55 protein-coding genes, 1 tRNA gene and 11 pseudogenes are annotated in these 49,026 nt (G+C 44.0%); 41 read left to right on the top strand and 26 right to left on the bottom strand.

Going from position 1 to position 49,026, the window contains the following annotated elements:
- The coding region (locus JCM11216_RS11090) for an AAA family ATPase (protein ID WP_243676119.1) at positions 1 to 514 on the top strand (514 nt) is incomplete at its 5' end.
- Here JCM11216_RS11090 and JCM11216_RS11085 read toward each other — a convergent pair.
- On the bottom strand, positions 500 to 1,228 hold the full coding sequence (locus JCM11216_RS11085) for an acyltransferase (RefSeq protein WP_054854231.1): 729 nt from the start codon (positions 1,226 to 1,228) through the stop codon (positions 500 to 502). The genes JCM11216_RS11090 and JCM11216_RS11085 overlap by 15 nt on opposite strands.
- A 127-nt stretch (positions 1,229 to 1,355) precedes the next feature.
- On the opposite strand from JCM11216_RS11085, the gene JCM11216_RS11080 reads away from it, so the two are divergent.
- The 3 genes from JCM11216_RS11080 (at position 1,356) to JCM11216_RS19260 (ending at position 3,409) form a co-directional block, all read left to right on the top strand.
- The gene (locus JCM11216_RS11080; RefSeq protein ID WP_243676118.1) at positions 1,356 to 1,868 is read left to right on the top strand and encodes a hypothetical protein; all 513 of its coding nucleotides are present in this window, start codon (positions 1,356 to 1,358) and stop codon (positions 1,866 to 1,868) included.
- Positions 1,869 to 1,952: 84 nt separating this feature from the next.
- The gene (locus JCM11216_RS19265) at positions 1,953 to 2,648 is read left to right on the top strand and encodes a hypothetical protein (RefSeq protein ID WP_243676117.1); all 696 of its coding nucleotides are present in this window, start codon (positions 1,953 to 1,955) and stop codon (positions 2,646 to 2,648) included.
- Positions 2,633 to 3,409, top strand: a complete 777-nt coding sequence (locus JCM11216_RS19260) for a hypothetical protein (RefSeq protein WP_243676116.1) — start codon at positions 2,633 to 2,635, stop codon at positions 3,407 to 3,409. The genes JCM11216_RS19265 and JCM11216_RS19260 overlap by 16 nt, the downstream gene beginning before the upstream one ends.
- Here JCM11216_RS19260 and JCM11216_RS11070 read toward each other — a convergent pair whose 3' ends face one another.
- The 3 genes from JCM11216_RS11070 to JCM11216_RS11060 form a co-directional block, all read right to left on the bottom strand.
- Positions 3,410 to 3,724, bottom strand: coding sequence for a hypothetical protein (locus JCM11216_RS11070; RefSeq protein WP_054854235.1), 315 nt, complete (start codon positions 3,722 to 3,724; stop codon positions 3,410 to 3,412).
- Positions 3,725 to 3,729: 5 nt separating this feature from the next.
- Positions 3,730 to 5,313 carry a lysine--tRNA ligase gene (gene lysS, locus JCM11216_RS11065; RefSeq protein WP_243676122.1) on the bottom strand — a complete coding sequence of 528 codons (1,584 nt, stop codon included), beginning with the start codon at positions 5,311 to 5,313 and terminating at the stop codon, positions 3,730 to 3,732.
- Between the two features lie 127 nt (positions 5,314 to 5,440).
- A complete protein-coding gene (locus tag JCM11216_RS11060) occupies positions 5,441 to 5,725 on the bottom strand; it encodes a MoaD/ThiS family protein (protein WP_054854230.1) in 285 nt (94 codons plus the stop codon).
- A gap of 281 nt (positions 5,726 to 6,006) precedes the next feature.
- Between JCM11216_RS11060 and JCM11216_RS11055 the strand changes: the two genes are divergently transcribed.
- Positions 6,007 to 6,360 (top strand): hypothetical protein, encoded by a 354-nt coding sequence (locus tag JCM11216_RS11055; protein WP_054854229.1) that lies wholly within the window; start codon positions 6,007 to 6,009, stop codon positions 6,358 to 6,360.
- A gap of 79 nt (positions 6,361 to 6,439) precedes the next feature.
- Here the strand turns inward: JCM11216_RS11055 and JCM11216_RS11050 are convergent.
- Positions 6,440 to 6,520 (bottom strand) — tRNA-Glu (locus JCM11216_RS11050).
- A 107-nt stretch (positions 6,521 to 6,627) separates the two neighbouring features.
- Here JCM11216_RS11050 and JCM11216_RS19255 point away from each other — a divergent pair.
- The 8 genes from JCM11216_RS19255 (at position 6,628) to JCM11216_RS11030 (ending at position 11,511) form a co-directional block, all read left to right on the top strand.
- Entirely contained in the window at positions 6,628 to 6,801 is a 174-nt protein-coding gene (locus JCM11216_RS19255; protein ID WP_243676115.1) for a hypothetical protein, read from the top strand.
- Complete coding sequence (locus tag JCM11216_RS19250) at positions 6,749 to 6,958, top strand: hypothetical protein (RefSeq protein ID WP_243676114.1); 210 nt, start codon at positions 6,749 to 6,751, stop codon at positions 6,956 to 6,958. Before JCM11216_RS19255 ends, JCM11216_RS19250 begins: the two co-directional genes overlap by 53 nt.
- The gene (locus tag JCM11216_RS11045) at positions 6,942 to 8,060 is read left to right on the top strand and encodes an alpha-amylase family glycosyl hydrolase (RefSeq protein ID WP_243676113.1); all 1,119 of its coding nucleotides are present in this window, start codon (positions 6,942 to 6,944) and stop codon (positions 8,058 to 8,060) included. Before JCM11216_RS19250 ends, JCM11216_RS11045 begins: the two co-directional genes overlap by 17 nt.
- 177 nt (positions 8,061 to 8,237) lie before the next feature.
- Positions 8,238 to 8,705 carry a hypothetical protein gene (locus JCM11216_RS19245; RefSeq protein ID WP_243676112.1) on the top strand — a complete coding sequence of 156 codons (468 nt, stop codon included), beginning with the start codon at positions 8,238 to 8,240 and terminating at the stop codon, positions 8,703 to 8,705.
- Between the two features lie 177 nt (positions 8,706 to 8,882).
- Positions 8,883 to 9,131: a hypothetical protein gene (locus JCM11216_RS19240; RefSeq protein ID WP_243676111.1), complete on the top strand. Its 249-nt coding sequence runs from the start codon at positions 8,883 to 8,885 to the stop codon at positions 9,129 to 9,131.
- Between the two features lie 79 nt (positions 9,132 to 9,210).
- On the top strand, positions 9,211 to 9,729 hold the full coding sequence (locus tag JCM11216_RS19235; RefSeq protein WP_243676121.1) for a hypothetical protein: 519 nt from the start codon (positions 9,211 to 9,213) through the stop codon (positions 9,727 to 9,729).
- A 16-nt stretch (positions 9,730 to 9,745) separates the two neighbouring features.
- Positions 9,746 to 10,438, top strand: a complete 693-nt coding sequence (locus tag JCM11216_RS11035) for a sugar ABC transporter permease (RefSeq protein WP_243676110.1) — start codon at positions 9,746 to 9,748, stop codon at positions 10,436 to 10,438.
- Positions 10,439 to 10,632: 194 nt separating this feature from the next.
- Positions 10,633 to 11,511: an ABC transporter permease subunit gene (locus JCM11216_RS11030; protein WP_054854228.1), complete on the top strand. Its 879-nt coding sequence runs from the start codon at positions 10,633 to 10,635 to the stop codon at positions 11,509 to 11,511.
- 259 nt (positions 11,512 to 11,770) lie between these two features.
- Here JCM11216_RS11030 and JCM11216_RS11025 read toward each other — a convergent pair whose 3' ends face one another.
- Together JCM11216_RS11025 and JCM11216_RS11020 are read right to left on the bottom strand one after the other, a co-directional pair.
- Positions 11,771 to 11,974, bottom strand: coding sequence for a hypothetical protein (locus tag JCM11216_RS11025; protein ID WP_054854227.1), 204 nt, complete (start codon positions 11,972 to 11,974; stop codon positions 11,771 to 11,773).
- A 6-nt stretch (positions 11,975 to 11,980) separates the two neighbouring features.
- Positions 11,981 to 12,520, bottom strand: a complete 540-nt coding sequence (locus JCM11216_RS11020; protein WP_054854226.1) for a TRASH domain-containing protein — start codon at positions 12,518 to 12,520, stop codon at positions 11,981 to 11,983.
- 93 nt (positions 12,521 to 12,613) lie between these two features.
- On the opposite strand from JCM11216_RS11020, the gene JCM11216_RS19230 reads away from it, so the two are divergent.
- The 9 genes and pseudogenes from JCM11216_RS19230 to serS all read left to right on the top strand — a co-directional run bounded on the left by JCM11216_RS19230 (position 12,614) and on the right by serS (position 20,709).
- Entirely contained in the window at positions 12,614 to 12,763 is a 150-nt protein-coding gene (locus JCM11216_RS19230; protein ID WP_243676109.1) for a YHS domain-containing protein, read from the top strand.
- A 7-nt stretch (positions 12,764 to 12,770) separates the two neighbouring features.
- A pseudogene (locus JCM11216_RS11015) lies at positions 12,771 to 15,215 on the top strand (heavy metal translocating P-type ATPase).
- 55 nt (positions 15,216 to 15,270) lie between these two features.
- Complete coding sequence (locus tag JCM11216_RS11010) at positions 15,271 to 15,573, top strand: MTH1187 family thiamine-binding protein (protein WP_054854225.1); 303 nt, start codon at positions 15,271 to 15,273, stop codon at positions 15,571 to 15,573.
- 2 nt (positions 15,574 to 15,575) lie between these two features.
- Positions 15,576 to 16,037 (top strand): YkgJ family cysteine cluster protein, encoded by a 462-nt coding sequence (locus JCM11216_RS11005; RefSeq protein ID WP_054854224.1) that lies wholly within the window; start codon positions 15,576 to 15,578, stop codon positions 16,035 to 16,037.
- A 244-nt stretch (positions 16,038 to 16,281) separates the two neighbouring features.
- Positions 16,282 to 16,842 (top strand): 2-oxoacid:acceptor oxidoreductase family protein, encoded by a 561-nt coding sequence (locus JCM11216_RS11000; protein WP_054854223.1) that lies wholly within the window; start codon positions 16,282 to 16,284, stop codon positions 16,840 to 16,842.
- Between the two features lie 5 nt (positions 16,843 to 16,847).
- Positions 16,848 to 17,132 carry a 4Fe-4S binding protein gene (locus JCM11216_RS10995; protein ID WP_054854234.1) on the top strand — a complete coding sequence of 95 codons (285 nt, stop codon included), beginning with the start codon at positions 16,848 to 16,850 and terminating at the stop codon, positions 17,130 to 17,132.
- Positions 17,129 to 18,345, top strand: a pseudogene (locus JCM11216_RS10990) (pyruvate ferredoxin oxidoreductase). The gene JCM11216_RS10995 and the pseudogene JCM11216_RS10990 overlap by 4 nt, the downstream one beginning before the upstream one ends.
- A 5-nt stretch (positions 18,346 to 18,350) precedes the next feature.
- Positions 18,351 to 19,258 (top strand): annotated as a pseudogene (locus JCM11216_RS10985) (3-methyl-2-oxobutanoate dehydrogenase subunit beta).
- A gap of 46 nt (positions 19,259 to 19,304) precedes the next feature.
- Positions 19,305 to 20,709 (top strand): annotated as a pseudogene (gene serS, locus JCM11216_RS10980) (serine--tRNA ligase).
- A gap of 1 nt (position 20,710) precedes the next feature.
- Here the strand turns inward: serS and JCM11216_RS10975 are convergent.
- On the bottom strand, positions 20,711 to 21,460 hold the full coding sequence (locus JCM11216_RS10975; protein WP_054854222.1) for a helix-turn-helix domain-containing protein: 750 nt from the start codon (positions 21,458 to 21,460) through the stop codon (positions 20,711 to 20,713).
- A 67-nt stretch (positions 21,461 to 21,527) separates the two neighbouring features.
- Between JCM11216_RS10975 and JCM11216_RS10970 the strand changes: the two are divergent.
- From JCM11216_RS10970 to JCM11216_RS10950, 5 genes and pseudogenes are all read left to right on the top strand, one after another.
- A pseudogene (locus JCM11216_RS10970) lies at positions 21,528 to 23,254 on the top strand (radical SAM protein).
- A 127-nt stretch (positions 23,255 to 23,381) separates the two neighbouring features.
- Positions 23,382 to 23,705, top strand: coding sequence for a hypothetical protein (locus JCM11216_RS10965; RefSeq protein ID WP_243676108.1), 324 nt, complete (start codon positions 23,382 to 23,384; stop codon positions 23,703 to 23,705).
- On the top strand, positions 23,647 to 24,483 hold the full coding sequence (locus tag JCM11216_RS10960) for a hypothetical protein (protein WP_243676107.1): 837 nt from the start codon (positions 23,647 to 23,649) through the stop codon (positions 24,481 to 24,483). Before JCM11216_RS10965 ends, JCM11216_RS10960 begins: the two co-directional genes overlap by 59 nt.
- On the top strand, positions 24,480 to 24,743 hold the full coding sequence (locus JCM11216_RS10955) for a KEOPS complex subunit Pcc1 (protein WP_054854219.1): 264 nt from the start codon (positions 24,480 to 24,482) through the stop codon (positions 24,741 to 24,743). Before JCM11216_RS10960 ends, JCM11216_RS10955 begins: the two co-directional genes overlap by 4 nt.
- Positions 24,744 to 24,761: 18 nt before the next feature.
- The gene (locus JCM11216_RS10950; protein ID WP_243676106.1) at positions 24,762 to 25,331 is read left to right on the top strand and encodes a 30S ribosomal protein S3ae; all 570 of its coding nucleotides are present in this window, start codon (positions 24,762 to 24,764) and stop codon (positions 25,329 to 25,331) included.
- A gap of 87 nt (positions 25,332 to 25,418) precedes the next feature.
- Here JCM11216_RS10950 and JCM11216_RS10945 read toward each other — a convergent pair whose 3' ends face one another.
- A complete protein-coding gene (locus tag JCM11216_RS10945; RefSeq protein WP_054854218.1) occupies positions 25,419 to 26,012 on the bottom strand; it encodes a KH domain-containing protein in 594 nt (197 codons plus the stop codon).
- A 207-nt stretch (positions 26,013 to 26,219) separates the two neighbouring features.
- On the opposite strand from JCM11216_RS10945, the pseudogene pgk reads away from it, so the two are divergent.
- The 4 genes and pseudogenes from pgk (at position 26,220) to JCM11216_RS10925 (ending at position 29,973) form a co-directional block, all read left to right on the top strand.
- Positions 26,220 to 27,355 (top strand): annotated as a pseudogene (pgk, locus tag JCM11216_RS10940) (phosphoglycerate kinase).
- Positions 27,356 to 27,358: 3 nt separating this feature from the next.
- Positions 27,359 to 28,406: pseudogene (locus JCM11216_RS10935) on the top strand (type II glyceraldehyde-3-phosphate dehydrogenase).
- A gap of 228 nt (positions 28,407 to 28,634) precedes the next feature.
- Positions 28,635 to 29,522, top strand: a complete 888-nt coding sequence (locus JCM11216_RS10930) for a M42 family peptidase (protein ID WP_243676105.1) — start codon at positions 28,635 to 28,637, stop codon at positions 29,520 to 29,522.
- Between the two features lie 17 nt (positions 29,523 to 29,539).
- Positions 29,540 to 29,973, top strand: a pseudogene (locus JCM11216_RS10925) (UPF0179 family protein).
- A 109-nt stretch (positions 29,974 to 30,082) separates the two neighbouring features.
- Here the strand turns inward: JCM11216_RS10925 and JCM11216_RS10920 are convergent.
- The 9 genes from JCM11216_RS10920 to JCM11216_RS10900 all read right to left on the bottom strand — a co-directional run bounded on the left by JCM11216_RS10920 (position 30,083) and on the right by JCM11216_RS10900 (position 35,154).
- Positions 30,083 to 30,439 (bottom strand): 30S ribosomal protein S15, encoded by a 357-nt coding sequence (locus JCM11216_RS10920; RefSeq protein ID WP_243676104.1) that lies wholly within the window; start codon positions 30,437 to 30,439, stop codon positions 30,083 to 30,085.
- Between the two features lie 58 nt (positions 30,440 to 30,497).
- Positions 30,498 to 30,893, bottom strand: coding sequence for a Kae1-associated serine/threonine protein kinase (locus JCM11216_RS10915; RefSeq protein ID WP_054854216.1), 396 nt, complete (start codon positions 30,891 to 30,893; stop codon positions 30,498 to 30,500).
- Complete coding sequence (locus JCM11216_RS19225) at positions 30,866 to 31,099, bottom strand: hypothetical protein (protein WP_243676103.1); 234 nt, start codon at positions 31,097 to 31,099, stop codon at positions 30,866 to 30,868. Before JCM11216_RS19225 ends, JCM11216_RS10915 begins: the two co-directional genes overlap by 28 nt.
- A gap of 118 nt (positions 31,100 to 31,217) precedes the next feature.
- On the bottom strand, positions 31,218 to 32,321 hold the full coding sequence (locus JCM11216_RS19220) for a (Fe-S)-binding protein (RefSeq protein ID WP_243676102.1): 1,104 nt from the start codon (positions 32,319 to 32,321) through the stop codon (positions 31,218 to 31,220).
- Positions 32,254 to 32,667 carry a hypothetical protein gene (locus tag JCM11216_RS19215; protein ID WP_243676101.1) on the bottom strand — a complete coding sequence of 138 codons (414 nt, stop codon included), beginning with the start codon at positions 32,665 to 32,667 and terminating at the stop codon, positions 32,254 to 32,256. The genes JCM11216_RS19220 and JCM11216_RS19215 overlap by 68 nt, the downstream gene beginning before the upstream one ends.
- Entirely contained in the window at positions 32,643 to 32,858 is a 216-nt protein-coding gene (locus JCM11216_RS19210; RefSeq protein ID WP_243676100.1) for a hypothetical protein, read from the bottom strand. The genes JCM11216_RS19215 and JCM11216_RS19210 overlap by 25 nt, the downstream gene beginning before the upstream one ends.
- A gap of 2 nt (positions 32,859 to 32,860) precedes the next feature.
- Complete coding sequence (locus JCM11216_RS19205) at positions 32,861 to 33,250, bottom strand: hypothetical protein (protein WP_243676099.1); 390 nt, start codon at positions 33,248 to 33,250, stop codon at positions 32,861 to 32,863.
- A gap of 177 nt (positions 33,251 to 33,427) precedes the next feature.
- Positions 33,428 to 34,348: an electron transfer flavoprotein subunit alpha/FixB family protein gene (locus tag JCM11216_RS10905; RefSeq protein WP_243676098.1), complete on the bottom strand. Its 921-nt coding sequence runs from the start codon at positions 34,346 to 34,348 to the stop codon at positions 33,428 to 33,430.
- Between the two features lie 5 nt (positions 34,349 to 34,353).
- Entirely contained in the window at positions 34,354 to 35,154 is an 801-nt protein-coding gene (locus tag JCM11216_RS10900; RefSeq protein ID WP_054854214.1) for an electron transfer flavoprotein subunit beta/FixA family protein, read from the bottom strand.
- 125 nt (positions 35,155 to 35,279) lie between these two features.
- Between JCM11216_RS10900 and JCM11216_RS19200 the strand changes: the two genes are divergently transcribed.
- The 7 genes and pseudogenes from JCM11216_RS19200 (at position 35,280) to JCM11216_RS19185 (ending at position 39,662) form a co-directional block, all read left to right on the top strand.
- Positions 35,280 to 35,621 (top strand): hypothetical protein, encoded by a 342-nt coding sequence (locus JCM11216_RS19200; protein WP_243676097.1) that lies wholly within the window; start codon positions 35,280 to 35,282, stop codon positions 35,619 to 35,621.
- Entirely contained in the window at positions 35,615 to 36,862 is a 1,248-nt protein-coding gene (locus JCM11216_RS10895; RefSeq protein ID WP_243676096.1) for a phenylalanine--tRNA ligase subunit alpha, read from the top strand. The genes JCM11216_RS19200 and JCM11216_RS10895 overlap by 7 nt, the downstream gene beginning before the upstream one ends.
- Before the next feature lie 30 nt (positions 36,863 to 36,892).
- Complete coding sequence (locus JCM11216_RS10890; RefSeq protein ID WP_243676095.1) at positions 36,893 to 37,522, top strand: hypothetical protein; 630 nt, start codon at positions 36,893 to 36,895, stop codon at positions 37,520 to 37,522.
- Positions 37,497 to 37,799, top strand: a complete 303-nt coding sequence (locus JCM11216_RS19195) for a hypothetical protein (RefSeq protein ID WP_243676094.1) — start codon at positions 37,497 to 37,499, stop codon at positions 37,797 to 37,799. Before JCM11216_RS10890 ends, JCM11216_RS19195 begins: the two co-directional genes overlap by 26 nt.
- Before the next feature lie 258 nt (positions 37,800 to 38,057).
- Positions 38,058 to 39,232: pseudogene (locus JCM11216_RS10885) on the top strand (thiolase domain-containing protein).
- A 6-nt stretch (positions 39,233 to 39,238) separates the two neighbouring features.
- Positions 39,239 to 39,505 (top strand): zinc ribbon domain-containing protein, encoded by a 267-nt coding sequence (locus JCM11216_RS19190; RefSeq protein ID WP_243676093.1) that lies wholly within the window; start codon positions 39,239 to 39,241, stop codon positions 39,503 to 39,505.
- Positions 39,486 to 39,662 (top strand): OB-fold domain-containing protein, encoded by a 177-nt coding sequence (locus tag JCM11216_RS19185; RefSeq protein WP_243676120.1) that lies wholly within the window; start codon positions 39,486 to 39,488, stop codon positions 39,660 to 39,662. Before JCM11216_RS19190 ends, JCM11216_RS19185 begins: the two co-directional genes overlap by 20 nt.
- Before the next feature lie 49 nt (positions 39,663 to 39,711).
- On the opposite strand, the gene JCM11216_RS10875 is transcribed toward JCM11216_RS19185, so the two are convergent.
- The 6 genes and pseudogenes from JCM11216_RS10875 to JCM11216_RS19165 form a co-directional block, all read right to left on the bottom strand.
- Complete coding sequence (locus tag JCM11216_RS10875; RefSeq protein ID WP_054854213.1) at positions 39,712 to 40,509, bottom strand: hypothetical protein; 798 nt, start codon at positions 40,507 to 40,509, stop codon at positions 39,712 to 39,714.
- A 480-nt stretch (positions 40,510 to 40,989) separates the two neighbouring features.
- Complete coding sequence (locus JCM11216_RS19180) at positions 40,990 to 41,154, bottom strand: hypothetical protein (protein WP_243676092.1); 165 nt, start codon at positions 41,152 to 41,154, stop codon at positions 40,990 to 40,992.
- A 44-nt stretch (positions 41,155 to 41,198) separates the two neighbouring features.
- Entirely contained in the window at positions 41,199 to 42,119 is a 921-nt protein-coding gene (locus tag JCM11216_RS19175; protein WP_243676091.1) for a hypothetical protein, read from the bottom strand.
- A gap of 3 nt (positions 42,120 to 42,122) precedes the next feature.
- Positions 42,123 to 42,703, bottom strand: a pseudogene (locus JCM11216_RS10860) (D-aminoacyl-tRNA deacylase).
- 302 nt (positions 42,704 to 43,005) lie between these two features.
- Positions 43,006 to 43,578: a hypothetical protein gene (locus JCM11216_RS19170; protein WP_243676090.1), complete on the bottom strand. Its 573-nt coding sequence runs from the start codon at positions 43,576 to 43,578 to the stop codon at positions 43,006 to 43,008.
- Positions 43,575 to 44,534 carry a phenylalanine--tRNA ligase beta subunit-related protein gene (locus JCM11216_RS19165; protein WP_243676089.1) on the bottom strand — a complete coding sequence of 320 codons (960 nt, stop codon included), beginning with the start codon at positions 44,532 to 44,534 and terminating at the stop codon, positions 43,575 to 43,577. Before JCM11216_RS19165 ends, JCM11216_RS19170 begins: the two co-directional genes overlap by 4 nt.
- A gap of 187 nt (positions 44,535 to 44,721) precedes the next feature.
- Here JCM11216_RS19165 and JCM11216_RS10850 point away from each other — a divergent pair, with 187 nt between their 5' ends.
- The gene (locus JCM11216_RS10850; RefSeq protein WP_054854212.1) at positions 44,722 to 45,312 is read left to right on the top strand and encodes a YbhB/YbcL family Raf kinase inhibitor-like protein; all 591 of its coding nucleotides are present in this window, start codon (positions 44,722 to 44,724) and stop codon (positions 45,310 to 45,312) included.
- 367 nt (positions 45,313 to 45,679) lie between these two features.
- Here the strand turns inward: JCM11216_RS10850 and JCM11216_RS19160 are convergent, their stop codons facing one another.
- Complete coding sequence (locus tag JCM11216_RS19160) at positions 45,680 to 45,991, bottom strand: hypothetical protein (RefSeq protein WP_243676088.1); 312 nt, start codon at positions 45,989 to 45,991, stop codon at positions 45,680 to 45,682.
- A gap of 144 nt (positions 45,992 to 46,135) precedes the next feature.
- Between JCM11216_RS19160 and JCM11216_RS10840 the strand changes: the two genes are divergently transcribed.
- Positions 46,136 to 46,891, top strand: a complete 756-nt coding sequence (locus JCM11216_RS10840; protein ID WP_054854233.1) for a phosphoribosyltransferase family protein — start codon at positions 46,136 to 46,138, stop codon at positions 46,889 to 46,891.
- 231 nt (positions 46,892 to 47,122) lie between these two features.
- Positions 47,123 to 48,313 carry a glycosyltransferase family 2 protein gene (locus tag JCM11216_RS10835; RefSeq protein ID WP_243676087.1) on the top strand — a complete coding sequence of 397 codons (1,191 nt, stop codon included), beginning with the start codon at positions 47,123 to 47,125 and terminating at the stop codon, positions 48,311 to 48,313.
- A 2-nt stretch (positions 48,314 to 48,315) separates the two neighbouring features.
- On the opposite strand, the pseudogene JCM11216_RS10830 reads toward JCM11216_RS10835, so the two are convergent.
- Positions 48,316 to 48,959, bottom strand: a pseudogene (locus tag JCM11216_RS10830) (uracil-DNA glycosylase).
- Positions 48,960 to 49,026: the final 67 nt, after the last annotated feature.

The raw sequence follows: 49,026 nt of genomic DNA, 5'->3' as shown, positions 1-49,026 counted from the left end.
AGGCTTGAGGGTTGATAGTGGGGCCACTGATAGAATAGTTAACCAGTTATTGGCAGAGATGGATGGAATTGCGCCGTTGAAGAATGTCGTGGTTATCGCAGCGACGAATAGGGCCGACATAATAGACCCGGCCCTATTAAGACCTGGTAGGTTCGATAGGATAGTTTATGTGCCACCACCAGATGAGGATGCCAGGTTCGAGATACTCAAGGTTCACATAAGGGGGGGCTTGAAGCTTGCCGATGATATTAAGGACGGTAATTACAAGTACCTTAAGGACCTAGCGAGAAGAACCGAGGGATATACTGGCGCTGACTTGGCTGCATTAGTTAGGGAGGCTGCCATGCTTGCACTAAGGGAGACGATTAGGAGCAATACAAGTCAAGTTAAGCCTGTTGGAATTGAGCACTTCGAGGAAGCTCTGAAGGTCGTTCCACCATCGTTAGCCAAGCAAGATATTGCCAGGTTTGAGGAGATGGCTAGGAACCTTAGGAGGGCATTAAGGGGTCTCTAATCTTTCGTACTCAATCCTCTTCTTAATAAATACATCAACACCGTAAATAGGCTTGGCAGGTACACCAGCGACAACCTCACCTGGCGGTACATCCTTGGTCACGACAGAGCCCGCCGCAACCACGGCATTCTCGCCAACCTCAATACCGGCTATTAGGGTTGCATTGGCGCCAATAACGGCATTCCTCCTAATCCTAACACCATCAAGCCTCTTACTCGGTGGGTACTTATCGTTAGTTATCACGACGTTGGGCCCTAGGAATACGTTATCCTCTATGACCGTGCCCCCCCTCGGTATGTAGACCATGCTCTGTATACTAACGTTACTGCCGATCACCGTGTCCCCCCCATCGATAATGACCCCCCCAGACCCAATCCTTGTATTCGCGCCAACCCTCGTGTTCTCCCTAATCAATGCGTTATGCCCCCCCGTCTCAACACCATCACCAATCTCCACATTCTCGTAGATAATGACATTACTCCTAACAATGCAGTTCCTACCAATTATGGCGCCATTACTAACCTCATCCATTAACTGCTCAATGATGGAACCCCCCCTATCCCTCACGCTCAGGAGTTTTGACCTGATTGGGTGGCCTATAACAACGAATGGTTCCACTATGGTACCCTCACCTATCAATGAGGGTCCAAGTACCATTAAATCCCTGCCTATATTTTTACTCAGTATTTTTGCCCTTGGAGATATGTACGTCATTAATTAATTAACACGAGATAAGTATTTAAACAATTACCAAGTCAATATTAATTGCAATGAGTTATTACCCGGCACCACCTCCACCCCCCCACGTGAGGACCCAATAGCCAGGATTCTTAGGGAGATAATGAACCTGAGTGGTAAAGTTGATCAATTATCCAAGAACCTAATGGACATAAGTACTAGGGTTGAGAGCTTGGAGAATAGGGTTAATGAAATTGAGAAATCACTATCAAGTCTAATTAAGGCCCAGGAATTAATTAGTGGAATAACACCGCAAAGTATGGCTGAATTAGCTGGTATGCTTTCCAATACGTTGAGGGAATTGACTAGGATTGAGGCATCGTTAATTGCCTATAGGGATTCGATATCCTCAATACAGGGTAAGGTTGAGAACGCCGTAGACCTCTTGGCGAAGGTGACAATGGATCTGAGAGAGTATAGAACACTTGATGTTAACCAGGTTGTTGAGATCACGAATCAACTATCTAATGTTGCTACGAGACTTAATGAGCTTCAGAAGCTCGTCGAGGAGCAGGGCATTAGGTTAATCTCTGAGTATAGAAAAAGTTCTGAGACTATTGAGGGACTTAAGTCAGTTATTTTGGATATTTTAGGTAAGGGTGCTGGTAAGCCTTAATTCTGTGTTGTTTTTCATCATGTTCAATTTATTTTAGAATAATAAAAGCAAAGTATATTAGTTCCCTTGTTTAAATTACGTAACGTGTTTAGGCCTAAAGAGCCTTCGGAGCTTTACCAAAGGATTAATGATATAACTAACCTACTTCAGGCATTGCAGCAGAATATTCAGGAATTAATTAGTACCGTTAACCAAATGCAGAAGAATCTTCAATCCATTTCGCTTGGAGTTGATAGGAATGATAGGACGATTCAAGACGCAGTTAAGGTCATAAATTCATCAACTGCGGAAATGGCTAACAGAGTAGCTCAAATGAATACCATAGTTAATCAATTCAATGATACGAGCAAAAAACTTATTGATTCATTACTCAATGCCCTCGATAAAATAAACAATCTCCTGGATAGGCTACAGGGATTATCAAGCAGTATGCAGCAAAGCCTTGCAAGCACCACATCGACTCTTGAATTAATTAATAATAACGTTAAGGATCTTAGCACTAAAATCGAGAGTGGTGTTGATAAGGCATCAGTCCTTGTCTCGGAGGTATCTAAGTTGAGTAATTTATTGGCTGAGTTGAACAAGGTGTATAACGAGGTCCTCAATAGGGAGAAGGACCTGGAGAATAAGTTACTCGATATAAGTAGGAGGGAGAGTGATGTCTCGGTTAGGGAGAAGAGTATCGAAGAGCTTAGGCAAAAACTGGAGAACGACAGGAAAGCGCTTGAGGAAGAGAGAGCTAAGTTGAATGAAATGAGTATGTTATGGTATCTCTCATAGCGCTCTCTAATCAATTAACAACGAGACTCAATGAGCTTGAAAATAGGGAGAAGATACTGGCTGAGAGGGAGAAGGCGCTCAGCGAGAAGGAGGTCAAGCTTAGGGATTGGGAAGTTGAATTGAAAGCCCGTGAACAGAGACTTGAGATGGAGGCCGTAAGGATTGATGCCGAGAACGCGAGACTTAGGGAACTGGAGAAGAGGGAGCAGGAAATTAAGGAAAGACTTGAGCAACTGGCTCAAAAGGAGGCGGAACTTAGAGAGTTTGAGAAGAAGCTTAATGAGAGACAGGACGCACTTAATAAGCTCGAGGCAGAACTCAAGGATAAGGAAGGCAAGCTCAATTCCTTAGAGAACTTACTCAGGGAAAGGGAAGATGCACTGAAGAGGCTCGATGAAGAGATTAGTAAGAGGAGGAAAGAGATTATGGAGAAGCTCGAACCACTGATGACAAAGCTATTAGAGGAGGAGAAGAGACTCACGGATTGGGAGAAGAGACTCCTTGATAAGGAGAGGGAGTTAATGAATTACCAGAGGGCATTGATAATTAGGGAGAACACACTGGTTGAGTTGAGGGAGAAGCTTGATAAGGAAAGGGAGGAACTGGAGAGTAAAATGAGGGAAGTAACGAGGATCGAGAGTGAGTGCCAGGACATACGTAAGAAGTATGAGCAATTGCTTAAAGAGAGGGAGGAGTTGATGAAAATCATTGAAAGCAAGGATAAGGAACTTAGTCAGTTAAGGGCTTTGATTAAGAAGTAGTTAAATAACTACAATAAGTACATACGAAAGTACTAAAATAATGTTAATAATATTTAATGCTAACGAGAAGAAGGCTAATATGCGTTTTAGTTTCCCAATAATCAATTCCTTATCCGTATATGCAGTATTAATGTCATACCAGGTCTGTTTAATTGAAAGAAATGATGTGAAGAAGCTGATTAGTGCTAGGACGAGCACGGTTATATCCATGATAAAGTTGCCCTTACTAGGTAAGTAAGTACCTGCTAATGACGATAATAAGATGGCGTAAACAGCCACAGCAAGGACAATAGCCGCCACCAATAATTTAGACATGTTAATCACCTCAATACATCCATTAACCTGTTAATTACGAAATCCTTACCGAGCATTGCTAGGTAAGGCGCAATCCTAGGGCCACTCGGTCTACCAAAGAAGATTAAATACGTAGCCTCAAAGAAGGCCCTCTCGACATTCTTATCCTCCCTGGGGGGGACTCTCTTCATTGCCTCCTTGATATTATCCTCACTCCAAACATCAATCTTCTCAAGCTCCTGGAGTAATAACCTCAGCTTACTTCTTTGCATATCGGTTAATGAGGTCCTAATCGTCTCCGGCATCTCCTCAAGAACCCTAATCCTATAGGTCTCAGGCGCGTACCTACTGACCCAGTTACGGGCCTTAATGAGTCTCGACTTAATCCTCTCACGGGATAATTCATCCAATTCCTTAGTGAGTATCTTCGTCTCCCTCAGTCTCTTAATGACTCTCTCCATAAGCTCTTCCTCACTTAATGACTGCGGCAATGTCTGTATCAGAGCAACTGCATGCAGATATGGCAGTTGAAACGGCATCTCCTTAGGCAGTGGTCTCCTCATCTGTGCATACTCATAGGACTTGATAATTAGGTCGAGGTAATCCTTCTCCTTGGGGCTTGGCTTGTCAACACCGTAGTAAAGACGCTCAGCCCTGTCATAAATATCCACGTATTGATAAACCGAGTCAAGACTGAAGGTAAGCCTTTTTGTCGGTTCGTGGAATATGTATATGTACCTAAGAACCTCGGGCTCCGCAACCTCAACCCACTCCCTCGGTGTGAAACCTATGAAGTCACTACTACCCATGTCACCCACGTCCTTACCATTAACCACATAACCAACCCACTCATACCAAGTACCCAACGGTGGATTAACACCATAAACAGTCTTGGCAATCTCGATAGCGGAGTCCCTGGAACCACCTGGCATTGCGTGGTCCTTTCCATAAGGCTCGAAGTCAACTTGTAACGTGTACCAAACACCAACCCACTCAACCCTCCACGGAAGCTTACCATCAGTCAACTTAGCCCTACCAACATGCCCACAATACGTACACCTATACTCAACCTCATACTTATCAAGGTCTAGTTTCGTGACCTCCGCAGTGCCGATCCTACCGCAGTTCTCGCAAATTGGCTCGAAGGGTATCCAATCCTTCGGATACGGATTCCTACCCCCCCTATACTTATTAATGACCTCAATCAACCTCTCCCTATTCCTCATAGTCATTACTATGAACTCCCTCATCCTAGGATGCTCCCTATACATCTCGCCGGTCGTTATAACCTCAACATTCTTCGCGAAGTAATCAAGGTAATCACCAAAATCCCTCCAGTAATGATCAACCCAGGACTTATGACAACCCTTGGGATCCGGGACACGCTCAAGGGGCCACTCAACATACTTCCTACCAACCTCGGGATTCAAGAACTGCTCAAGCTGCTTGTCCTTACCCTTCCAGGGATCCACCGTGTACAGGGTCAAGACCTGCCTAACCCTCAATCCCGCATCCCTTAATTTCTCGGCAATGACACTATTCAGTATTATCTCACCCCTAAGCCTACCAATGTGCTGAAGCCCAGAAACACTCAAGCCGCCATTAAGTATGCACTCGTCCTTACCCTCACTACGGCACCTCTCAAGAACTTGGCTCGCTATCCTATCAACAATGGGTATAACTCATTACGATTAAAGAACCAACTGGCAATTTATAAGTTATCCCAGGCCAACAGCTTTAGCCACCCTCCGCAGGCGGTAGAAACACTACCTCATCATTATCACTGAGTCTCGTAGCCAATCCATTAAGCCACTCAATGGCCTTACCATTAACTAGCACGACGTATTCACTCCTCAACTTACCATCACCATCAAGTACGGCCTCGGTGAACTTGGGATTGAATGTATGCGTAATCAAATCAATAAGGCCACCCACAGAAAGGTTATTTGGTACCTCAAGCTCTATCTTAAATGTACCAATCAACTCATAAAGACCGCCAAAAAACTTAACCCTAACCCTCACAGACCAGGTTGAAAAATACAGCACATAAAAATCTAACTCAACGCCCCACGTTTAAGCCCGAAACCTATAAGGCCTACTACGTTATTGATGCATTAAACCCTCGGTAATTGGAAAACGGGACAAGGTGATTGCCACCATTAATGCATAGGACGCAAGGGTTTTCTAAATTATTTCAGTGTCGTATATGATTAAATGCCCTTAACAAAAATTAAGAATTATTTTATACGTGAGCATCAACAATACTGGAAGCATTTATAAAGACACTGTTTCATATAATTTACGTGTCGCAGTTAAGCGAGGAGGAGCGTGTTTGGGCTTTGGTCGCTTGGATAATACCACTTATTGGCGGAGTAATTGGCTTAGTTATTAAGCCTGGTTCTGGTTATGTTAGGCATTGGTCATATCTGAGTATTGCCTTTGGAATAGTTATTATTGGTGTTGAGGTTATTCTTGGAATATTATCACTCATAACAATCCTCATACTACCCATGCACATAGTAATAGTTGTGCTGGGCTACCTAGCTGGGCTGGCGCTTTTAATAACCTGGATAATAGGCATACTAAGAGTACTTAATATAACCTATTGGAAACCAATGATTATATACGACATAGCAAAAATGATTGGCGCACCTTAGGCATGCAATCAATATCACCTACAATTCACAAAACTCAAAACTATATCCTTAATCATACAAGTGCTTATGACCAATTGACTGGTGCCCCCCCGGCCGGGATTTGAACCCGGGTCACGGGCTCGAAAGGCCCACATACTTGACCGGGCTATACTACCGGGGCTCGTAATCATTAGAAACGCGTCGGTTTTTAAGTCTTTATCCTGTTCCTTCCCGTCATTAAGGAGTATGGGTTAATTAATTTAAGTTCGTGATTTTACGGTTGATTTGATGCCCATTACCGTATTTAGGAATGATGATATTTACTTTGTTAGGTTTTCAGTGAGTAAACGCCCTAGGAGAGCTGCCTTTGTGGTTGGTAGTTTTACAGCGTTCATGAAGCCCATCGAGCTTGGGTTTTGCGGCTCTGATTATTGCGCCTACGTTTCACTACCCCCCAGGTAAGTATTATTATAGGTATTTAATTGATGGCGAGGTTATCCTTGATGATGGACCTGTGGAGAATGGGTTTAATGTACTTAAGCTTGGCGGGGGGGTCGTTAGGAGGGTCCGTGGAGTTAGGCGCAGGTTATTTAGGGCGATTTATGGGGATATTCGTTGATAGGTTTGGGTGTAGGAGGGAGGGTGGCCCGAGGGATAGGCTCGGCGGTGACCTGACCTTCATTAGGGATAGGCTTGGTTACATTAGGTCCATGGGCTTTGACACAATTTACTTAACGCCAATCTTTAGGGCAGCGTCTTACCATAGGTATGACGTTATTGATTACTTCAACGTTGATGATGATTTAGGCGGTAATAAGGCGTTTAAGGAATTATTGAGGAGCGCGCATAATCTTGGTATTAAGTTAATACTTGACTTGCCTATTCATCACACTGGTTCCGAGCACCCTGCCTTTAAGGCAGCCCTAAATGGCGATCCTGAGTACTCCCGTTGGTATTACATCTATGATGGTGATTATGAGAAGTTCATGGATGTCAAGAGAATGCCTAAACTTAACATGAAGTTCGCCGGTGAGTGGGTTAAGGGCATAGTACTTCATTGGGCGTTAATGGGTGTTGACGCCTTCAGGATTGATGTTGGCGCCGGCATACCACCCTGGTTTTTGTGGGACCTAAGGAACTTCATTAATAAGCCATTAATTGCCGAGGTCTGGGGGGGCGATCCATTCCTATGGAGGAATGCCGTTGATGGCGTCATGAATTACCAGGTCTGGGAACCATTAATTAAATTCCTACATGGTGAGGTCAGCGCTGAGGATTTTGCTCAAGTGCTTAAGAGGCAATTGAACGTATTACCAAAACACTTCCTAATCAACTCCTGGCTCTTTGTGGATACGCACGATACACCAAGAGCAATAACTATGCTTGACGGCGATATTGAGAAGTTTAAGGCAGCATTAGTATTCATATACACCTGGATCGGAACCCCAATGCTCTATTACGGTGATGAAATTATGCTTGAGGGAGGTCCTGACCCTGATAATAGGAGGTGCATGGATTGGAAAAGAGTCAATGATTCCAACACCCTTCATGAATTCATAAGAAGGCTATCGGAATTAACCCTAACGCCTAGGTACGTAACGGCTAATTCAAGCGAATTAATATATTACGATAATAGGTTCGAGATCAGATTAAGTAATGAACTAAGGAAATATAGCGGTGGTATCTTAAGCGGCGATTACTTCATTATTAAGAGTAGATAACTTGCTAAGAATCATCGATACTTAACGGTCATTAATAACTGCTTATTAATGAGTATACCTAGGTATAAACATATAGATAAATATCTAATTTTTGACTTCTTTATTTATGAACATTCATGAATTATATAAATTAATCACGGTAATGCTTTTAAACCTATTCATAATACCTGAATGCGTATGAACAAGCTTGGACTATCCAAGGGGGGGGTTATAATAGGCATAGTCGTTGCCGTAATAGTCATAATAGCCGCAGTCGTGGCAGTGGTTTACCTTTACAAGCCATCAAAACCATCAACACCACCAACAACGACATCACAGAACGTAACAACCACAACACCTCCACCGCAAAACTCAACGTCAACGCAAGTAACTGCACCGGGCTTTACAATACCAATGTCGTACTTCACGCCACAGAACGTCTATAATTCAAGCTTCGCTCAAATGTTCTGTTCAAAGGTTGGTAACGTAACAATAACGGTCTGGAACACCTACAGCGTTAGTGAGAACCAGGCATTCAACGCCTCACTGGCATCCTTTGAGCAGTTGTACCCATGCATACACGTTGAGGTCACCTATGGCGTTGGCATTGCAACTAGTAACTTCATATCAGCCGCAAAGGCAGGCCAAGCCCCCAATCGTATATAGGGATTCAAGTGATGATGCCGGTAAGTTATTCGCAGCAGGCCTACTACTTAACTTAAGTGAGTACTTATTACCATCAGTATTCGAACAATACCTACCACTGCCGCCCAGAACTTCTACCTAAACACGCCAAGTGCCCATGGTTATTACGGCTTACCCGACAACATAAACTACATAGTCATGTTCTACAACAAGCAATACATAACATCACCACCAAACACCACAGACCAACTAATCAACACGTGCCTACAGGTCAATAGCACGTACCACGTGTGGTGCATCGCCTACGGTGTTGGCTCCGAGTGGGGGGCTATAGATTCGCGGCTTGGTTCGCTGGCTTTGGTGGGCAGATATTCGGCCCCCCCAACAACATGCCACAACTCAACTCAAGCGCCATGGCTGATGCCCTGGAATTCTGGTACAACCTAACATACGGCTTACACATAAATGCCCCAGACATGAACCAAGCCTTGAGGGTCAATTATTCACGAGCAATGAGACCGCCATCATCTTTGACGGGCCGTGGGATCTTGGGACATACTTCAAGGCCCTTGGTTGCAACCTGGGTGCTGCGCCATTGCCTGTTGTTAGTCAGACAGGTCTACATGCGAGCCCGTTAATAGGTAGTACTGGTTGGGTGATTGCATCGCCGCAGGCCAGTGGTGCTACACCGCAGCAGTTGGAGGCTGCGTTGGTGTTCATACTGTACATGACCGGGCCGCAGGCGGACCTTAACCTGTGGAATTATGCACATGACATACCTGCCAATGTACAGGCCTATAATCAGGCAGTTAGCCAATTGGAGGCTGGGCAGTTAACGCCGTCGTGCCTAAACGGCATTATGGAGGGTATATTCGCCCAGGCACAGTATGGCCAGAAGTTCCCCAACATACCCGCAATGGCTTACTACTGGAATGCATTCCACCAGTACGCGACTGCCTACTTCGCTAACCAGACGACTGCTCAGGCCGCTGCCCAGGGCATGGAGCAGTACATGCTCCAGCAGATGGCTCAGTCAGGCGGTTAGGTTTAGGTGATTGATAATGGATTCCCTTCAAAAACTAGACCGTATCTTTATCCAATACCTTTACCTCCTTCCCATCATTGCCATTGCATTATTCCTATTTCTATACCCAGTGGCTTACGCCGTGTACATATCATTCACAAACTTCGACCTTTTTCATCTATTTCATTACTCATTTGTTGGGTTAAGGATCTATCAGGAAATTTTGTCGAGTGGTATGTTCTACACGTTATTGTTAAACACGGTGATTTGGACAGTGGGTAGTTTAGTCCCGATGGTGGTTACCGGATTCATATTGGCCCTAATACTTAATCAGAGGGATATTAAGGGTAGGAATGTATTCTTTACGTTACTCCTGGTACCCTGGGCATTCCCAGCATATATATCCCTGGTGATTTGGTATGGTATGTGGAATTACGAATATGGAATAATCAATAAATTCCTAGGGTTATTCGGTATCCCACCAATTAATTGGTTATCATTCACGAACACCGCCTGGGTTGCGTTAATACTAACGAACCTGTGGTTATCATTCCCATACTACACGGCAGTCTTCCTATCAAGCCTACAGAGCATACCGAGTGAGTTGTACGATATTGCCGTGGTTGATGGCGCCAATGCATGGCACAGGTTTAGGTACATAACACTGCCCCCTAATGAGGAGTGCCATAGCCTTCGTCAGTGTTGGCGGCTTCGTTTTTACATGGAATAACTTTTACCCAATATATATACTGACTAGTGGCGGACCTGGTATATCAACTGATATATTAATTGTTTATACATATCAAGAGGCATTCTCATACGGCTATTACAACATTGCCGCTGCCTACTCAGTATCTCAACGATAATTTTGACAATAATGGCAGTACTAATGCTCAGGGTTGGTAGGGTTCTCGAGGTGATAACATGAGCAATAAGTACAGCCTAAAGAATAGGATGATTAGATGGGTTAGGCTTGGGATTTCATATATAGTATTAACTATAACAGCGATCATAGCAGTATTCCCAATATACTACATAATAATCACGTCCATAAACCCAATACCAACACTAGCCTCAATAACCCTACGCTCGCTCCTACCTGAGCACCCATCCCTGGAGGCGTATTACTACATATTGTTTAAGGAACCATTCTTACTATGGCTTAGGAACAGCTTGATTCTCGCGACAGGCACTATAGCCATTACGGTGATTGTCACCTTCATAACCGGGGGGGCAGCCCTGTCAAGGTTTAACGTGCCCGGGAAAACAACGTTAATGGTGGCGATTTACGTCATGACATTCTTCCCATTCGCAGCAACGGCATTACCATTGTACCTAATGTTCGCATCATTGGGTATGCTTAAGGGATGGACCGTATACATAGCCCTAATACTGGCCTATTCTGGAGGTACGTCTATATTTAGTTCATACCTAGTTAAGGTATTTCTCGATAGGGTACCTAAGGACTATGAGGAGGCCGCGTTAATCGATGGATTAACTAGGCTTGGGGGGGCATTCTTCAGGATTCTCTTGCCAATGGCTAAGCCAATAATTGCGTTTGTGGCGCTCTTGGCGTTCATGGGGGCCTACACGGATTATGCATTGGCATACGCGTTCATAGCAAAGGGTAATATGCGAACGTTAACCCTGGGTATGTATTACCTGGCCTTCGTGAATAGGGCAACACTGTATAACGTGCTTGCCGCGTTTTCCGTGCTCATGGGGATACCGATATTTGCAATATTCATAGCATTCCAGAAGTACTTGGTACAGGTATACGCAATGGGTGGGGTTAAGGCATGATAGATTGAAAATATTTAAAAGAATAATTGAAAAGAAAAGTTTAAATATCTAAAAAATACCCAAATAATATGACAATTTAAATAATATACACGGTAACTCTTTTACTAATAGTAAAAGCACTACTCACGACACCCATAACTCGATGCCCAAAGCTCATGCCCATATGTAGCACCCCTCAATGTGACACTAACGTCGGGTCCTGCATATAACAGATTGCCTGATGCAGATAAGCCTAGTAAATGATGAAAAACAGTGGGAATTATTTTTCTTCTTTGTCTAATTCCTTGGAAATTATTGAGTAGTACCTACTGAGTACGGGGGGGCATCCACGGCCACCATTAAGGCAGAAATTGATGAACTTACTTCTACTTACCCTCCAGTCCTCGGGTGGCATGAGTATGCAGCGCTCACCATCGTATGTCCTCTGATAAAAGACGCACCTATTCCCACTACTAGATGACACAGTAAATCACGGTGCACCAGCCTTATTTTTATTACTCCGGCTTAATTTTTTCTTCAATTCCCTTAAACAAGTCTCACAGCATAGGTAATACGTCCTCCTACCCCTCCTATATATTATTGGCACTGTTATGGTCCCGCCGCAATAATCACACACCAAACCAATACTAACCAACTGCTTACCTACGGGTCTTAACGCTATGTGGACTTCATCCCTATCCCTAAGCCTGTCAATGATGGTTACCAACTCATTGAAGTCCCTAGCCCTCACAATCACCATGTACCTGCCATCAACCAACTTATAGCAATCACCAAGATCCATGTGCGGCTCCCTAGTTATTACGAATGCCCTTGGCGAATCCTCCGGCACATCCACCGTGAATTTAACGCCTTTGCTAATTAATGACTTTAGTGCCCTATACACAGTTACCCTTGACACGCCAAGTCTCTCGGCAATCTCCGAAACACTCGCCCTGGCATTCTCCCTAAGTATATTTAGTACCCTAATCTCAATATCCGTGAACCTAGAAACAAGTGTTTCCTGTTTCATTGGAGCTGATTAACAAATTGTTCTTGATAAACTATACAGTTCAGTGCATTAATTGCACTCCCGTATGGGTAAGGCTATAGACCTGTATGTGGTATGGAGGTTGATACAAGTACGCAGTATAAAGCCATCTACAAAGGTAGGGTATACTACTTCTGCTCACCAATGTGTAAACGGGCATTCGAGACGAACCCTGAGTATTACTTGACGCATGGACCCCCCCAGGGAATGCCGCATGAGCATTAGGTGAGCCATGGTGAGTATTGATGATGAGTTGAGTAGGGTAGGTATTGGACTCAGGTTTAGTAATGGTAGGGAGGTCCACCTTAAAATCATTGGAATGCACTGCGCGACTTGTTCCCTGACCGTGCAAAAAGCGTTATTATCGGTTAATGGCGTGTTGTCGGTCAGCGTCAGTCTCGCTAGTGATGAGGCGGTCGTGATAGTCGACCCAGCGCGGTTTGACTATGCCAAGGCCCTAAAGGCCGTGCAGAGGGTTGGTTACGATATTTACAGAGAAACGATAACATTCACATTAAGGAGACTTGAGCCTGAGGAGGTCAACTCAGTAATTAGAACGCTACGTATTCCGGGAGTATTTAGTGTTGTTCCGAATCCCGTTAATCATACAGTCACTGTCACATACAACCCACTGGAGATTAATGAGGGAGAGCTTAGGTCCATAATCGAGAATGCGGGCTTTAAGGTAATTAATATGAGTAGAGGAAGTGCTGAGGACCTTGATGTTGATAGGAAAGCCGTTGAGATGGACCTAAAGGACATTAAGGCTAGGCTTATTGTCGCTATTCCTTTGACCACCCTAATATTTATACTTGAAACCCTAAGTATGGCAGGCTCATTTCAGGCACACTATACGCTATTGCATCCTTTGCTTTATCGGCACCAGTTCAATTCTACTCAGGAATGCGCTTCATAAAGGGCGCCGTTAGGGCTCTTCGAAACGCTATCGCCAATATGGATACCCTAGTAACGCTTGGTACGTTGTCGGCATACGTATTCAGCGTGTTGGTGTTGGCTCATGTGTTTGGTGGGAATGTATTCTTCGACTCCAGCGCGGCGATAATCACGTTTGTACTGATTGGTCGTTACCTGGAGACGGGACTTAAGCTTAGGGTCAGTTCCACGATGAGGGAATTAGCAAGGCTTTATCCAAGGAGTGTTAGGGTGATTAGAGGTAGTGTCGAGACTGAGGTCCCTGTTAACGAGGTCAAACCTGGTGATATTGCCATTGTTAAGGAGGGTGAGGTAATACCCGTGGATGGTTATGTGGATGGTGGCGAGGGTTATGTGGATGAATCCGTGATGACCGGAGAACCAAGGCCGAGACACAGGGGGGGTGTTGGTGACCTGGTGTTGGCCGGCACAGTACTCACGAGGGGGGGTTACTTGAGGATTAGGGTGACCAGGAGTGGTGAATACGCCTTTATTACTCAAGTGATCAAGCAGGCGAGGCAGGCTCAGTCACTTCGTTTACCTATACAATCACTCGTGGATAGGGTCGCCTCTTACTTCACGTGGTTCGTAATAGCGGCTGGCGCGGTTACCTTCGTCGCTTGGTACCTATTGGGTGCGCCCATTTATGTGGCTGTGCTTCACATGGCCTCCGTATTGGTTATCGCATGCCCATGCGCCCTCGGTCTAGCCACACCAATAAGTGTGGTGGCGGGCACGAACAACGCCTTAAAGCATGGCATTTTAATTAGGGATTCCAGGGCAATAGAGCTCAGCCCAAGGATTAGGGCAATAGCCTTTGATAAGACGGGCACCCTAACCAGGGGGGGCAGGTTCGAGGTTATTTCGGTAATTGGTGATGAGAAGGCACTGTACTACGCGGCAGTGGCGGAGAGGGGGGGTTCCGAGCACCCAATAGCCAGGGCTATTCTTGAAAGGGCGAGGGAGGTTTATGGGGAAATCCCTGGTGCGGATAATTATGATACCATACCTGGCATGGGCATTATTGCCCAATGGAATGGCTTAACAATAGGTGTTGGTAATGGGAAGCTGGTTAAGGGTTTTGAGGCAGTAATTAACTCGGAAATTGAGGGAAAAGTCCGTGAGAGTGTGGATAATGGTTATACCGTAGTTTATGTAATAGTCAACAATGAGGTGCTGGGGGGGGCTATAGTGCTTGGTGATACCTTAAGGCCTGAGACCCCTGCAGTAATTAATGAGTTAAGGCGTATGGGTATGGTGCCCGTGATCGTCACTGGCGATAGGGCTGAGGCGGCGAGGGTGGTGGCTAGGAAGTTGGGTATCGAGCACGTCTATGCGGGATTAACACCTGATGAGAAGGCTGACGTGATTAAGGAATTGAAGAGTAAGGTTGGCGTAGTTGCCATGGTGGGTGATGGCATTAATGATGCCGTGGCTTTAAAAACTGCCGACATTGGCATAGCCATGGGCGTGGGCACCGATGTGGCGAAAATGGCTGGTGATGTGGTATTACTTGATAGCGACTTAATTAAGGTAATAAGTTTCATTAAATTATCAAGGAAGATACTGAGTAACATTAGGTTTAACGTATTGTATGCGTTCATTTACAATGCCGTATTAATACCAATAGCCGCTGGTGCCGTCCCTGGGCTCACCATAAGCTGAGTGGGCTGGGTTAGCAATGGCATTAAGTAGTATAACGGTAACGTTAAATGCATTAAGGCTCAGGCAAAGCCGTGTTTAATGAATTACCTAACTAAGTAAGTCTTAATAACTAACTTAGGTTTTCAACTACTTGTATGAGTGTGATCGTGGAGATAGCGGTTGACCCAATAGGAACAGGTTCCCCCCCAAGTGTTGGTGATTACATTAAAGTGGCGATAGACGTGATTAGGAGGTCAGGTTATAAGTACGAAATCGGCCCCCCCATGGGCACCTCGGTTGAGCTCCCAAGTGTTGAGGCATTGGGCAAATTGCTTCAGGACATACATGATGCCCTGTATAAAGCCGGTATTAAGAGGATCGTCACCACGGTCAGGATTGATGATAGGAGGGATAAGGCCATTACTATGGCTTATAAGGTTGAGAGGGTCAGTAGGTGATTATGGTTAAGATACGTATTAAGCTTGGCACTGTATTTGATGATCCCGAATTCTTTGAGGTTAAAATGAACTGTACTAAGTGCGGTAAGTGTTGCCTAAGCACGCAAATGGAGCTCTTACCTGAGGATATTGAGAGGATAATTAGGCTTGGTTACGGGCTCAGTGACTTTGCGGTATTTGATGGAGAGATGTGGAGGTTAAGGAATGTGGATGGGCATTGTGTCTTCCTTAATCCACAGACCATGGAGTGCACCATTTATGAAAATAGACCAATTGGTTGTAGGATATACCCGTTAGTCTACGATGATGCTGAGGGACCGTACATTGATAAGGAGTGTCCGGCATGGAATACCGTAGATCGTAATGAAATAAAAAGACTTGGGAAATACTTACCACTATTTATAACGAGATCAAATCAAACAAGTCAATGGGTAAGATTGAGATACGGTATTCGCTCTTATTAATTTTACTTAGTTAAATAATACTTTAATACATCACCCCCCCTGATAAGTACCCTGATAAACATCATTATATTAATTAAGTCATGTTTTTACAGCGTTTAGTACTTAATTTATGTATTTCATAGTTCGTTTATTAAGTCATTTCGATAATCCTATTGATTTATATTTAACTATTTTTATCATTTAGAGATAAATAACCTACCAGAAGCATTTATAAAACCCCAATACTTACGGTTCATGAGTTAATATGGCAGAGGTAACAGAATTCATCATTCTTGGGAGAGGTGGACAGGGCGGTGTCACTGCTGCTAGGATCCTTGTGTCTGCGGCTCTTAAGGATGGTAAGTGGGGGGGTCAGGCGATTCCTGAGTTTGGTGCTGAACGTAGGGGGGGCGCCGTTGTTAAATCCTACGCAAGGATTGCCAACAAGCCAGTGTCTCTTCATAGTAATGTGAGGAAGGCTGATGTGCTTATTGTTCTGGTATCTAACGTTCTTGACCTGGTTAATATCGATGAGTTAATGAAGGGTAGGGATTCGATGATTATTGTCAATTCATCATCGCCAATAAGAACGGGATACAGGACTTATTATGTTGATGCAACATCTATAAGCGAGAAGCTCGGGCTCGTGATTGCTGGTTGGCACATAGTGAGTACGCCACTGCTTGGTGCGGTTGCCAAGGTGACCGGTGTTGTGAGTCTTGACTCAATCATTGCCTCATTACCTGAGTTTGTTGGTAGGGAGAACCTGGTTAAATTGAATGCGGAGGCCGTTAAGATGGGTTATGAATTGGTAAGGGGGGGGTGAGTGAAATGGGTGTGGCTGAAAAATTGAGGGGGGGTTTACTATTGTCAACACCAGCCGAGGGCGCCGGTGGTAGGACAGGTACATGGCGTGTTTATAGACCCGTGATTAATTATTCCAAGTGCACTAAGTGCGGTCTTTGCTGGCTTTACTGCCCTGAGAATGTGATTGAGTGGCTTGAGGACAAGAGTGTCAGGATTAACTATGATTATTGTAAGGGCTGTGGAATATGCGCAGATGTTTGTCCTGTCAAGGCAATTGATATGATTAAAGAGGGGGGGTGGTGTGAATGAGCAGCCAGGTACCTCTTGCGAAACAGGTTAGGAAGGTCTTGGTCGGAGATCATGCAGTTGCCGAAGCCGTGAAATTAGCCAGAGTTAATGTGATCTCTGCGTATCCAATAACGCCGCAGACTCTCATTGTTGAGAGGATCAGTGAGATGATTGAGAAGGGCGAGTTAAAGGCTGATTACGTGAGGGTTGAGAGCGAGTTTGCGGCATTGGCCACAGTATACGGAGCAGCCGCGGGTGGCGCGAGGGCATTTACCGCAACCTCAAGCCACGGCCTATTCTACATGTATGAGATGCTTTGGTGGGCCGCAGCCTCAAGGGTTCCACTGGTCATGGCCGTGGTCACGAGAGTCGTTGGTCCACCGTGGAACATACATGATGAGCACACGGACCTGCTAGCCATTAGGGATAGTGGTTGGATAATTGGCATGGCTCAGAACGTGCAGGAGGCCTTTGACATGACATTAACAGCCTTCAAGATAAGTGAGAATGATAGAGTATTATTACCAGTAGCTGTTGGGCTTGATGGCTTCATACTTAGCCACACGGCGGAGCCCCTAGATGTACCATCGCAAGAGGATGTGGATGCTTGGTTACCGCCTAGGAATCCAAGGATCCCATATACTATTGAGCCTGGTGGTGAGGCCATCACAATGGGTAACTTGCCTGGTAATGACGTCTACCACGCATTACTTAAGAAATACATGGATGAGTCTATGGAGTCAGCGAAGAAGGTCATTTCGGAGGTTTACAATGAGTATGGTAAGTTAACGGGTAGGAGGTATGGGCCACTGACTGAGTGCTACAGGTGTAGTGATGCTAAGTACCTAGCCGTATCAATGGGTGCGTGGAGTGGGGGGGATATAATGAACGCAATTGATAGCTTAGGGATGAGGGTTACCCAATTGGTTTGTTGAGGATTAGGTACATAAGGCCATTTCCTGAGGAGGACATTACTGGCTGGATTAATGGCGTGAAGGGTGTCATAGTATTTGACAGGGATTACTCAGTGGGTATGGGCGGTGTGTTAGCAAGTGAAATCAGTGGCTTGGTGCCGAGTAACATCTCCTTCGAGGGCGTCCTAGCCGGTCTTGGCGGATTCGACGTTTCAGCCGATGAATTTAAGGTAATAATGAAGGACTTTTTAGATAAAAGCGAACGCGAGGGCCTAGTGAGGGTTAGGAAGTATTGGTATATACCTAAGATTGAGAGGTGATGTGCATGGTCACCATAACCGAACTACATAAGTACGGCAGGACTAAGTTTATCATGCCAGGCACCGCAGCATGCCCTGGCTGCCCATTGCAAGTTGGTATGAGGCAGTTGGCTATGGCCCTTGACGGCAAGTTCGTCATGGTGATACCGGCGGGGGGGTGCTCAAGTGTAATACCTGGCTCCGCACCATACACAGCATACACAGTGCCTGTACTTCATGTGCCATTCGCATCAAGCCCGGCGGTGGCCAGCGGCTTGGTGAGGGCCATTAGGCAGAGAGGCATTAATGGGCCTGTGGTTGTTTGGGCTGGCGATGGCGCAACTGCGGATATTGGTTTCGCCACATTAAGTGGTGCTGCGTATAGGAATGAGGACATTCTCTATGTGATGGCTGATAATGAGGCCTACATGAACACGGGGATCCAGGCAAGTGGCACAACGTCTTGGATGGCTTGGACAACAACATCGCCAAGGGGTAAGACTGAGGATAGGAAGGATGTGGCGTTGATAATGCTCATGCATAAGGTGCCCTACGTAGCCACGGCAAGTATTGCTACCCAATGGACTTCATCGACAAGGTTAGGAGGGCAATGCAGGTCAAAGGCTTTAGGTTCATACACCTCCATGCGCCATGCCCACCAGGCTGGAAGATGGATGATTCATACACAATTAGGGCGGCTAGGCTCGCTGTTGAGACCGGTGCCTGGGTTCTATGGGAGTATAACCAGGGCAAGTTGACGATAAGTCCACCAAGCCTCCCATACAAGGATAAGTCTAGGAGGAAGCCATTGGAGGAGTACATAAAGATTCAGGGTAGGTTCGCACACCTTAAGCCTGAGGATATCAAGATCATGGAGGAGAAGATAGATAGGCAGTGGGACTTAATACTCAAGTTAGCTGAGATTTTCAAATAATCATTATCAAATAAAATTTAATAATTATGCAAGTCCTAGAACCGCAATGAGCTGGAGCTTATTGGAAGCATTGAGGAATAAGCCAGACGTTGTCAGGGACTCGCTTAAAAAGAGGAGGATGGACGTTAGCGTTGTTGATAGATTCATCGAATTGGATAGTAAGTGGAGAAGCCTTAAGGCGGAGATTGATGAGCTAAGGCATAGACATAACGTAATCACCAGGGAGGTTAGTAAGTTGAGTGGTGCTGAGAGGGAGAGGAAGATAATGGAGGCCAAGGAATTACTGAATGAGATTCAGAGGAGGGAGGAGGAGTTAGAAAGTGTTGAGAGGGAGAGGGAGAGGGTGCTTAGGTCAATACCGAACCTTGTTCATGAAAGTGTACCCTACAATTGCCCGGAGGGTGTTGATTCAATACCGGTCAGGTTCTATGGAACGCCCAAGGTTTGGGTTAGCTACCTAAAGGACTTCAAGGACCAAACAGAACGCTTTGGTTTCAATGTGCCGTATGAAGCCATTGATTGGAAACCCATTGGGCATGCCGATATGCTCGAGCTTGTGCTTAATATGGGCGATACCCTCAAGGCCGGTGAGGTGGCTGGATCAAGGTTTTACTATTTATTTGATGACTTGGTGATGCTTGATATGCACTGCTAGCTTACGCTATTGACCACATGACCAAGAAGGGCTTCAGACTCGTGCTTCCACCATACATGCTGAAGTACGAGGTCCTTTCCGAGATACTAGACATGGAGACCTTCAAGGACATGGTATATAAGGTGGAGAATGAGGACCTATACCTAATAGGCACTGCGGAACACCCAATAGCCGCCTATCTAAGGCATACGGAGCTCCTTGAGGACCAATTACCATTACTATTCGTTGGAGTATCACCGAGCTTCAGGAGGGAGGCCAGTGCGGGTAATAGGGATATGAAGGGTATCTTCAGGGTTCACCAGTTCCATAAGGTTGAGCAGTTCGTGTTTTCATTACCTGAGGAGAGTTGGAAGTGGCATGAGGAATTGATTAGGAATGCAGAGGAGCTGTGGCAAGGCCTTGGCCTACCGCATAGAGTAGTATTACTTTGTGCACACGACATGGCAGGTGCGCCGCTAAGCAGTACGACCTTGAGGTTTGGATGCCTGCCCAGGGAATGTATAGGGAAATGGTATCATGCAGCAATTGTACTGACTGGCAGTCCGCAAAGCTTGGGATCAGGGTTCTCAGGAAGGACATGAGGAGGGAGTTCGTGCATACCCTTAACTCGACGGCCATAGCGAGTACGAGAGCTATAACGGCAATACTTGAGAACTACCAGGAACCTGATGGCACCGTGGTAATACCCAAGGTCCTGAGGAAGTATCTAGAGATATTTAGCAAGGGACCAACTGACGCAATTTATCCTAGAAAGAAGGTTAAGAGGGATGATAAGGGTAACCCAATTATCGAGTAAATCACCGCTGAAAAACCTCAGCATCATTCCATAAATTATTAAAGTATGTTTTTGCAATATCAATTATGTAATCCTGCCTTGAGTATAGGCTTATGTAGTCCATGCCATGTTTAATTATAAGGACAACACCACCAATACCTATAAAGCCACCGCCAAATAGCTTATCTCTAACCCTAATATGTATTCTAGGCGGTAAGTCCTTAACGTGGTAGGTTATGTCGCGGGAAACTAATAACCTGGTCTCGTTATTGCGTGATATGTCCTCAATCATAGATAACACCCTATGGTCAAGCAGCTCTATGTACGGTGTTGCAACGTCAAGATTGCCATAACCCATGGATTTCATTATTAACTCCTTAGTGCTATCAAGTCCTCTAACAACGTAAAGCAGCTCGCTTTGGGCGGTTACCCTACCCTTATATGTCGATTCATACATTAACTGCAATGAATCTATTAATGGCTTTATTGAATTAACGTAATCAGAAAATCTCTGTATTAATCTATTGAATATGTCCGTTGGAGACACGGCATAGAATAACTCGGGTCTCTTCTTGTCATCAATTTCAACGTAACCTAACCTGTACAGTTTATGAAGCACTGAGTAAACCTTCGATGAAGGAATACTAGCCTTTAATGCAACGTCCCTAGCGGTTAATGGGCCGTTCTCCACAAGAGCAATGTAGGCCTTTATGTCATAACTAGTCAATCCAATGAGCCTAGCAAGTTCTTGAAGTCTCTTCTCAATGCTCATACTAAAACACTTCTGAGAGTATCAATTGGTGACAAAGCTTTTAAATAATTAACCCTCAAGTTCCGTAATGGTTCAGGTAGTGGCGGCGAAAACAGAACTAATTGAAGCGCAAAGACCAAGAAAGCCTCTTGTGGATTTAAGTAGGTTTAAATTGCCTAAGCACTACAGGAATACCCTAGAAAATGAGAGACTACAGCAGATGTGGAAGAAGCAATTTGGTTTGCCTGACCATGTTAGGGTTGTTAAGGTCTCGGTATCCGTGTGCCCGGTCTGCAGTAGGCAGATACCAATGGTTGTTTATGAGGAGGATGGGGGGGCGATATGGCTGAAGAAGACTTGCCCAGAACACGGAACCTTCAGGGACCTGTACTGGGGGGGCGATGCTGAGCTTTACTACTACTTCCTCCAGTGGGATGCCCCTGAATACATCGGTAAGGGCACTGCGAATCCCAATACTGACCTGAACTACTACGTAACCACCAGCGGTTGTCCCTTCGCTTGCGGATTGTGTCCCGTTCATAAGACAAATACTGTGCTTGCAATAATTGACGTGACAAATAGATGCAACATGAAGTGCCCCGTGTGCTTTGCCAACGCCTATGCAGCTGGTTACGTATATGAGCCAACGCTCGAACAAATAGAATACATGCTCAGGACCCTTAGGGCTCAGAAGCCTTGGGCGCCAAATGCCATTCAATTTAGTGGTGGTGAACCAACACTAAGGAATGATTTGCCAGAAATTATTAGGATGGCTAAGGCGCTCGGCTTTGATCACATTGAGGTTAATACTAATGGTATAAGGCTTGCAAATGATATTGACTACTACAAGAAGTTATTGGATGCCGGTATGTCAACGATTTATCTACAATTTGATACTATAGACCCTAATAATCAAGGTGTATGGAGACATAGGCTTTATGACCCCAGGGCGTATGCGGCCGTTAAGAAGAAGGTTATTGAGAACGCCAGGAAGCTTGGTCATAGGTCCGTGGTTTTAGTGGTTACGATGGCCAGGAACTACAATGATAAGGATATTGGTAAGATAATTGACTTCGCGGTTGAGAATAGGGATGTGGTTAGGTGGATTAATATACAGCCTGTGGCCTTCGCGGGCAGAGCTAAGGAGTATAGTCCCGAGGAGATTAGGCAATTTAGGATCACAATACCCGATGTGCTTATCGAGATTGAGGAACAGACAGGTGGTAAGATTAGTAGGTGGGATTGGAGACCGGTTAATTGGCCCGTGGCCCTTGGTAAGCTTGTTGAGGCAATAACAGGTAGTCCAAAGCCGATATTCGGCAATAACCCGGTTTGCGGAGCATCAACGTTTATTTACTATGACCAGGATACTAAGGAAATACTCCCAATAACGAAAATCGTCGATGTTGATGGCTTCGAAAAGGCCGTCTGGGACATACACGGCAAGGCCGTTAGAGGCGGTGTTTGGAGGGGGGAATAGCCACTGTGGAAACCTTAAAGTTGCTCAGATACGTTAAGCACAAGAGCTTTAGGAACATACTCGCTAATTTCCTGATAAAGAAGGACTATGAATCGCTGGGTCAGGTCATGTTTAACGTGATTGGACTCGGGATAATGCACTTCATGGATGTCTTTAACTTCGATGTACATAGGGTCCAGAGGTGCGATATACACTACGCAACGCCTGACGGTAGGATAATACCCTTCTGCACAATGAATAACTTCCACAGGGATAAGGTTGAGCACAGCTTTAAGATGGATGTGAAGGACTGGCTTAAGATAAAGCTTGCAAAGAACACCGCGGTTTATATATGATTTATTCCGTATTTATTAATCCCACACCTAAGTAATTATTAAAATAAGTATTTTCGTACCGCATTATGTGAAATCAAAGAGTAAAGTCGTTTTGGATTCTATTATTAATTCATCAGATAGCTTACTAATGGTAGTGCCACCATTCATAAACTCTCTATTTTCAGCCATAGCCCTATTAATGGAGAGATTTAGGAGGGGGGGTTTGATAACACACGTAACACTATTAACGCTGGATTCATTAAACGACTTAAGGAGGGATGTAATAGGCAGGTATAATTCAATACTACTTATTGACCCGCCAGTGGTCATGAGACTCAATGAATTGGCGAACACCATCAATGGAAAAAAGACGCTTATAATTGGTAGGGAAGGCATTGATTGGGTCAATACTGATGCTTACCTTGAATTCAACGAATCAATGCCCCCAACTAATATGGCAATTACTAAATAATGAATTAAGCCAAGATTCAATAAGGTTCCTAGAAACAGCCGTTATCCACGAATTTTCCGTAACCCCTGATTACAATATTTCATTATTTAATGGATGGCTAACAACCGAACTCATTAATTATCCAGCATTACCTGGCATACTTAGGCTACCACTAAGTATTTCACTTTCACGAGCATTCTCACCAGTAATACCTGGAATTACTGGTAATGAGAATGAGGCTAAGAACCTCGTAAAGACAATCGCCAAAAGAACTGATGCAACATATAAGGAACTTAATGAGGGAGAAGTGATGGCATTGTTAAAATATATTGGTGATTTCATGCTGAGGTCTGGGTTTAGAGGTGATTACCTTGATAAACTCGTGCTTATGCATAGGAAGTGGGTCAATACGGATTTTGATGTTCTAGAGTCCATATTAGCCGTAGAGTCCCAATTAGTGCTTTGGGAATATGCAGGTGGTTTATTAAACCCAGTACTTAATCCACAGAGTATTAAGGCTATGGATAACTTAATCACTAGATATATGGCCATATTTGGTGAGCTTGTGGGTCAACTAGATAAGGACAGTATTATGGTTAGGCAAGGTTATCAACCATTAACATTAATTGATAGATTATGCTCAATCATTGGTTTCAAAACCGAGAGTAAGAATAAAATCTTCCTATTGGAAAATGAAGAAACACAATTAATTTGTGCATTTAATGAGGACGTTACGGACGCTGAATTAGTGTTCAAACGTGGTAATTACTCAATAGTAGTAAGAGGCTTGAGACAATGATTATCAGAGGCAAGGTTACTCTTGAAATCACGATGAAGTCCATTGATGAATGCCAAGTAGCCGTGTCTTCATTATTACCTGACGAAAAAGAACTGCCGCCTGGCTTGTTGTCAATGATTAAATGCATTGATGGTAAATTAATTTATGAAGTTACGTATAATGTAGAGAGCGATAGAATATTAAGTGTTTATAATACAATCGACGATTTCATTAGGAGCCTTAGGGTAGTGATGGAATCCCTCAATAAGTTAGGAAGGTAAAAATATAAAAAGGGTTTTTTGATTGTCGATAAGACCAACGTGTCTGAGCAGAAGCAGGTTAAGACAGGTAAGTGGATGATCAAGAAATGGTACATTGTATACGCGCCCGCGTTATTTAACGGGATAGAACTTGGTGAGATACCTGCTAATGAACCTAACGCGCTTATTGGCAGGACCATAGAGGTTACATTATTTGACATAACGAGGGATCTCGGTCATTTACACATAAAGTTAAGATTCCAAATAGACAAAGTTGAGGGTGAGAAGGCCTACACAAGGTTTAAGGGCATGGAATTGACGAGAGATTACGTAAAGAGCCTAATTAGAAGAGGCTCCAGTCTCATACAGCTGATTCAGGATATAAATACCACGGACAACGCGTTACTTAGGGTTACAATATTGGCAATGACACCAACAAGATGTAAATCAAGTCAAAAGAGAGCCATTAGGAGTGAGTTTTCAAAGGCATTAAATGAGGTTGCGGGCAAGGTTGACTTTAATGGTTTTATAAAGGCCGCAGTATTTGGCGATGTTAGCAATCAATTATTTGCCGTTGGTAAGAGGATATACCCCCTTAAGGAAGGTTGAGGTTTTCAAGATAAAGGTATTAAGATACCCAACTGGTGGTGAGGTTAAGCCGGCTGGCGAGGCTGTTAAGGTTACAGAAGCAATGTCTCAACTCTCATCACCTTCCTCATAATAAGTCCTGCTCAATCTCTCCATTAACTCCCTATACCTACTCTCCCTCCTCCAATTCTGGATCCACCTATACACAGTGGCATGCTGCCTACCGCGAATCAGCATCTCTATGGCTTCCCTAGCCACCTTAACATTCTCATATAGACCAAGTATTGCTATGTATTTATCGCCAATCGCTATATTCGTATCCGTTAATTCCTGAAGAACCCTCTTAGCCCTACCATCCTCACCAATTATCCTAGCCTTAATCCTACTAATGTGGTTGGACTTATCCTTATCGACATAGTCCCTCAAATCAATTATCTCAAGGGTATAATCATCACTCCTTAGGTTTTGGGCATCATTATAATCAAAGCCGTATGATATTGCCTCAATGATATTCTTAGCCTTCATCAACTGATCAAAGTTTGTATTACTACCTGGAATTATCGTAACCTCACCCTTATCATTATCAATAATTACCTTAACACCAAATTCCTCCTCAATTGCCTTTACCGAATCGCTGATCGCCTTCAACCTATTCTTCTCAACCACGAGCCTAAAGCCACCCTTCATGTAGTCACTTATCATGTTCCCATTTACATAACCTCTTCGGATTAAAAATCTTGCTTTCTCCGTGAATTTGTAAATTATTAATAATTATAATTATTACTATGGTAGGAAAATTTTAAATATAGTACCTAGTCAAAACTGAGTAGTATGAGTTTACCCAGTTTACCCAGTTCACTTCCAACGATAAACCTATGCAGTAAGGGTAGGGTGTTAGTTAGGGTCGATATGAATGTCCCAATAAATAGGGACTCCGGCGAAATACTTGATGAATATAGGATTGAGGCTCATTCAAGGACCATTAGGTACCTCGTCGATTCAGACCTACCAGTCGTTGTAATTACGCACCAGGGCAGGCCCGGAGACCCAGAATTTGTGTCCCTTGAAACACATGCTAAGGCACTTAGTAAGTACCTGGGCATGGACGTGCACTTTATAGATGATGTCATAGGGCCCAGGGCACGTGAGGAAATAAGTAAGTTAAGACCTGGTGAAGTATTGATGCTTGATAACCTTAGGTTTGTAAGTGAGGAAGTTATTGAGGGAGAGCCGCAAAAGCTCGCAAATACGTACTTAGTAAGGAGGTTAGCGCCATTATTTAATTACTTCATTCTTGATGCCTTCGCCACGGCACATAGATCGCAGCCTAGTATTGTGGGGGTTCCCGTACGTGTTGCCAAGTTGTATGGGACTTATTATGGAGAATGAGGTTAATGCACTAGGTAAGGTGCTTAACATGAGGGGGTGTATCTACAGTATTGATAGCAGGCGGTGCGAAGGTTCCCGAAACTGTGAAGACCATTAAGACACTATTAAGCAAGAACTTAGTTAACAAGGTATTGATTGGCGGCTTAGTTAGTCAATTATTCCTAGCCCTGAGATACGGTAATAATAAGTTACTTAGTAATGTTAAGGTTGATCAGAATGTAATGAATGATGCCATGGATATTATGAAATTATTCAGTGATAAAGTCGTACTCCCGATGGACGCCGTTCAAGCTGATGGTAAGGTGATTGAGCCAAGCAACGCGCAGTCAATGCTTGACATAGGACCTGCGACCATTGATTTATTTATTAATTACCTGGAAACAACCGATATTGCAATAATGACGGGGCCGCTTGGTTTAGTCGAAGTTGACCAGTTTGCGGTAGGTACGAAAGACGTTATGAAGGCTATGGTTGATAATGCCCAATTCACGGTAATTGGTGGTGGCCACACAATAATGTCGGCCAAGAGGTTTGGATTAATAAACAGGATAAGCCATGTATCCACTGGCGGTAGAGCATTTATCCAGTTCCTTGCAGATCCATACCTGCCCGGTATTAAGGCTCTTGAGCTATCGAAATCGAGGTTCTGGGTGTGAGCCATGGTTGTTAAAGTAGGCATAATGGGTTATGGGACAATTGGGAAGAGGTTGCCGATGCAGTAATGAGGATGGATGATATGGAGCTAGTTGGTGTGATTAAGCAAACGCCTGATTATGAGAGTGAGGTTGCCATAGGTAAGGGCATTAAGTTATATACCTATGAAGATAGGGTTAGTAAGTTCGAGAAGGCCGGGATTAAAGTCGCGGGGACTGTTAATGACCTTATTAAGAACGTTGATGTAATTATTGACGCAACGCCAGATGGCGTTGGCGCGGAGAATAGGGCTAAAATTTACGAGCCAGCTGGGTTAAGGGCCATATTCCAGGGTGGTGAGGAGGCCGAGGTGGCCGAGGTAAGTTTTAACGCGCTCGCCAATTACGATGTGGCTGTTGGCAAGAGGTTTGTTAGGGTAGTTAGTTGCAATACAACGGCTCTCTCAAGATTAATAAGCGCCTTCCTGATCCATGGCTATAGGGTAAGGAGAGTTAGGGCATACTTAGTGAGGAGGGGGGCCGATCCTAGGGAACACAAGAAGGGTCCGATCAATGATGTTGTTTTTAACCCTGCAACGGTGCCCAGTCATCATGGACCTGACGTGCAGACGGTAATACCGACCATAGATATAATAACTATGGCCGTTGCAGTACCCACGACAATGATGCACCTACACATGGTCAACATAGAGTTTGATGGTCAGGTAAGTAAGGGCGAGGTTATGAAGGTTCTCGAGGAGACACCTAGGATATTGTTGTTCAACTCGGCGTCAAGGAAGTTCGAATCCCTTGCGCAAATAATTGAGTGGGCTAGGGACATGGGTAGCTTAGGGGGGGTGATGTTATGGAGAATGCGGTAATTGAGGACTCAATAACTGTATTCCAGAACGAGCTTTTCCTAATGCAGGGTGTTCACCAGGAAAGTATTGTGGTTCCTGAGAACATAGATGCCGTGAGAGCCATGTTCAAGCTCTCCAGTAAGTGGGACTCAATTAAGAAGACAGATTTGATGCTTAATCTTGTAGCTACAGGTAAGAATTATAACCTAGCTTAATCACAGGTTCAAAATTTTTAAGTCTAGACAATCCCTGCACTTGTATGGACATAGACATACTGGGCCAATTATCAATGGAGATCGGCCCTTCAGGCTTTGAAGATAGAGTTAGGAGAGTTATTAGGGGGGTTTCATAAGTGATTATGTGGATGATATTATGATTGACAACATGGGGAACCTAATTGCCAGGTTGGTAATGGCCCATTTAAGGTCCTAATTAGTGCGCACATGGATGAGGTTGGCGTTATGGTTTCTCACATAGACCAAAGGGGGGGCTTTCTAAGAATAATACCTATCGGCGGTTTAGACCCATGGACTCTCCTTGATAAGGAGCTGGTGTTCATGGGGGGGAAGAACAGTGATATAGTCGGTGTTGTTGGTGTTGATCCACCGCATTTACGTAAGGAGAAGCCCCCATCAAGGTTTGAGGAGTTATACGTCGATGCAGGATTTAGCAGTAGAGATGAGGTTTTAAAGAGCGGTGTAATGCCGGGCACCCCAGGCACGTTTGTTGGTAATTTTAGGCAGAGGGGGGGTTCCGTGGCTATTGGTAAGGCCTTTGATAATAGGGTTGGCTGTACAGTTCTAATAGACACGCTTAGGGACATTAGGAATAAGGTTAGTGGTGACGTATCGCTGTACTTCTCATGGAATACCCAGGAGGAGGTTGGCCTCAGGGGGGGTATTAATGCGGTTGTTCACCAGGTTAATCCTCACATGGCGTTTATCGTGGAGACTACGGTTGCCGCTGACGTACCAACAAGTAGTGAGGATGTTTGGATAACAAGGATTGGCGGCGGTGCTGCGTTAAGGGCATATGATAGGTCTATGATTGCTAACCCTAGGTTATTATCGGCGGCCATCGAGCTCGCCGAGAGCAATAATGTTAAGTACCAAGTCCAGGTTAACCCGTATGGTGGTACAGACGCGGGGGGGATTGTGCATACCTACGGTACTGGCGTGCCATCATTGGTAATATCAACTCCTGCAAGGTACATACACTCACCAGCTTCATTAATTAACGTTGAGGATCTAAGGCAAGTTGAAAATTTACTGAGAACACTCTTATTAAATCTCGACTTAATTAGGAATAAAGCCTTGATTAGTGAGAAATGATGGAGACTAAGAGAGTAATGACATTGATAGGTAGGGAACAGGCAATCATTGGTAAGACTTTTAGGTTATATTCAATTCCAAATGAATGCAGACAATGCAAACTATTCAATATATGCGTGGCTAGCTCAAGCCAGGTAGGGTCTATAGAATTGTTGAGGTCAAGCATGTTGGCCTGCCACAACCTAACAAGTGCCTTTTAACGGGCGAGGACATGGTCCCAATAGTCGTTGAGGAACTTCCAATAGTAATTCCTATACCGGCTAAGTTATTTATTGAGGGTGTTGTGACTACATACACAAAATCATTAATTACATGTAATGATATCAGAAAGTACTTACCCAATGATAATATGCTTAAGGAGGGTACTAAGGTGAGAATTGTGAGGGGGATTCAACGAATTAAGTGCGATAATGAGAATTACGTACTGGCTGAAGTAATACCGCTTGATTAAAGTTGTTCCTCACTATGCAAGCATCGAGAATGCCTCAGGCGTGTATGCGAAGTCCTGCGGTAACTTACCAACACGCTTATAGTACTTAACCAGTCTATGTATCTTAGATTCAACAAGGTTTAAACCCCCTCCTCGCACTTAGGTCCTTTGGATGTTCCTCGAGGTGCTTCCTAATCTTCACGGCCCTTCTAATTAAGTTCATTAGATCCTCGGGTATTTGCGGAGCCAGTCCATGTTCCTGAAGAACCTCGGTAATGTTCTTACCAAGTATTGGCTTGACAAGTGGTATGCCGTATTGGTCCCTAAGTATTATGCCTATCATTGATGGTGAGAAACCTCTCTTGGCTAACTCAATGACTAACTGCTCAACCTCCTCCTGCGTATATGAAACCCATGAAGGCGTTACCTTAGACACAGGCCTTGTACTTCCGCTCCTACCATGCTTATGCTTACTACGGTGAGGCACGCCTAACGATATCTAGAGAAGTTTTAAAGCTTATTTGTTCGTGGGAATAATGAATGAATTATCTGACGGCATACCTAACCATCCTCCTTAACCTATTAACCATTGCCTGCACCCTACCCGTTAATTCGAGTCCCATGGCATCCCTATACCCATTAAGGAACTCCGTGAACAATAACTGGCTTTGATCCTTACGCAATGCCTCAAAAGATCTTAAGGCTACATTAAGATCAAGAGCCAACTTATATAGTATCCTAACATCTTGCGCAGTGGGCGTTCTACCAAGAACCTCAGACAAACCAAAATCTATTAGATATAGCCTATCCCCCCCAACAATTAATGCATTAGCCGGTGTGGGATCTCCATGTACTACACCGTTCCTGTGCAATATGCCTATGTAATTACCCATCGTTCTTACGTAGTTAATGATTACATCATTGGTTTTCTCATTATCCACCAATAACTTAACCAGGGGGGTATCCCATTTAGGTATTCCATCCTAATTCTCATGCTTACTAAGTCGACATCATAGATCCTGGGCACGGGTATGCCCAACTCCCTAGCCCTCAACATAGCCCTAGCCTCATTAATGGTTCTTGACCTACGGATATAATTATCAAACTCAATACCCCCTATAGCCCTTTGGAACCCTCTCCTTAACAAGTACCGTTAGTCCTAGCCAATCCTCTAGGTAAAGTACAGCCTCTGCCCCCAATGGCTATGGGTTTACGACTCACTAAATTTATGGTTATAATTTGGGTAAATATTTTTTACAATCTAACTACGCCTTAACCTCTTGCTGTTTAATTACCGATGCTCTAATAATCTCGGATATATCCAATATCTTAACCTTATCCTCAACACCCTTAATTCTTGCGGCATCAGTGAGCATGGCATTGCAGAATGGGCATAGCGTCACTATTGTTTGGGCATTCGTCTCCATCAACTGCTCAAGCCTTATGTGACTAATCCTCTTCTTCTCAGGCACATCATACCAATAATTAGCGCCACCGGCACCGCAACAGAAGGTTTGCGTGCCGTGGTACTTCGTCTCCCTCAACTCACCGAGTTTCATAACAATGTTTCTCTGAGGCTCAACAACACCGTTATGTCTGGCCAAGTAACATGGATCATGTATTGTAAAGACCACGTTATTTCTGCCCACCTTTATCCTGCCCTCACTAATTAATTGTTCCAGGAATTCTGAATGGTGTATTACCTTTACATTCTTCATCCATGGGTCTATCCTCGGATACTCATTCTTGAAGGTATTATAGCCGTGTGGGCAAATAGTTATTATACTTTTTACATTGTACTTCTTGAATAATTCAATGTTATTAAGTGCAAGTTCCTGGAACCTACTCTCCTCACCAAGCCTCCTTGCCGGGTCACCGCAGCAGGTTTCCTCATCACCAAGTACGGCTACCTTATCCAGGAGCCCTGCCTCCCTTAGAATTTCAACTAGGGACTTTATTATATCCCTCGCCCTATTATCAAAGCTACCCATGCAACCAACCCAGAGCAGATACTCAAAGTTCGGGTTTTCCTGGACAGTCTTGACACCTAACTCCTTTAGCCAATCATGCCTACCATAATTAGACATACCCATTGAATTATTGTACTGGGATAGGTTAAGTAATAGGCTTGACTTCTTTTGGTCCATCCTCATGTTAACCATTACTAAGTACCTCCTCATGTCGAGTATGTAATCGACATGCCTTATGTAGACAGGGCAGGTATTCATGCATGCACCGCATGTTGTGCATGCCCATAACTCATCATCTACGATAGAACCATCTATTAACTTGCTCTCATTACTATTGTAGAGTCCATGCTTTATCTTCGTTATTATCATCATGGGTGATAGGGGGTCTACCTGCAGCATATGCAGGACAAGCGTCCTGGCACCTAAAGCAGTTTGTACATGCTATCGCCTCTAACTTGCTCATTTTTGGTATTTCCTCTACATTCGAAAAGCCCACCTTTAGCTCCGTTGCTGATTCTGCCGTTAATTCCTTCAAGTCAAAGGGCTTGTTTAGTTCGCCCAGTGGTCTACCGTAATTAATTATGTAGTTGTAAAGTCCAAGTAATGAGTGGAAGATTGCCGTGAGTGGTATTATAGCTATTAATATGAAAGCCAGTGGGAAGTGCGTGTAGTAGATCACCATGTATAGGGTGCTTGATGAGCTAATTGGGGGGGATAGTATCAGGCGTTTGGCATGAACATCCAATAACGCCAGAGGCCCATTTGTACGAACCTGTAGCTCTCAATTACGGCGCCGCTCACGGCCAGATACATGAAGCCGGCTAGGAATAGTATGTTAGTGTAATACTCGTTCTTTGTATAAAGTTCCTTTCTACCTAAAACCCTATATATGCCCAGGGCAGAGCCTATGAAGAGAACCCACGCTGTAATATCCATAATTAGGCTATAGCTAGGAAGAAGTACCCGCAAAATACTTCCTTACCAGTTAATATGCCCAGGTATTGATTGGCAGCCACTATTAAAGTACCTATTAATGAAAGTAACAGCGCATATAGAATCATTAAGTGAGCCACTGCCCCCCCAATGCCCTCATACTTAGTAAATCGCCTGTGGGTCGCTATGTCCCAGAGAAACGGTATCCATGCTCTGTACCCTCTTAGTAGTACTAATATAAATTCCCAAAGCCCAACGCCATACCTGTTCAGCCTTACCTTAAGGAAATAGAAAAACAGTACAATCGATAACACCGCTAAGCTATATACGGAGGCCATAGATGGTATCTTAGGTAGACTAAAATATTCCGCGTAGCACACGTAGGATAAGTCCATCAGGTTGAACAGGTTATGATCTTTTAAAGTATTATTTTATTTTACTTTATATATTTTACTTTTCTAATTAATATTAATAATTATAAACTATCTCCTATTAATACTTAGTAATATAGTTATAAAAATGTAATAAAATAATTAATTATTAAAAATTGCTGTTCTTAAAATTTGATCTCCTTATTTCTTAAGTATTTCACGAAGCTTCTTTGTTAGTGCCGGAACGAACTTGTATAGGTCCTCTACAACGCCGTAATCGCAGTTCTTAAAGAATGGCGCATTGGGATCACTGTTTATTACTACGACGGTCTTTGACTCCATCATACCGGCAAGGTGTTGTGGTTGCCCACTAATGCCCACCGCCATGTATAGCTTTGGCCTGACCTTATGACCGCTCAGTCCAACCCAGTGGTCCTCACTGAGCCACTTAAGGTCTGCGGCTATCGGCCTTGAACAACCAATCTCAGCCCCAAGAACCTCAGCCAGCTCAAAGGCAAGCTTAAGATCCTCCTGCTTCTTGAAGCCCCTGCCCACCGAGACGATTAGTTCAGCATCCTCAATCCTAACCTTACCCTTGGGTTTTTCCTCCGTAGAGACAACCTTAATGCCCGTAATAGCCTTGGGCTGCAGGGACTCTGTGGTTACCGTGGTTACTTTTTCAACTGGCTTGAAACGTGCCGGTGGCGCCATTAGGAATACCCTGTCCGTTACCTTAACAGTTACCTGCGCCCTATTGCCCACACCATTTAGTGTAACCTCGAAAGTATTACCACCCTGCTTCAAGTCAAGTACATCAACAAGCACTGGTGCTGATGTTTTTTGAGCCGCTATTGGTATTGTGGTCTTAAAGTATTTATTCACAGGGGGGGTGATTATCACGGAGTAATTATTAGTGCTTATTAGGTTGACGAGAGTCTCCGCAAGTGATGCTTCATCGACCTGCGCCGATAATGTGTAGACTTTGGTTACACCATATTTACCCAGTTGCGTTGCATCGCCGCCTCCGAGCAATAGGTAATGTATTTCAGGGCTCTCAACCTTCTGCGCTAATCCTATTAAGCCGAGGTCACTGATTGAGCCTATTACAAGTACCTTGGTCATGTCCATCACCTCGGGGGGGTTATTATACCTTCCTGAATTAGGGCTTGGATTAATTTATCAACCTTCTCATCAACAGTTCCATCCTTAATTATTACACCCTTTCTCTTAACTTGAATGGGTACTATATTCGTAACTTCTACAGGCGACTTCATGGAAATCCCTAAGTCAGCAAGACCCAGCCTATTTATTGGCTTTTTCATGGCGGCCCTTATCTGTAGTAATGGTGGTATTCTCGGTACATTTATCTCCCTGGTAACGGTTACTAATACTGGTAATTGAGCCTCAACGGTCTGAATGGCATCCTCCAGGTCACGCTTAGCAGTAACCTTATTGCCCTCAACCCTCAATTCCCTAACAAAGGTAATAACAGGAATACCAAGCTCGGCGGCAACCCTGGGCCCCCCCACCTGACTCGTATAACCATCTATTGTTGCTTCACCAGCAATTATTAAGTCATAATTACCCAATTTCCTTATTGTGGCTGCAATGGCCTTGGCCGTCAATAATTGGTCACTATTTATCAGGGCATTATCGACGATTAGGTAAGCCTCATCAGCACCCATGGCCAGCACCTCCCTAAGTAAGCTCTCTGCCTCCTGCTGCCTTCTCGTTAATGGGCCATACTTAAGCGCCGTTATTACGCGGACCCTACCACCAGCCTTCTCCTTAATCCTGACGGCCTCCTCAACGGCGTTCCTATCAATGTCACTGATCTTGAGAGGTGTCGAATCGATGTCTACCTTCGTTTCACTAACCCTTAACTGCCCCGTGTCGAGAGCCAGCTTTACAAGGGCCAATATCTCCATTACGGGTAGGGTACAACATGAGTTTTTTAGCATTATCCATTATTTATGCTATATATTTGCCCAGGCGTGCGATTGCTCCGAAGTAATCCTTATAAGGTGCGTGCGCTATTTGCTAACGTATATTAATGAACGATGACGTAAGTAGAGAATTAATAGTACCACAGCAGGAATTCAATATACTAAAAGCACTAAAGGATAGCGCCTCACCTGTAAGAATTGATGATGTTGCATCTAAGCTAGGCACTGACGTGAACTCTCTCATGAGAAGTATAGCTGAGCTCGAGAACCTAGGTTTAGTCCGCGTTAATAAAACCGTAAAGAGGATACTTGAACTAACTGAGGAGGGTAAAAAGTACCTTGAGAATGGACTTCCCGAGGTCAGGCTGGCAAGGGTATTGATTAATTGTGGGTGTAAGCTACCATTAATGATGTATCCAATATTGCAAGGAGACATGGCATTTTGCTAACGCCCAGTGAGGTTAATTACGCAATATCGACATTAAGCAGGTTAGGTGCTATTAGGATTAATAAGGGCGTCATTGAGGCGGTATCTCAGGATAGGCTCACCAGCGTTATTAATAGGCAGGAACTACTTAATCAAATTAGGAATGGTATTTATAACGATGAGGTTCCTGAAGACGCTAAATCAATTATTCAGGAATTCCTTAGAAGAGGTATAGTTAAGGTAAGAGAGAGAAGTATAATTGAGTTGGTGATTACTGATGAGGCGCGTAATCTCATAGATAGGGGGGGCCTAATAAAGGCTGGGGGGGTTGTGGTTACGGCATTAACGCCCGAGTTAATAACTAGTGGTGCCTGGAGGAATGTCGTTATTAAGAGGTTCGACCTATCAATACCAACACCGCAGGCACCTATCGTGACTAAGCACTTCTTCTCCGAGTTTATTAAGTTCGTTAAGGAGGTCTTCATATCGCTGGGCTTTGAGGAGGTTTATGGACCACACGTAGAGCTTGAGCTGTGGAATTTCGATGCGTTATTCCAAGCGCAGGACCACCCTGCCAGGGAGATTCACGATACGTATTTCCTCAAGTACCCAAGCACGGGTAAAATACTCGATAATGAATTAGTGAGTAGGATTGCGCGTACCCACGAGGATGGCTGGATAACTGGGTCAAGAGGCTGGAACTATAAGTGGGACCCGAGTAGGGCTGTTAGGCTTGTGTTAAGGACCCAGACGACCTCCGTCTCTGTAAGGACGCTCTATAAACGCGGTGATGGTGAGTACAGGGCATTCACGATCGATAGGGTCTTTAGGCCTGAGGTCCTTGACCCAAAGCACTCCATGGAGTTTCACCAGGCTGATGGTATCGTCGTTGGTGAGAACCTAAGCTTTAAGCACCTACTTGGAGTGCTCGAGGCCTTGGCGAGGGGGATGGGGTTGAAGAGGGTCATGTTTAAGCCAGCCTACTTCCCATTCACAAGCCCATCTGCCGAGGGCTATGCATATCACGAGAAGCTTGGTTGGATTGAGTTTGTGGGTTCCGGCATGTTTAGGCCTGAGGTGGTGATGCCGCTCGGGCTTAGGAGGAGTAGGGTTTTAGCGTTTGGTATGGGTCTTGATAGGATTGCCATGATTCTCATGAACATCGAGGATATTAGGGACTTATTCTCTAAGGACATTAATGTAATAAGGGGGGGATACTGGACACACTACTCAAGATTCATTAATAACTTAAAGGTTAGTTAAGGTTATAAATATAGGGATTAGCAATGACTCGTGTCAAGAAGAGAAGAACGTATTATTAAACCAGCGCACTTATTACTGCCATTAACATCGCCAGTAATAGCGATACTTCTTATACTAGGTTTAATAAACATCGGCGAAACTCAAGTTCCTGCGGGGCCGCCATTTCAGTCTGTGAACACGTCAAGTGCTGGTTTGTATAATGTAACCATTATTATAGTAATAATGGTTATAGCAACATACGCAATATATAGGTTAATAAGGCGGGGGGGATTGATAAGGGCATTTGAGACTGTGAAGAATGTATTATTGGCTATCGTCATAATAAGCTCCGTATTGTTCTTCACGGCAACCTACGCCTATGGTTATAACGTAAATCCATTAATAGAACACCCACTATCGATATTAATAATAGCACTTACAATAAGTGCATTAATTATGTATGCAGCAATCAAGGCCGGGAACACCGTGGTTAGGGCTCTAGCAATAAGCGCTTATAGCTCCATGGCTGGTGTAATATTCACGATAGCCCTACCCACCTGGACACTGGTCATATTACTAATTGCATTGCCGCTATACGACATAGTAATGGTATATCGAGGATTACTCGGTAGGTTAGTAACTGAGCTCTCTAAGTATGGCGAGGGTAAGTACAATACTTAGGGGTTTAATCCTAGATATAGATGGTGTAGGCATTGGAGTTGGAGACCTTGTGCTATACGCAACTCTGGTCTCATTAACAATGCTTCAATACGTCATGCATAACTTCACATTCGCCCAGGGCGCACTGGCCTCATCAGCCTCATTAATTGGAATACTCATCGGCCTATTTATAACGTTTAAATACATATTACCAATTAAGAAGTACGCTCCAGCCCTACCAATACCAATACTGCTCGGCTCAATCCCGCTCATATACCTAGCAACAATAACTATTTAGTTATAACTGAACGAGATCAACCTTTCTAAGTATCTCACGGTCCCTCTGAGTAGGATACCTGCTAATTATTTTTATCCAGGGGGGGTTATCAACCATCTCCGTAAATGGAAACTCCATTGTTTATCCATAATAATACGGCAATAAATAGCAAGTGAACAAAAAGAACAGTATTATTTACTGCGTATCTATATAATAATTATAACAGTAAATATTACACTCAAAGAACAATCTTATTTAGAGTCTCATTGTGAGAAATACGTGCGTAAAGTCGGCATTATCGGTGTTGGCCAATCAGTCTTTGGTGTTAGGAATGATGTAACTATCCAGGAACTCGCCTGGGAGGCCGTTAAGGAAGCCCTTGAAGATGCCGGCTTAACCCAAAAGGACATTGAAATATCGATTGTTGGCAGTGCAGGGACCAGGACTTATGAGCTGTACCCGGCGGTTCCGGTCAATGAGTATAGTGGCTTTAGTGAGAAAGGCCCACTGAGAGTTGAGGCTGCCTGCGCCACCGGTAGTGCGGCGTTGGCCGTGGCCTATAACATGGTTGCCTCGGGCTTCGTAGACATAGCCCTAGCCATCGGTGTGGAGAAGATGAATGAGGTCGACACAGCAACATCACTGGCTGTTGGTGGTAGGGGGGGTGGTAATTACCTCTGGGAATACCACTTCTACGGCACTACATTCCCCCCCGCCTACTACGCCTTATACGCCACGGCCCACATGGCTAAGTTCGGAACCACCGAGGAACAATTAGCCCTTGTTAGAGTTAAGAACCAAAAGTACGCTGCGAGAAACCCAAAGGCTCAGTTTCAGTTTGAGGTGACCGTGGAGGACGTTCTTAAGTCAAGGCCTATTACATGGCCACTAAAGCTTTATGATTGCTCGGCAATAACCGACGGCGCGGCGGCCGCAATAGTGGCCAGTGAGGATGCTATTAGGAAATTGCACATTGATACGCCCGTTTGGATTGAGGCCATTGGTTATGCATCGGATACCTCAAACATAACCAGACGTGAGGACTACGTGAGCCTAAAGGCCACAAAGATAGCCGCCCAGATGGCTTATAAGAAGGCAGGTATTGAGCCTAAGGATGTAGAGGTCGCCGAGGTGCACGACTGCTTCACAATAGCCGAGATAATGGCCTATGAAGACCTGGGCTTCGTGGAGAAGGGTAGGGGGGGCGGTAAGTTCATTGAGGAGGGTCAGAGCGACATCGGTGGTAAGGTTGCCGTTAACCTAAGCGGTGGACTACTCGGGAAAGGCCATCCACTGGGGGGGCTACGGGCCTGGCGATGATTTATGAATTAGTTAAGCAATTGAGGGAGGAGAGGGAGCGTGGTAGGCAGGCGCCTTTGAAGAGGTACATTGCCCTTGCTCACAATATAGGCGGTACTGGCCATTACGGCTATGTGACAATACTGAGGAGGTGATGAGGAATGGCGGAGAAAAAGCCTAGCAGGAGGACTGTTAAGGTTGAGGGGGGGCCAACCATAGACTCAGTACCGATCACCTACAGGCATAAAATACCCATTGGCAGGACACTTAAGTACTGGGATGGCCTTAGGGAGGGCAGGATATACGCGACCAAGTGCAAGTCCTGCGGCGCCGTTTATTACCCACCACAGTCTGACTGCCCATACTGTGGATCGAGTGATATAGAGTGGATTGAGTTGCTAGGGAGGTATTCTCGAGACCTTTACTAGGGTTTACTCTAGGCCTCAGGGTTTTGAGGATTTTGAGCCGTACATAATAGCCATTGCTAGGGTTGGTGATGTTAGGGTAATGGGCTGGCTCATAAATGTTAAGGATGAGAGGTGCGTCAGGTTGGTGATGAGGTGGTGCTCGGTACCACTTACATAGAGAAACACAATAAGTATATAATAACGTTCCAATTAAAAAACAAGCAGTGTTAGTGGTTATCATTAAACACGGACTTGCTTAAAATCGTGTTAACGATCTGCTTAACCACGCAATCCTCATTTAGTATCTTAAAGTACGTGGATTTAGGACCCAAGGGTCCGGGGGCTATTATTGGCTCAACGCATCCATCCAGGTTATTAATCAGTGGCTGTTTTATATCAAGAACCCCCCCAAGCAGCTGCTTAATGCAGTTATCTAGATCATCGAGTCTCAGGACCTTTTGAGAGCCTATGGGCGCCATCGCCTTTCTAATGCACTCACTTATGGAGGCCGTGTACCTAATACTAACCTCCCCCCCATTCGTTATTTCCACTACGCCAAGATCTACAGCAAGCCCAATAATCGCCTTAAAGGCAACCTCATTGAGCCACGCCGTTGGTGATAATTCCCTCATTTTCTGATTTATTAGTCTATGAAGCTCAGTGACGCTCGTGGGTCCCTCCTCACTTATTAGATTTATCAATAATCGATAATGAGGCAACTCCCTATATAATATTAGGTGAAATAGCATTTTCGATAATGTCAAGTCCCTATTCAAAGCCCTATACAGCATGTTACCCGTGTCCGTCAACCTAATATTACAATCCCCCCCATAAACCTCAACCACCCCCCCAATCCTCTGAAAGAACCTCGTTATGTCGCCTCTTCCCTTACCAATGTCAAGTCCCCCCCTATCCTTTAATGTGGAGCAATCAATTCCGGGATTCTCACCAATTGAGAGTATGTAGTTTATGAGTTTCTCAAGGCTTATCCTCGGTATTGGTATGCTCCTCTGAATATTAAGCATTAATGATTAGTTATTATATATGATTTATTTGCAGTGAACCTGTAAAATAACGCTAATATCAGTATCAATACTAAGCCAAAATACTGCAGGGATATCGCTTAGTCGATATTAATTATTTTGCATTTGAATTATAGTCCTGAGGTGCTGGTGGCATGGATTTATTTACCTGTTATCCATAAATAATCGATACGACTATGACGTCAACATTTTAAATGTTAATTAAAAATCCTGCCAGTTTCAATACCTAAACAATGGCATCTGAGGAAACGTCAAAGTTGGAATTAAGTCTAAAATGCCCCCCCATATGTGCTTCTAATCTTCAGCTGATTGAAAATTCAACATACGTAATCCTTGGGTGTCCACATTGCAAAATATATACGAGAATGACAAAAAGGCACATTTACAGGAATTACATAGAGTATGAGGGTGACCGTATTCATTTGAAATGGGCTGAACTAATTAAGGAATTGTACGTAAGAATTAGTGGGAAAGCTCATCAAGAATCAAATGAATCTTAATCCTAGACCTCCTTAGGTACTCAAGGGCTATATCAAAAATTGAATTAATATCGCGTATCGGCTCATTTCTGTCTCTGATGTATGGTTGGTATAAATGAACATAAACGATAATACCCCTACCAGCCAAATTAATTATTTTATAGGCATCAAGATGAACCACAACGCTTTGGGTTAATGAACAATCATACTCGTGAAGTAATTCATAACAGTAAAGCCAAGTTTACTCAGCAACGTTATCTTATCCTGGGTGATGCATGGATATGCAATAAGCCTATTAATTCCCCCCCTCCGCAATAATAATTTTATTAGAGAAGGACGTCTAAGCAACTCATTAACCTGCCCAGGATCAATCATTAGCCCATACACATTACACCTAAGTTCCTTAATGTAATCCCAATCAGTCACTCTAATGATGCAATAATCACCGCAGCAATCAACCCCCCCTAATCTATAAATGCTAATTATTATGTCCTTATACTTATCAATCAATTCCTTAAATAAACTCATGCTAATCACCCGAGGTATACAATCAATGCGCGGAATTATTAAGGAGCCTTCATCCTCAAGCCCCGCTAATTCCTCCGTGCACCCATGATCATGTAATAGGCAGGTGAATGCCGACACCAATGCGTCAACCTCATGCTCATTACTTATTACGGGCCCCCTTAACCCTGAGGTAATGAACTTAACGAAGTCCTGCCTGCTCATCCCGAGTACCCTGAGCGTTGATGTTGGATGTACCTCAAGAACCCTAAATCCGTATTTCCTCAACTCACCAGCTATTTGTATTCCATAAATCGTTAACCACCTCATGGGGGGGCCCAGTAATGGTGGGATGAGCCTAAGTCCGAGTCTCCTAGCCTTCACCTCAACCAACCTATTAATGCCATTTTTAGGGAGGCCAAGTGGAGCGTCTATGCATATTAACGATAAGGGCCGCCGCAGTACTGAATTTATTATCTCCTCCTTAGTGGACAAGGTGCTTACGTAATAAGTATTATTATCGGTATTTATTAATCCAAAGCCAGTCCTCCTCCTATTAGGTAACGCGAGGTCAATCCCTGCGTATACTCCCTTTGTTATTGATGTCATAACTTATGTTCTCTTGATTACCTTTACATTAAGTTCATTAAGAACCTCGGTAACGAGCTTCCTGGTCTCACTATCAATCGCCTTCCAACTAACGTAAGCCTTAACCGGCCTATGGGTCATCATGTTCACGGCCTTAATGATCATTTCCCTAGTTATTGGCGTTATATACTTCGGTATTGCATGGCCAACATCCGCCTCACCACTGATTAACCTATTACCCATCGTCAGGTAATGTAGGTCACCTATTGATATTGCGGGTTCATAATTACTAATTAATTTACCCTCAAGGAATTCATTAACAACGTAATGAAGCAATTCCCAACCCCCCCCTACTTATCAACCACTCCCTCTCACTACTCCCCCCCCTGCTCCACGAAGGTCACGGGTATTGACTCTATCGTAGGGCCATGGTGCGTCGCCTCAACATAGCACTCGAAGCTCTCAAGGCCATAATCAGGCCTAACCCTACACAATTCCCTATAAAATGCCGTAATAGTGTGCGGGTTTGCCAGCGATACCATGTTCGGCCTCCCACCTAACTCAGCAGCGCCCCCCCAATTACCCGTAACGTGGGACGTGAACATGGGCCTTGGGTTCCTCATTTCATGACGACTAACGAAGATTAACTCCTTAGGTCTCTCCTGCATTTTTGAAACTACTTCCTCAAGGTCGTCCAAGTAAACAATATCCTTATTCAATGCGTAAAATGCGAGATTCCCCTTTAAGTCATAGATTTCATAATCGCCTAAGCTCATTCTATACCTAAGGTTACCATCTCTACTGAATAATTCAAAGACGCCTCTTGATACTGTATCTACCTTGCTGAATACGATGCCGTACATGCCCGATTCAACGATTAAACATCACTGCCACTTTTTAATATTCCCTAGCCTACTATCTCGTTAAGCTTGATCTCGCTCACAACAATGGGATGCTCGAGGTCGAATGCCGTTATTACGTCAGGTCTCACCTCCATCACAAAGCCAACATCCCTATTACCAACGTGTATACAGGCAGTCCTTTCGGGCAAGCCCGATACGTACTCACAAGGCTTAAGTGAGTAATTAATGCCGAGACTCGTTAATAATGACCTCAGCACGGAAAGGCCGTCGGTAAGCGTTATTTCAGGTCCACTAATTAAGTAACTAAGTACTAAGTCCTCCCTGACGCCTACCTCGCTCTCCTGGTTTGGCGACACGACATAACCAACCTCGAAAATCTTAAGAACGCCTTCAATCAAGGCCTTATTCCTAGCCGCAACCTCCATTAATTGGGGGGGCCATATGTGGTCCCTAAGAACCGTGTAAAGCTCGGACTTTGGATTCTCAACCTCAACAAGCTCCCTCTGATCCATGGTCTTCTTGGCCATGACGTCTTTACTACTCATAATGTAATTAAGAACCTCCTGGAAACCAAGGCCAATCATTAAATCCCTAATTAAATCAGTGAATATGCTCAACCATTTCTGGCACCTTTAACGGGTTGCGGCGGTAGCTCCCTTGGAATGTTCTCATAGCCATAGGCCACTGCAATGTCCTCGACAAGGTCCACTGGATGAAGCACGTTGAACCTATATGGAGCGACTTTGACAAGCAATTCCTCGCCGTAATCAACAACGTCGTGCCTTGACATTGATAAGTAATTAATAATATCGCCCTTGTTCAGATTAAGCCCTAAGTAATCATTGACGAAATTAACAGATAGCTTGAACTCAAGAGGATCCAACACAGGAGATGCCGTATTACCCCATGGCGCATTCACATTAACTACTTCAACGGTTCTCGAGGAACTCCTCTCAAGTAGGTTATAAACCAAAACAGCGAGTACTGACTTAGCGAGCTTTAAGTCCGTGGCAGTAACGTCTATTAACACGTTCCTAGTCCTCTCCGTAACCTTAAAATCCTCACTACCAAGTACGGGTATTATCACGAGTATCCTACCCTCGGAATCAATTAGTACTGGTGCCTTACCATCGTAAACAGCGTACTTACCGTATAACCTACCCTTCTCAGTACCCTCAATAACCTCAGAACCACTCATCTCCCTATCACTATCCAATGGCCTATACTTAATTGCATCAAGTCTCTCAAGCCTATACGTGAGCGGCTGCTTAATCTTATCAGCGTCATAAAACCCAATGGCCATCTTCCTCCTATCCCTGCCATAGGTTGCATGAAGCTTCTCCTGAAGCTGAATCATCTGCCTAATGGCCTCATCACTGAGCCTTAAATCACGTACAATACTCATCATTATGTACGGCCTATTAGGGACATCCTCAGCGATGAGCCTAAAGCCATTATTAACAATATTAAACTTAGGAAGCCCAACCTCAACCTTAAACAAACCCTTTAACGCCCTTGCAATGCCCTCCACAGAAAAAAGGTCAGGCCTATCATGGGTAACCTCAAACGTCACATCATCGCTGGAGACCCCCCCTCAACCTCACCCTTAAGCCTATTCAACGCCGCAATAAGCTCCTCATCACTGCTAAAGTACTTACCCAGTAAACCCTCCAGGTCACTTCGCTTAAACGTAATTACAGGCATGCATCACTAAGGAACAACAAAACCTATTAAGTATTTTTAAGCATGGTCTTATGAGTATGAGGATTGGGCACGTGATCATTGTACTGATCCTAGTCATGGCCGTGGTAATGGCGGTCTTACTGGTAATACCGACCATGCATAGGGCATCATACGTAACAATAGGCCTTGTTAAGGTTCCAACGAATGCGCCTAGGATAATCGTGAGTTCGGTATTTAACAATGGTTCTCAAATACCCATTAACTACACGTGTAATGGCCTAGATTACTCAATACCATTGTACATAAATGACGTACCAAGTAATGCCAAATCTCTCGTGATAATAATGGAGGATTTGAATGCGGCGAGCGGCGTCTTCATACACTGGGTCCTATATGACGTACCACCCAATATAACGGAATTGCCCCAGGGCATTCCGGCCCAGTACTACGTGCCTGGCATTGGTTACCAGGGCATTAATGATTTTGGTAAGGTTGGTTATGGCGGGCCATGCCCACCGCCCGGTCCTCCGCATGAGTACGTGATAATAGTCCTGGCCCTAAATAGGGAGTTACCGCCATTGAATGAGGGTGATATTGGCTTAATAAGGTCTATCAATGTGAGTGATATTGTTGGCTATGGAGTTTTAATTGGGTATTATGGTGGTTAACCAACCAATTGCTTAATATTTTCCAATTTCTTCTTCAATTCCTCATTTTCAGCCCTCAACCTCTTGTTCTCATTCGTTAGTTCACTTATCCTATTCTCAAGCTCCTTAACCCTATTTGCCAACTCATCCCTCTCCTTCCTTAACCTATCAACCTCCTCGGTACCGGCCCTGGCGCCTGTCGCAATACCAAGTTCCCTACACTTTTCGGCAACCCTATCGCTCCTAACCCAATAAATAACCTGCGTTGCCTCCCTATCCCACTTAATTTCCCCCAGTATTGATATTGAGTTCGAGCGTTGTTGATATCACGAATACATCACCCTCTCGAGCTTATACTTAGGCACTACCTCATCAAAGAACCACCTCTTCATGATTCAAAGACCTCATCAAGCGAATCCTTGAATCCCTGGGAGTTCCTAATATTATTGAATAACTCATTGGCCTTATCCTCAGGGAATTGCGACCTAAGGCTACCGCCAATGGCCCCCCCGAAGAGCAGCCTAAAGAAGTCGGGCCTGCCCTCCCTACCGTACTTGCCAAATAATCTTGCTGCCGAGGTTTTGCCCGTAACCCACCTAATCTTTAGGATATTGCCCTTAACGAGCTCGGCTGATACACCCCCCCCTCTCTCAATTTCCTCCTCACTACCAACCTCCTCCCTTCTCTCTTCACTACTCATATATTAAGTAAATAATTAATTTCTAATAAAAACCTTACACCACATACTCATTGGTAATATATTTAATTTTACCATAAATATATGATTTACGGAGTATTCCTACCAATTAACTTTTTAAACAATTGTTTAAAGGGATTGGTTAAAATGCGTGCAGGTAGGAGACTCACTAAGGTTGATGAGCAGTTGGAGGCCGTGGAATTAATAAATTCAGCTAAGTCAATATATAATTTGTCATATAGAGAATTATCGCAGATACTGGAAATACCTGAAAGCCTGCTCTGTAGGTATGCAAATGGTGATTTACTGCCTTCATTAGACACAGTAAACATAATTAAGGAGAGATTAAAGTCAATGCTTGACCTAACGGAGGTTCTGAGAAGGAATGTTATTGTTAAGGATGGGTTTATTGACCTAAACAACGTATTATTCAACCCATACATACTCAAACTTTATCAAAGGAGGATTAAGGAAATGTTCTCTAACCTACCAATTAACAAGGTACTAACAGCAGCTACTGATGGAATACCCCCCCTCTCGGTGATGGCATCATACGCCTTAAACGCTAGGTTAGCCATTGCCAAGCAGTACAAGGATATTGCTTCGGAGGACTTCTACGAGGTTAGTTACATAGTTGACTCACCGCCACGTAGAGTGTCCCTGTATTTACCAAGGCACCTACTTGAGAGAAACGACGAGGTTTTGATTGTTGACGATATTGTAAGGACAGGCAGAACATTGAATGCATTAATTGAACTAATAAACATTGCAGGAGCTAGGTTAACGGGCGTTTCAGTATTAATTTCAATGAGTAAGTCATGGATTGAGAAATTAAGGGATAGAAATGTACGTATTGATGTAATTCTCGACTTAAGTAATTTTAAGGAGTTGAAATTAGGATAAGTTATTAAATTACAATGATATAGCCAACGCAATGATAATTAATTACGAAACAGCGATCGTAATAATATACCTCATAGTGACAATAACCTCATTCTACCCAATAATATATCAACTAATAACTATTAGGAGTGATGAAGCAAATCATGAGAGAGAAGTAACTCATAATCATGAAAAAACAAGAGTAATATATTCCTGGTAATTCCCGTTAAGTCTGAGCCCCCCCTAGATCTAGTGGAAGCCTCAATGAAGAGACTGGCATCCTTAAAAACAAGGTTGAACGTTATTTATATTCTTGATAATTATGATAACGAGACCATAAACATCATAAGGGCTTTAGGTAATAAGTACGGCCTTAAGGTAATTCATAGGGAAAAGCCGAGTGGATATAAAGGTGGTGCATTGAACCATGTAATTAAAAGAATAGAAATGAACAATAATGACTACATGCTAGTACTCGATGTTGATTCAGTATTAAGTCAGGAGACCATCAATGAATTAACCAAATACGTTGATTCGACGAACGCCGTGGTTCCTCATTGGGTTGCTAGTAATAGGGATGATTCATCATTAGCGCGTGGACAATGGATTGGTTACTTACTTTTCTTTAAGGTTCTAAAGGCGCTTAATAGCTTAATTGGTTGGGTGCCAATACTCGGCAGTGGATCCCTAGTTAGTGTTGGCGCATTAAAAAGTGTTGGTTATTGGCCTGAGGATGTTCTTGAGGATGTGGAACTCGGTGTGAGGTTCTTCATTAATGATTTGAAGGTCACATATGTCGATGACGCGATTGTTAATGTGGAAGTCCCCCCCGTTAATTATACCGGGTTCCTCAGGCAACAACTAAGGTGGAGCTTCGGTGTCGGTAGGGTTATTAGGAAGTATTTCTTGAGGATTTTACGTAGAAAACACGGCATCGCAGTACTACTCTACCTCGGGCAGTACTTCGCCTATGTTCTTCAATTAGTGTCAATACTGATGCTCGTGGCAATGAGTATTACTGGCTTAAGTATACCACTGTGGGCCTTTGCCATATTATTAATGATCATAGCACCAACGCTTTCATTGTATCTATATTCCTTAATAATGCTTGATAAAGAGTATGGTGGTGACCCTCGCAGAGATGTATTTGCAATAAATAGTGTGAACCTAGCCTTTATAATGGCGTTACCCAGGATAGCCATTGCAAACCTAATGGGATTATTGGGCATTGGTAAGATTGAGTGGATACCGACGCCCAAGGGCTCCCGTAAATGGGTCATGGAAAGTCTCAATTTATTTCCAGAGTACTTAATGACAGCTATTATAATCACAGCATTCATCTTTACTGTAATACATGTAATGATATTGAATATGCTGATAATACTGCCGTACCTCGCAGGATACGTAAGGGGACTTTGGAGGATAATTGATGGCACACTATGATACTATAAATAACTAAGTATGTCTCCACCTCCCTTATCCTCATCAAGAATTGCCCTTACCTTTCTCAAATCATCCTCAATAATGCTCCTAAGCCTCGGATTGTATAGGGCGGCGGCTGGGTGGTATGTTGGGAGGACCTTGACATTGACATCACCAAGCCTAACATTAAACACCTTACCCCCCCTAATGCTACTTATGCTGGACACAGACTTCTCTGGGTAACCAGCCATTGTGAGGACCTCCCTGGCGCTATGCCTACCAAGGCATACAATTACCCGTGGCTTAATCATGAGTATTTGAGTCACTAGATATGGCTTACACGCCTCAATCTCGTCAGGCTCGGGATCCCTATTATTAGGTGGTCTGCACTTAACGACATTGGTTATATAAACATCCCCCTCCTAATGCCTACGTTATTTAATAATTTAGTCAGCAATTGCCCGGCGGCACCAACAAATGGCCTGCCCTCCTCATCCTCCTTCTCACCAGGTGCCTCACCAATAATCATTATCTTAGCATCCAAAGGGCCCTCTCCTGGAACCACCCTCCTCCTTGTTGTATATAACTTGCACTTGGTGCAACTCATCATTAACTGTACTAATTCATCATAACTTGATACATTTACCTTAAGCTTAATAAAGTCCATGCAAACCCCCTTTAAGGTTAGGAAATAAAAATTGTTTTAATTATTTTAAAGGTTATCAATGGCCATG

It is taken from the genome of Vulcanisaeta distributa JCM 11216, from assembly GCF_001315985.1.
Lineage (GTDB): Archaea > Thermoproteota > Thermoprotei > Thermoproteales > Thermocladiaceae > Vulcanisaeta > Vulcanisaeta distributa_E.
Note: the sequence above shows the minus strand (reverse complement) of the source record. Positions and strands in the feature narration are given on the sequence as shown.

Excerpts from the sequence above, each read along its gene's own strand:
- JCM11216_RS11085 (WP_054854231.1), bottom strand. The coding sequence starts at position 1,228 with ATGACGTACATATCTCCAAGGGCAAAAATACTGAGTAAAAATATAGGC.
- JCM11216_RS11080 (WP_243676118.1), top strand. The coding sequence starts at position 1,356 with ATGAACCTGAGTGGTAAAGTTGATCAATTATCCAAGAACCTAATGGAC.
- JCM11216_RS19260 (WP_243676116.1), top strand. The coding sequence starts at position 2,633 with ATGGTATCTCTCATAGCGCTCTCTAATCAATTAACAACGAGACTCAAT.
- JCM11216_RS11070 (WP_054854235.1), bottom strand. The coding sequence starts at position 3,724 with ATGTCTAAATTATTGGTGGCGGCTATTGTCCTTGCTGTGGCTGTTTAC.
- JCM11216_RS19255 (WP_243676115.1), top strand. The coding sequence starts at position 6,628 with ATGCCCATTACCGTATTTAGGAATGATGATATTTACTTTGTTAGGTTT.
- JCM11216_RS11045 (WP_243676113.1), top strand. The coding sequence starts at position 6,942 with ATGGGGATATTCGTTGATAGGTTTGGGTGTAGGAGGGAGGGTGGCCCG.
- JCM11216_RS19245 (WP_243676112.1), top strand. The coding sequence starts at position 8,238 with ATGAACAAGCTTGGACTATCCAAGGGGGGGGTTATAATAGGCATAGTC.
- JCM11216_RS19240 (WP_243676111.1), top strand. The coding sequence starts at position 8,883 with ATGTTCTACAACAAGCAATACATAACATCACCACCAAACACCACAGAC.
- JCM11216_RS11035 (WP_243676110.1), top strand. The coding sequence starts at position 9,746 with ATGGATTCCCTTCAAAAACTAGACCGTATCTTTATCCAATACCTTTAC.
- JCM11216_RS11030 (WP_054854228.1), top strand. The coding sequence starts at position 10,633 with ATGAGCAATAAGTACAGCCTAAAGAATAGGATGATTAGATGGGTTAGG.
- JCM11216_RS11020 (WP_054854226.1), bottom strand. The coding sequence starts at position 12,520 with ATGAAACAGGAAACACTTGTTTCTAGGTTCACGGATATTGAGATTAGG.
- JCM11216_RS19230 (WP_243676109.1), top strand. The coding sequence starts at position 12,614 with ATGGAGGTTGATACAAGTACGCAGTATAAAGCCATCTACAAAGGTAGG.
- JCM11216_RS11010 (WP_054854225.1), top strand. The coding sequence starts at position 15,271 with ATGAGTGTGATCGTGGAGATAGCGGTTGACCCAATAGGAACAGGTTCC.
- JCM11216_RS11005 (WP_054854224.1), top strand. The coding sequence starts at position 15,576 with ATGGTTAAGATACGTATTAAGCTTGGCACTGTATTTGATGATCCCGAA.
- JCM11216_RS11000 (WP_054854223.1), top strand. The coding sequence starts at position 16,282 with ATGGCAGAGGTAACAGAATTCATCATTCTTGGGAGAGGTGGACAGGGC.
- JCM11216_RS10995 (WP_054854234.1), top strand. The coding sequence starts at position 16,848 with ATGGGTGTGGCTGAAAAATTGAGGGGGGGTTTACTATTGTCAACACCA.
- JCM11216_RS10975 (WP_054854222.1), bottom strand. The coding sequence starts at position 21,460 with ATGAGCATTGAGAAGAGACTTCAAGAACTTGCTAGGCTCATTGGATTG.
- JCM11216_RS10965 (WP_243676108.1), top strand. The coding sequence starts at position 23,382 with ATGGTAGTGCCACCATTCATAAACTCTCTATTTTCAGCCATAGCCCTA.
- JCM11216_RS10960 (WP_243676107.1), top strand. The coding sequence starts at position 23,647 with ATGCTTACCTTGAATTCAACGAATCAATGCCCCCAACTAATATGGCAA.
- JCM11216_RS10955 (WP_054854219.1), top strand. The coding sequence starts at position 24,480 with ATGATTATCAGAGGCAAGGTTACTCTTGAAATCACGATGAAGTCCATT.
- JCM11216_RS10945 (WP_054854218.1), bottom strand. The coding sequence starts at position 26,012 with ATGATAAGTGACTACATGAAGGGTGGCTTTAGGCTCGTGGTTGAGAAG.
- JCM11216_RS10930 (WP_243676105.1), top strand. The coding sequence starts at position 28,635 with ATGGATGAGGTTGGCGTTATGGTTTCTCACATAGACCAAAGGGGGGGC.
- JCM11216_RS19220 (WP_243676102.1), bottom strand. The coding sequence starts at position 32,321 with ATGCTGCAGGTAGACCCCCTATCACCCATGATGATAATAACGAAGATA.
- JCM11216_RS19210 (WP_243676100.1), bottom strand. The coding sequence starts at position 32,858 with ATGGATATTACAGCGTGGGTTCTCTTCATAGGCTCTGCCCTGGGCATA.
- JCM11216_RS19205 (WP_243676099.1), bottom strand. The coding sequence starts at position 33,250 with ATGGACTTATCCTACGTGTGCTACGCGGAATATTTTAGTCTACCTAAG.
- JCM11216_RS10905 (WP_243676098.1), bottom strand. The coding sequence starts at position 34,348 with ATGACCAAGGTACTTGTAATAGGCTCAATCAGTGACCTCGGCTTAATA.
- JCM11216_RS10900 (WP_054854214.1), bottom strand. The coding sequence starts at position 35,154 with ATGGAGATATTGGCCCTTGTAAAGCTGGCTCTCGACACGGGGCAGTTA.
- JCM11216_RS19200 (WP_243676097.1), top strand. The coding sequence starts at position 35,280 with ATGAACGATGACGTAAGTAGAGAATTAATAGTACCACAGCAGGAATTC.
- JCM11216_RS19195 (WP_243676094.1), top strand. The coding sequence starts at position 37,497 with ATGGCGAGGGTAAGTACAATACTTAGGGGTTTAATCCTAGATATAGAT.
- JCM11216_RS19190 (WP_243676093.1), top strand. The coding sequence starts at position 39,239 with ATGGCGGAGAAAAAGCCTAGCAGGAGGACTGTTAAGGTTGAGGGGGGG.
- JCM11216_RS10875 (WP_054854213.1), bottom strand. The coding sequence starts at position 40,509 with ATGCTTAATATTCAGAGGAGCATACCAATACCGAGGATAAGCCTTGAG.
- JCM11216_RS19175 (WP_243676091.1), bottom strand. The coding sequence starts at position 42,119 with ATGACATCAATAACAAAGGGAGTATACGCAGGGATTGACCTCGCGTTA.
- JCM11216_RS10850 (WP_054854212.1), top strand. The coding sequence starts at position 44,722 with ATGAGGATTGGGCACGTGATCATTGTACTGATCCTAGTCATGGCCGTG.
- JCM11216_RS19160 (WP_243676088.1), bottom strand. The coding sequence starts at position 45,991 with ATGAGTAGTGAAGAGAGAAGGGAGGAGGTTGGTAGTGAGGAGGAAATT.
- JCM11216_RS10840 (WP_054854233.1), top strand. The coding sequence starts at position 46,136 with ATGCGTGCAGGTAGGAGACTCACTAAGGTTGATGAGCAGTTGGAGGCC.